Annotated in this window: 46 protein-coding genes; 32 read left to right on the top strand and 14 right to left on the bottom strand. The window is 65.9% G+C overall.

The genetic code is table 11. The features are described from left to right. Positions 1–256 precede the first annotated feature (256 nt). From AB6724_RS19465 to AB6724_RS19380, 18 genes are all read left to right on the top strand, one after another. Entirely contained in the window at positions 257–787 is a 531-nt protein-coding gene (locus tag AB6724_RS19465) for a cupin domain-containing protein (RefSeq protein WP_369340194.1), read from the top strand. An 8-nt stretch (positions 788–795) separates the two neighbouring features. Continuing rightward, positions 796–1680 (top strand): alpha/beta fold hydrolase, encoded by an 885-nt coding sequence (locus tag AB6724_RS19460; protein ID WP_369340193.1) that lies wholly within the window; start codon positions 796–798, stop codon positions 1678–1680. Then, positions 1677–2483, top strand: coding sequence for an IclR family transcriptional regulator (locus tag AB6724_RS19455; protein ID WP_369340192.1), 807 nt, complete (start codon positions 1677–1679; stop codon positions 2481–2483). The genes AB6724_RS19460 and AB6724_RS19455 overlap by 4 nt, the downstream gene beginning before the upstream one ends. Before the next feature lie 84 nt (positions 2484–2567). Then, positions 2568–3368, top strand: a complete 801-nt coding sequence (locus AB6724_RS19450) for an aspartate dehydrogenase (protein WP_369340191.1) — start codon at positions 2568–2570, stop codon at positions 3366–3368. A gap of 200 nt (positions 3369–3568) precedes the next feature. Continuing rightward, positions 3569–4567 (top strand): Bug family tripartite tricarboxylate transporter substrate binding protein, encoded by a 999-nt coding sequence (locus AB6724_RS19445; protein WP_369340190.1) that lies wholly within the window; start codon positions 3569–3571, stop codon positions 4565–4567. Between the two features lie 95 nt (positions 4568–4662). Then, positions 4663–5400, top strand: a complete 738-nt coding sequence (locus tag AB6724_RS19440; RefSeq protein WP_369340189.1) for a 5'-methylthioadenosine/adenosylhomocysteine nucleosidase — start codon at positions 4663–4665, stop codon at positions 5398–5400. Positions 5401–5742: 342 nt separating this feature from the next. After that, the gene (locus AB6724_RS19435; RefSeq protein ID WP_369340188.1) at positions 5743–6519 is read left to right on the top strand and encodes an SDR family oxidoreductase; all 777 of its coding nucleotides are present in this window, start codon (positions 5743–5745) and stop codon (positions 6517–6519) included. A 7-nt stretch (positions 6520–6526) separates the two neighbouring features. After that, on the top strand, positions 6527–7384 hold the full coding sequence (locus tag AB6724_RS19430) for an IclR family transcriptional regulator (protein ID WP_369340187.1): 858 nt from the start codon (positions 6527–6529) through the stop codon (positions 7382–7384). Then, entirely contained in the window at positions 7377–8177 is an 801-nt protein-coding gene (locus AB6724_RS19425) for an SDR family oxidoreductase (protein ID WP_369340186.1), read from the top strand. Before AB6724_RS19430 ends, AB6724_RS19425 begins: the two co-directional genes overlap by 8 nt. After that, positions 8170–9864 carry a thiamine pyrophosphate-binding protein gene (locus tag AB6724_RS19420; RefSeq protein WP_369340185.1) on the top strand — a complete coding sequence of 565 codons (1695 nt, stop codon included), beginning with the start codon at positions 8170–8172 and terminating at the stop codon, positions 9862–9864. The genes AB6724_RS19425 and AB6724_RS19420 overlap by 8 nt, the downstream gene beginning before the upstream one ends. Positions 9865–9875: 11 nt before the next feature. Continuing rightward, a complete protein-coding gene (locus tag AB6724_RS19415; RefSeq protein WP_369340184.1) occupies positions 9876–11351 on the top strand; it encodes an aldehyde dehydrogenase in 1476 nt (491 codons plus the stop codon). Between the two features lie 9 nt (positions 11352–11360). Then, positions 11361–12323, top strand: a complete 963-nt coding sequence (locus AB6724_RS19410; RefSeq protein WP_369340183.1) for a VOC family protein — start codon at positions 11361–11363, stop codon at positions 12321–12323. 67 nt (positions 12324–12390) lie between these two features. Next, positions 12391–13368, top strand: coding sequence for a Bug family tripartite tricarboxylate transporter substrate binding protein (locus AB6724_RS19405; protein ID WP_369340182.1), 978 nt, complete (start codon positions 12391–12393; stop codon positions 13366–13368). Between the two features lie 24 nt (positions 13369–13392). Continuing rightward, positions 13393–13614, top strand: coding sequence for a recombinase-like helix-turn-helix domain-containing protein (locus AB6724_RS19400; RefSeq protein ID WP_369340181.1), 222 nt, complete (start codon positions 13393–13395; stop codon positions 13612–13614). A gap of 25 nt (positions 13615–13639) precedes the next feature. Beyond that, the gene (locus tag AB6724_RS19395) at positions 13640–14665 is read left to right on the top strand and encodes a Rieske 2Fe-2S domain-containing protein (protein WP_369340180.1); all 1026 of its coding nucleotides are present in this window, start codon (positions 13640–13642) and stop codon (positions 14663–14665) included. Beyond that, positions 14662–15621: a PDR/VanB family oxidoreductase gene (locus AB6724_RS19390; RefSeq protein WP_369340179.1), complete on the top strand. Its 960-nt coding sequence runs from the start codon at positions 14662–14664 to the stop codon at positions 15619–15621. Before AB6724_RS19395 ends, AB6724_RS19390 begins: the two co-directional genes overlap by 4 nt. Positions 15622–15672: 51 nt before the next feature. Then, positions 15673–16737 carry a porin gene (locus AB6724_RS19385; protein WP_369340178.1) on the top strand — a complete coding sequence of 355 codons (1065 nt, stop codon included), beginning with the start codon at positions 15673–15675 and terminating at the stop codon, positions 16735–16737. Between the two features lie 70 nt (positions 16738–16807). After that, positions 16808–18079, top strand: coding sequence for an MFS transporter (locus AB6724_RS19380; protein ID WP_369340177.1), 1272 nt, complete (start codon positions 16808–16810; stop codon positions 18077–18079). 217 nt (positions 18080–18296) lie between these two features. On the opposite strand, the gene corA is transcribed toward AB6724_RS19380, so the two are convergent. The 4 genes from corA to tsaB all read right to left on the bottom strand — a co-directional run bounded on the left by corA (position 18297) and on the right by tsaB (position 21589). Then, a complete protein-coding gene (corA, locus tag AB6724_RS19375; RefSeq protein WP_369340176.1) occupies positions 18297–19283 on the bottom strand; it encodes a magnesium/cobalt transporter CorA in 987 nt (328 codons plus the stop codon). A 211-nt stretch (positions 19284–19494) separates the two neighbouring features. After that, complete coding sequence (locus AB6724_RS19370) at positions 19495–20397, bottom strand: uracil-DNA glycosylase family protein (RefSeq protein ID WP_369340175.1); 903 nt, start codon at positions 20395–20397, stop codon at positions 19495–19497. After that, positions 20394–20891 (bottom strand): ribosomal protein S18-alanine N-acetyltransferase, encoded by a 498-nt coding sequence (rimI, locus tag AB6724_RS19365; protein WP_369340174.1) that lies wholly within the window; start codon positions 20889–20891, stop codon positions 20394–20396. Before rimI ends, AB6724_RS19370 begins: the two co-directional genes overlap by 4 nt. Further along, entirely contained in the window at positions 20888–21589 is a 702-nt protein-coding gene (gene tsaB, locus AB6724_RS19360; RefSeq protein ID WP_369340173.1) for a tRNA (adenosine(37)-N6)-threonylcarbamoyltransferase complex dimerization subunit type 1 TsaB, read from the bottom strand. Before tsaB ends, rimI begins: the two co-directional genes overlap by 4 nt. Before the next feature lie 161 nt (positions 21590–21750). Between tsaB and dacB the strand changes: the two genes are divergently transcribed. From dacB to AB6724_RS19345, 3 genes are all read left to right on the top strand, one after another. Continuing rightward, positions 21751–23211 carry a D-alanyl-D-alanine carboxypeptidase/D-alanyl-D-alanine endopeptidase gene (dacB, locus tag AB6724_RS19355; protein WP_369340172.1) on the top strand — a complete coding sequence of 487 codons (1461 nt, stop codon included), beginning with the start codon at positions 21751–21753 and terminating at the stop codon, positions 23209–23211. 234 nt (positions 23212–23445) lie between these two features. Next, the gene (locus tag AB6724_RS19350; RefSeq protein WP_369340171.1) at positions 23446–24639 is read left to right on the top strand and encodes an SGNH/GDSL hydrolase family protein; all 1194 of its coding nucleotides are present in this window, start codon (positions 23446–23448) and stop codon (positions 24637–24639) included. A 36-nt stretch (positions 24640–24675) separates the two neighbouring features. Continuing rightward, entirely contained in the window at positions 24676–25347 is a 672-nt protein-coding gene (locus AB6724_RS19345) for an OmpW/AlkL family protein (RefSeq protein ID WP_369340170.1), read from the top strand. 62 nt (positions 25348–25409) lie between these two features. Here the strand turns inward: AB6724_RS19345 and AB6724_RS19340 are convergent, their stop codons facing one another. The 5 genes from AB6724_RS19340 to AB6724_RS19320 form a co-directional block, all read right to left on the bottom strand. Then, positions 25410–26408: an L-threonylcarbamoyladenylate synthase gene (locus AB6724_RS19340; RefSeq protein WP_369340169.1), complete on the bottom strand. Its 999-nt coding sequence runs from the start codon at positions 26406–26408 to the stop codon at positions 25410–25412. 9 nt (positions 26409–26417) lie between these two features. Next, a complete protein-coding gene (locus AB6724_RS19335; RefSeq protein ID WP_369340168.1) occupies positions 26418–27593 on the bottom strand; it encodes a 5-(carboxyamino)imidazole ribonucleotide synthase in 1176 nt (391 codons plus the stop codon). Further along, positions 27590–28084: a 5-(carboxyamino)imidazole ribonucleotide mutase gene (purE, locus tag AB6724_RS19330; protein WP_369340167.1), complete on the bottom strand. Its 495-nt coding sequence runs from the start codon at positions 28082–28084 to the stop codon at positions 27590–27592. The genes AB6724_RS19335 and purE overlap by 4 nt, the downstream gene beginning before the upstream one ends. 107 nt (positions 28085–28191) lie before the next feature. Then, entirely contained in the window at positions 28192–29577 is a 1386-nt protein-coding gene (locus tag AB6724_RS19325; RefSeq protein ID WP_369340166.1) for a hypothetical protein, read from the bottom strand. Next, complete coding sequence (locus AB6724_RS19320; protein ID WP_369340165.1) at positions 29574–30539, bottom strand: ABC transporter ATP-binding protein; 966 nt, start codon at positions 30537–30539, stop codon at positions 29574–29576. Before AB6724_RS19320 ends, AB6724_RS19325 begins: the two co-directional genes overlap by 4 nt. 314 nt (positions 30540–30853) lie before the next feature. On the opposite strand from AB6724_RS19320, the gene trxA reads away from it, so the two are divergent. After that, on the top strand, positions 30854–31804 hold the full coding sequence (trxA, locus tag AB6724_RS19315; RefSeq protein WP_369340164.1) for a thioredoxin: 951 nt from the start codon (positions 30854–30856) through the stop codon (positions 31802–31804). Between the two features lie 207 nt (positions 31805–32011). Here trxA and AB6724_RS19310 read toward each other — a convergent pair whose 3' ends face one another. The 3 genes from AB6724_RS19310 to AB6724_RS19300 all read right to left on the bottom strand — a co-directional run bounded on the left by AB6724_RS19310 (position 32012) and on the right by AB6724_RS19300 (position 34400). Continuing rightward, positions 32012–32356, bottom strand: a complete 345-nt coding sequence (locus AB6724_RS19310; protein ID WP_369340163.1) for a ribbon-helix-helix domain-containing protein — start codon at positions 32354–32356, stop codon at positions 32012–32014. A 126-nt stretch (positions 32357–32482) separates the two neighbouring features. Then, positions 32483–33064: a DJ-1/PfpI family protein gene (locus AB6724_RS19305; RefSeq protein ID WP_369340162.1), complete on the bottom strand. Its 582-nt coding sequence runs from the start codon at positions 33062–33064 to the stop codon at positions 32483–32485. Between the two features lie 58 nt (positions 33065–33122). Further along, complete coding sequence (locus tag AB6724_RS19300) at positions 33123–34400, bottom strand: mechanosensitive ion channel family protein (protein ID WP_369340161.1); 1278 nt, start codon at positions 34398–34400, stop codon at positions 33123–33125. A 361-nt stretch (positions 34401–34761) separates the two neighbouring features. Between AB6724_RS19300 and leuS the strand changes: the two genes are divergently transcribed. Genes leuS through holA form a run of 3 tightly spaced genes read left to right on the top strand, consistent with a single transcriptional unit; the run spans position 34762 to position 39153 of the window. Further along, positions 34762–37470, top strand: a complete 2709-nt coding sequence (gene leuS / locus AB6724_RS19295) for a leucine--tRNA ligase (protein WP_369340160.1) — start codon at positions 34762–34764, stop codon at positions 37468–37470. Positions 37471–37530: 60 nt separating this feature from the next. Next, the gene (locus AB6724_RS19290; RefSeq protein WP_369340159.1) at positions 37531–38043 is read left to right on the top strand and encodes an LPS-assembly lipoprotein LptE; all 513 of its coding nucleotides are present in this window, start codon (positions 37531–37533) and stop codon (positions 38041–38043) included. A gap of 60 nt (positions 38044–38103) precedes the next feature. Next, a complete protein-coding gene (holA, locus tag AB6724_RS19285; protein WP_369340158.1) occupies positions 38104–39153 on the top strand; it encodes a DNA polymerase III subunit delta in 1050 nt (349 codons plus the stop codon). Positions 39154–39183: 30 nt separating this feature from the next. Here the strand turns inward: holA and AB6724_RS19280 are convergent, their stop codons facing one another. Both AB6724_RS19280 and AB6724_RS19275 read right to left on the bottom strand, forming a co-directional pair. Continuing rightward, positions 39184–39375, bottom strand: coding sequence for a hypothetical protein (locus AB6724_RS19280; RefSeq protein ID WP_369340157.1), 192 nt, complete (start codon positions 39373–39375; stop codon positions 39184–39186). Positions 39376–39532: 157 nt separating this feature from the next. Next, entirely contained in the window at positions 39533–39835 is a 303-nt protein-coding gene (locus tag AB6724_RS19275) for a hypothetical protein (protein WP_369340156.1), read from the bottom strand. A gap of 84 nt (positions 39836–39919) precedes the next feature. Here AB6724_RS19275 and AB6724_RS19270 point away from each other — a divergent pair, with 84 nt between their 5' ends. The 7 genes from AB6724_RS19270 (at position 39920) to gshB (ending at position 49878) form a co-directional block, all read left to right on the top strand. Beyond that, positions 39920–41200 (top strand): glutamate-5-semialdehyde dehydrogenase, encoded by a 1281-nt coding sequence (locus AB6724_RS19270; RefSeq protein ID WP_369340155.1) that lies wholly within the window; start codon positions 39920–39922, stop codon positions 41198–41200. A gap of 82 nt (positions 41201–41282) precedes the next feature. Then, positions 41283–42740, top strand: coding sequence for a Trk system potassium transporter TrkA (gene trkA / locus AB6724_RS19265; RefSeq protein ID WP_369340154.1), 1458 nt, complete (start codon positions 41283–41285; stop codon positions 42738–42740). Between the two features lie 9 nt (positions 42741–42749). Continuing rightward, positions 42750–44216, top strand: coding sequence for a TrkH family potassium uptake protein (locus AB6724_RS19260; protein ID WP_369340153.1), 1467 nt, complete (start codon positions 42750–42752; stop codon positions 44214–44216). Between the two features lie 78 nt (positions 44217–44294). Beyond that, positions 44295–45590: a glutamate--cysteine ligase gene (gene gshA / locus AB6724_RS19255; protein WP_369340152.1), complete on the top strand. Its 1296-nt coding sequence runs from the start codon at positions 44295–44297 to the stop codon at positions 45588–45590. Between the two features lie 79 nt (positions 45591–45669). After that, complete coding sequence (locus AB6724_RS19250; RefSeq protein WP_369340151.1) at positions 45670–47538, top strand: potassium transporter Kup; 1869 nt, start codon at positions 45670–45672, stop codon at positions 47536–47538. Between the two features lie 138 nt (positions 47539–47676). After that, positions 47677–48855: a benzoate/H(+) symporter BenE family transporter gene (locus AB6724_RS19245; RefSeq protein WP_369340150.1), complete on the top strand. Its 1179-nt coding sequence runs from the start codon at positions 47677–47679 to the stop codon at positions 48853–48855. Positions 48856–48927: 72 nt separating this feature from the next. Beyond that, positions 48928–49878 carry a glutathione synthase gene (gene gshB, locus AB6724_RS19240; RefSeq protein ID WP_369340149.1) on the top strand — a complete coding sequence of 317 codons (951 nt, stop codon included), beginning with the start codon at positions 48928–48930 and terminating at the stop codon, positions 49876–49878. Positions 49879–50196 lie beyond the last annotated feature (318 nt).

The raw sequence follows: 50196 nt of genomic DNA, 5'->3' as shown, positions 1-50196 counted from the left end.
GCCTGCCAACCCCGCAAGCCATGCTCCTCGCGGCTATCGGCGTTTTTCCACACTCAACGGGGACATAGCCTTTTTTTTTGCCCATCCCCGCCGTTTACCGAGGCCGGGACGGCGGGATTCCCGATATAGGTGACATCCCGTACTTGTGGTCGGGTCGGCAGTTTTTCTATAATCGTTTCACCAAATGAACTGTGTTTTATTGGTAAAACAAAAGCCAAAGGCTTTTGCCATATGTCAGCGCTTACAGGAGAGACCAATGACAGACTCCGCACAAAACACCCCCCGCAGCTGGGACCAGCCCGAGGGCGCCAGCTTTGAAGACTGGATGAACACGCGCATCGCGCGCTTTGCCACACGCAAGTACGACTTCGACGCGCTGAAGTTCCAGGCCGATTTCGACCCCAAGTACCGCCGCGGCCAGATGCGCTACATCGGCACGGGCGGCACGGGCGTGGCTGCGGACAGCAACACCATTCCCTCGGAGAACTTCACCTTCTCCACCATGGTGATCCCGGCCGGCCACGAAGGCCCGTCCCATCTGCACACCGATGTCGAGGAAGTGTTCTTCGTGATGCGCGGCAAGCTCAAGCTGGTGCTCGAGAAGGACGGTCAGCGCTTCGAGACCATCCTGACCGACCGCGACGTGGTGTCCGTGCCTCCGGGCGTGTATCGCGAAGAGATCAATATCGGCGACGAAGATGCTCTGATGTGCGTGATGCTGGGCGCCAAGAAGCCCATCACCCCGACCTATCCGCCCGAGCATCCGCTGGCCAAGATCAAGCGCTGAGCCGCGCCATGAACCAGGACACGCTGTCCCTCAAGGTGCAGCAGCTGGAGCGCGCCTTTCCCGAGCGCCTGGTGCAGTTGCCCGATGGCTCCCAGGTCGCCTGGCGTGAGGCTGGCAATGCGGCGGACGAATTCGCCGTCGTGCTGCTGCACGGCATCAGCTCGGGCGCGGCTTCGTGGCTGGACCTGGCGCTGGCGCTGGGCGACAAGGCGCGCGTGCTGGCCTGGGATGCCCCGGGCTATGGTGCGTCCACGCCGCTGACCCGGCCCGCTCCCGGCGATGCCGACTATGCGCGGGCTCTGGAGCAGTCCCTGCAAGCTCTGGGCGTGCGCCGCTGCCTTCTGGTCGGCCATTCGCTGGGGGCGCTGATGGCGGCCAGGCTGGCCGGCACGGCCTCCGGCCTGGTCGAGCAGCTGGTGCTTATCAGCCCGGCCGGCGGCTACGGCGCGCCGGCCAAGGCCGAGCAGCAGGCCAAGGTGCGCCAGGGACGTCTGGCGGCGCTGGCCGAGAAGGGCGTTGCCGGTCTGGCCGCCGTGATCGACCAGCGGCTGGTTGCGGCCGCAGCACCGGAGACGGTGCGCGCATGGGTGCGCTGGAACACGGCCCGCATGCAGCCGCAAGGCTATGCGCAGGCGGTGGAACTGCTGTGCGGCAGCGACCTGGGGCAGGCGGCCGGAAGGCTGTCCATGCCGGTCCAGGTCTGGGTCGGGGAGCATGACGTGGTCACGCCTCCCGCGGCCTGCAAGGCCTGGTCCGAACTGCTGGGCGCCGACTACGGTACGCTTGCGGCCGCCGGCCATGCTTCGCCCGTGGAACAGCCCCAGGCGATCGCGCAGAAGCTGGCATCTTTGTTGAACCAAAGTACCCGCATTCCTACCTGCCGACAGCCATGAGCGATACCTCCGAGATTTCGACCAACGACAACGACCGCTACACCGTGCCCGCGCTGGAACGCGGACTGCGGCTGCTGGCCTGCTTCGGCCCGGCCCAGCCCGTGTGGAGCGCGCCCGAGCTGGCGCGCAGCCTGCAGCTGCCGCGTTCCACGGTGTTCCGCATGTTGACTACGCTCGAAAACTCGGGATATCTGCAGCGCAGCGGTACCGAATACCGGCTGGGTCTGGCCGTGCTGCGCCTGGGCTACGACTATCTGTCGACCCAGCCGCTGGCGCAGCTGGCCGAGCCGGTGCTGCAGGGCCTGTGCGATGCGCTGGGCATGACCAGCAACCTGGCTCTGCTCGACGGCACCTCGGTGGTCTATGTGGCGCGTATCGCTCCGACCGGCGCTTTTCAGGGCGCGGTGCGCGTGGGCTCGCGCCTGCCGGCCCATGCCACGGTGCTGGGGCGCGCGCTGCTGCAGGACATGGATGCCGCGCAGCTGCGCGCGGTGTTCGGCGGCGACGAGCTGCCCCAATTCTCCGAAAGCACGCCGCGCCATGTCGAGGACCTGATGCGCCTGCTGGCCCAGGACCGCGAGCGCGGCTACGCCATGGGCGAGGGCTTTTACGAGCCTGGCGTCTCCAGCATCGCCGCGCCCGTGCGCGGCGGCAGCGGGCGGGTGGTGGCCGGTCTGGCCGTGGCCATCCCGTTCACCGAGCTGGTGCCCGAAAAAACCCAGCTCTGGGCGCAGCAGGTGCGCGAGGCGGCCGAGACCCTGTCCGGCCATCTGCGCCAGCAGCACCCGGATCTTTTGCGCTGACCTGTCTGCGCGCATTCATGGCTGCTGCACGGCAATCACGCATGCGCTTTCACGCCGGGCCAGCGTATTTTCAGGAAGTGTGAGATGAAAACTATTGCATTGATTGGTTGCGGCGCGATTGGCTCCAGCGTTCTGGAGTTGCTGAGCGGCGATGCCCGGCTGCAGGTGCGCTGGGTGTTGGTGCCCGAGGTCAGCGCCGCGATCCAGCAGACGGTGGACCGCCTGGCGCCGCAGGCGCTGATCCTGCCGGCCCTGCCCGCCGAGGCCCGTCCCGATCTGGTGGTGGAGTGCGCGGGCCACAGCGCCATCGAAGAGCATGTGCTGCCGGCGCTGGCGCGCGGCATTCCCGCCGTGGTGGCTTCGATAGGCGCTTTGAGTGCGCCCGGCATGGCCGAGCGCGTGCAGGCGGCGGCCGAGGCCGGCCAGACCCAGGTGCAACTGCTGTCGGGCGCCATCGGCGGCATCGATGCCCTGGCCGCGGCCCGCGTGGGCGGGCTGGAGGCGGTGGTCTACACGGGCCGCAAGCCGCCCCAGGCCTGGAGCGGCACGCCGGCCGAGCAGGTCTGCGATCTGGCGGCCTTGACCGAAGCCTTTTGCATCTTCGAAGGCACGGCGCGCGAGGCGGCCCAGCTCTATCCCAAGAATGCCAATGTGGCGGCCACGCTGTCGCTGGCAGGCCTGGGCCTGGACAAGACCAGGGTGCGCCTGTTCGCCGACCCTGCCGTCGATGAAAACGTGCACCATGTGGAAGCACGCGGCGCTTTCGGCTCCATGGAGCTGACCATGCGCGGCAAGCCCCTGGCGGCCAATCCCAAGACCTCGGCGCTGACCGTGTACAGCGTGGTGCGCGCCGTGCTCAACAACGTGGCTTCCCTGGCCATCTGACCCGGTCCTGACCCGTTCCAACCATGCGCTGTGCCGGTGGCACCGGTCTTGCTTGCGTGTCAAAGTGCGCGCAAACACCGCCCATTTCAGCATGGCATCCATGGTGTCATGTCTTTGCCCGCCGGCCTTTGCGCTGCATCAAGTCTGATGTGCATCGGCCTCTGGCCTTCTTGAAATCCCGCTCTCCGAGGAGAAAAACCATGCAACGCTCCGCCTTCCTCAAGTCCTGCCTGGCGCTGGCCTGCAGCGCCGCGCTGTCCGCCGCCATCTCCCCCGCGTTCGCGGCCGGTGCCGCCGAGCAGCTGTCCAGCGGCCAGTTCACCATCATTGCGCCCTTCCCCGCCGGCGGCGCGGTGGACATCCTGTCCCGCATCCTGGCCACGGGCCTGACCGAGGAGTACAAGCAGGCCGCCATCGTGGACAACCGCCCCGGCGCCAACGGCAACATCGGCATCGACATGGTCAAGCGCGCCAAGCCCGATGGCCACACGCTGCTGGTCGTGCCCCAGGGCAATCTGACCATCAATCCCACGCTGATGCCCAAGCTGCCCTACAACGTGTTCGGCGACTTCGTGCCCGTGGCCTCCATGGGGCGTGCGGCCAATGTGATCGTCGTCAATCCCCAGGTGCCGGCCAAGACCATTCAGGAGCTGGTGGCCCTGTCCAAGTCCAAGCCCGATTCCGTCAGCTATGCCTCGCCGGGCGTGGGCTCCAGCCTGCATCTGGCCGGCGAGCTGTTCAAGGACAAGTCGGGCGCCGACATCATGCACGTGGCCTACAAGGGCTCGGGCCAGGGCCTGAACGATGCCCTGGGCGGTACCATCCCCATGCTGATCGCCAACATGCCCACCGTGCTGCCCCATGTGCAGTCGGGCAAGCTGCGCGCCCTGGCCGTGACCGATGCCACGCGCTCGGGCTTTCTGCCCAATGTGCCGACCCTGGCCGAGGCCGGCATTCCGGGCATTGCCGTTTCGTCCTGGTATGGCGTGCTGGCGCCCAAGAACACGCCTCCCGAAGTGGTCAAGCAGCTGGCCGAGGACATCGACAAGGTCATGAAGACCCAGGCCGCGCAGAACCAGCTCAAGTCCCAGGGCATGACGCCCTGGGTAGTTAAGGGCGAGGCCTTTGGCGAGCTGATCCGCAAGGAGACCGCGCTGTGGGCGCCCGTGGTCAAGAGCCACCACATCGTGGCGCAGTAAACCCTCATGCTCTAATCGCGCTCTTGCGCTACGAAGCAAAGCGGCCTTGTGCCGCTTTTGTCTTTTCCCTCCCTCGCTCCGGAATCACGCCACCCATGACCATCGCCATCCTCAGTGCTCTTGCCGAAGAACAACACGGCCTGGTGGACGCCATGGAAGGCATGCAAGGCCAGCGCCATGCGGGGCGCGACTTCTGGCTGGGCCGGCTGCATGGGCAGGAGGTGGTGTGCGCGCTGTCGGGCATAGGCAAGGTGGCCGCGGCCACCACCACGGCAGCGCTGATCGAGCGCTTCGGCGTGCGCGCCATCGTGTTCACCGGCGTGGCCGGCGGCATAGGGGCTGGCGTCAACGTGGGCGACGTGGTGATCGCGCGGCAGTTCCTGCAGCACGACATGGACGCCTCGCCGATCTTTCCGCGCTGGGAAATGCCGGGATATGGCTGCAGCACCCAGGCCTGCGATGGCGCGATGACGGACGCCCTGGTGCAGGCCGCGGCCTGCGCGCTGCAATCGGGCATCGCGGCCTCCCATGCTTCGGCCCGCGTGCACCAGGGGCTGATCGCCAGCGGCGACCAGTTCGTCAGTTCGCGCCAGGCCAGCGACCGGCTGCGCACCGAGCTGCAGGCCGCAGGCCACCATGTGCTGGCCGTGGAAATGGAAGGCGCGGCCGTGGCCCAGACCTGCTTCGATTACGGCGTGCCGTTTGCGGCCATGCGCACCATCTCGGACCGCGCCGACGACAACGCCCATGTCGACTTCTCCGAATTCGTGCGTACCGTGGCCAGCCGCTATGCCCAGCAGGTGGTGTCGGACTTTCTGCGCCAGCTGCGTTGAAGGCCTGCGCCAGCTGCTGATTCTTTGATAGCTGCTGGCGCAATTCCTGCCTGAATTCCCTATGGCTTCCTAGATGAAGCCAGCCTTTGACTTGCGCTGCTAGCTATCAAATCGGGACACCTCCAGTCCCTGCCTGGCCTGCCGCCCGACGGCGGGCCGCTTCATTGACGCCAATCCTTTTCCCCAACCGCGCTGGCCGCGGTTTTTTTGCGTCCGTCTGGTTGGTTATTTTTTGTATCGCTTAGGGGTTTCCCCTTGGTGGCGCCGAAAAAGATCGTCACTAAACTGCCATCTGTTTCAAGAAAAAAGTGTTATTTCATATTTGAAACAAAACAGATCAGGATGGCCATGAACACCACGCATTCCACCGGGCCGCTCGCAGGGCGCCGGATCCTTGTTACCGGCGCTGCTCGCGGCCTGGGTTTTGCCTTTGCACAGACGCTGTGCACGCAGGGCGCACAGGTCGTGCTGGCCGATCTGCGCGAGGAGCTGCTGGTCCAGGCCGTGGAGCAGTTGCGTGCCAAGGGCCTGCAAGCCCATGGCGTGGCCTTCGATGCCGGCAAGCCCGACTCCATTGCGCATTGCGCGCAGCAGGCGGTCCAGGCCCTGGGCGGCCTCGACGGTCTGGTCAACAACGCCGCCGTCACCGATTCGGGCGGCAAGGGCATGGACGACATCGCGCTCGAGAAGTGGGACCAGGTGATGAGCGTCAACGTGCGCGGCGTCTGGCTGATGACCCGCGCCTGCCGCGCCGCGCTGCGTGACAGCGGCCGCGGCGCCGTGGTCAACCTGGCTTCCGATACCGCGCTGTGGGGCGCGCCCAATCTGATGGCCTACGTGGCCAGCAAGGGCGCCGTGATGGCCATGACCCATGCCATGGCCCGTGAAATGGGTGGCGACAACGTCACCGTCAACGCCGTGGCGCCCGGCCTGGTGCTGGTGGAGGCCACCGAGTACGTGCCCGAGCATCGCCACCGCCTCTACATCGACCAGCGCGCGCTGCAGCGCGAGCAGGGCCCCGAGGACGTCTCGGGCGCCGTGTCCTATCTGCTGTCGGACGGCGCACGCTTCGTGACGGGCCAGGTGCTGCCCGTCAACGGCGGCTTCGTCATGAACTGAGCGCCCCATGAGCGACAACGACAACGTCTTGGCCGACGGCGGCTCCGACAAGTACATGGTGCCCGCGCTGGAGCGCGGCCTGCGCCTGCTGCAGGAGTTCGGCCGCGGCAACGCCACGCTGGGCGCTCCCGAGCTGGCGCGCCGCCTGCAGCTGCCGCGCGCCACGGTGTTCCGCATGCTCAACACGCTGGAGAGCATGGGTTTTCTGCAGCGCGCCGAGGGCGGCAACGACTACCGGCTGGGCCTGTCCGTGCTGCGCCTGGGCTTCGAGTTCCTGTCCTCCATGGACCTGACCGAGCTGGGCCAGCCCGTGATCGCGCGGCTGTGCGAGGCAATCCGCTTCCCCTGCAACATCGTGGTGCGCGACGGCCGCTACATCGTCTATGTGGCCAAGGTCACGCCGCCGACGCCGTTGACCAGCTCGGTGCGCGTGGGCACGCGCCTGCCCGCCCATGCCACGCTGCTGGGGCGCATTCTGCTGGCCGATCTGTCGCTGCCCGAGCTGCGCGCCCTCTACCCCGAGGAGCACCTGGAAGGCCATTCGCCGAATACGCCCCAGACCGTGCTCGAGCTGTTCAACCTGGTCCAGTCCGACCGCGAGCGCGGCCATGTGGCGGGTGCGGGCTTCTACGAAAGCTCGATCTCCACCATCGCGGCGCCCGTGCGCGACCACAGCGGCCGCGTCGTCGCGGCCCTGGGCGTGACCCTGGCCTCGGCCCAGATCGATGCCGAGCGCCAGACGGAGCTGGTGCCCAGCGTATGCGCTGCGGCCGACGAACTTTCGGAACTGCTCAACTACCGGCCGCAGTCCGGTGCGCAGGTCCTGTCCATCACTTCAAGGCGCGCAGGAGGCGGCCATGCATGATTTCAAACTCGACGCCACGGCCGTCGTCACCGGCGGCTCCTCGGGCATAGGCCTGGCCACGGTGGAGCTGCTGCTGGCCCAGGGCGCACGCGTGGCCCTGTGCGGCCGCAATCCCGAACGCCTGGAGCAGGCCGTGCAGCAGTTGCAGGAGAAGCATCCTCAGGCCCGCGAGCGCCTGTTCGCCAAGGCTTGCGACGTGCTCGATGCCGAGCAGGTGCAGCAGTTCGCCCGCGCCAGCGAAGCGGCCCTGGGCCCGGCTTCCATCCTCGTCAACAACGCCGGCCAGGGCCGCGTCTCGACCTTCGAGAACACCACGGACGAAGCCTGGGCCGAGGAGCTGCACCTGAAGTTCTTCTCGGTGCTGCATCCCACGCGTGCCTTTCTGCCGCAGCTCGAGCGCGGCGAGGGTTCGGCCATCGTCTGCGTGAACTCGCTGCTGGCCTCCCAGCCCGAGCCGCACATGGTCGCGACCTCGGCCGCGCGCGCCGGCCTCAAGAACCTGGTGCGCTCCATGGCCACCGAGTTCGCGCCCAAGGGCGTGCGCGTCAACGGCATCCTGGTCGGCCTGATCGAGTCCGGCCAGTGGCGCCGCCGCTTCGAGGCCCGCGAGGACAGAAGCCAGACCTGGGAGCAGTGGAGCGCCGAGCTGGCCCACAAGAAGTCCATTCCGCTGGGCCGCCTGGGCTCGCCCGCCGAAGCCGCGCGCGCCATTTTCTATCTCGCCACGCCGTTGTCGTCATACACGACCGGCAGCCATATCGATGTTTCCGGAGGCCTTTCCCGCCATGCCTAACGCAACCCAAATCACCGTCGGCGCCGTCATTGCCGAATTCCTCGAGCACTGCGACGTGAAGGCCGCGTTCGGGGTGATCTCCATCCACAACATGCCCATCCTCGATGCCATGTTTGCGCGTGGCAAGGTGCGCTTCGTGATGGCGCGCGGCGAGGCCGGCGCCGGCAATATGGCCGACGCCTGCGCGCGTTCCACCTCCAGCCTGGGCGTGTGCATCACCAGCACCGGCCCGGCCTCCGGCAATATCGCCGGCAGCCTGGTGGAGGCCTATACGGCCGGCACGCCGCTCTTGCACATCACGGGCCAGATCGAGACCCAGTACCTGGACAAGAAGCTGTCGTACATCCACGAGGCGCCGGACCAGCTGACCATGCTCAAGGCCGTCTCCAAGGCCGCCTTCCGCGTGCTGAGCGCCGAGACCTGCTTGTCCACGCTCAAGGCCGCGGTGCAGGCCGCGATGACCGCGCCCACGGGCCCGGTGAGCGTGGAGATTCCTATCGACATCCAGCAGGCGCTGATAGACATGCCGGCCGACCTGTCGCCGCTGCCGGTGGCCGTGCTGGCACCCAGCGAAGCCGCGCTGGACGCGCTGGCCGACCAGCTGGCCCAGGCCCGCCGTCCGCTGCTGTGGCTGGGCGGCGGTGCACGCCACGCCGGCGCCGCCGTGCAACGCCTGAAGGCCATGGGCTTCGGCATCGTCAGCACCGGCCAGGGCCGCGGCATCGTGGCCGAGGACGACCCGGCCTCGCTGGGCGCCTACAACATCCAGAAGCCCGTCGAGGCCTTCTACCAGCGCTGCGACGCCATGCTGGCCGTGGGCACGCGCCTGCGCAGCAACGAAACCCTGAAGTACGAACTCAAGCTGCCGCGTCCGCTGCTGCGCATCGACGTGGACGCCGCCCAGCAGGGCCGCTGCTACATGGATGACGGCTTCGTCTGCGGCGACTCGGCCCTGGCCCTGAACGGCCTGGCCGACCGCCTGGAAGCGCGCGGCTACAAGGCCGATCCCGAGCTGCTGGCCGACCTGCGCCAGACGCACGACGAAGTCGTCGCCACCATGCGCGACGGCCTGGGCCCGTACAGCGCCCTGGTGCAGCAGCTGCAGCAGGTGGTGGGCCGCAATTTCAACTGGGTGCGCGACGTGACCGTCTCCAACAGCACCTGGGGCAACCGCGAGCTGCGCTTCTTCGCCCCCAACGCCGGCGTGCACGCCACGGGCGGCGGCATCGGCATGGGCATGCCCATGGCCATCGGTGCGGCCATCGGCGCGGCCGAAAGCGGCTCGGGCCGCAAGACCCTGGGCCTGGCCGGCGACGGCGGCTTCATCCTGAACCTGGGCGAACTCGCGACGCTGGTGCAGGAAGAGTGCGACACCATGATCGTGCTGATGAACGACCAGCGCTACGGCGTGATCCAGAACATCCAGGACGCCTCTTACGGCGGCCGTCGCTGCTATGTGGAGCTGCACACGCCCGACTACGCCCAGCTGTGCGCGTCCATCAAGCTGCCCCATGCCCGCGTCAGCGATCTCGCGGAACTGCCCGCCGTGCTGGATGGTGCCTGGTCCAAGAAGGGCCCGTTCCTGCTGGAGATCGACATGCGCGCCATCGGCAGCTTCAAGACCACGTTCTCGGGCCCGCCGGTGAACAAGCTGGACCAGATCCCGGCCACCACCAAGGCTCAGTGAGGAGTTTCACCATGTCCAAGCTAGAACTGCTCCCCATCAATATCGCCGGCGAATGGCGCCTGGGCGGCGGCGACGAATCCGCCACGCTCTATCCCGCGACGGGCGAAATCGTGGGCCGCCTGCGCGCGCCCAGCCTGGCCGATGTCGAAGAGGCCATCCAGAAGGCCGACCTGGCTTTCCGCACCAGCGGCTGGGCCCGGAAGAAGCCCCACGAGCGCGCGGCCGTGCTGCACCGCGTGGCCCAGCTGATCCGCGAACGCGCCGAGCCCCTGGCCCAGCTGCAGCGCCTGGACAACGGCAAGCCCATCAGCGAGACACGCGCCCTGGTGGCCAGCGCTGCCGGCACCTTCCAGTTCTTCGCGGCGGCCTGCGAGACCATGGAGGAGACCCTCACGCCCTCGCGCGGCGACTTCATGACCATGAGCGTCTACGAACCCATGGGCGTGGTCGCGGCCATCACGCCGTGGAACTCGCCGATCGCCAGCGAGGCGCAGAAGCTCGCTCCCGCGCTGGCGGCCGGCAACGCCGTGGTCGTCAAGCCCGCCGAAGCCACGCCGCTGCTGGCGCTGGAACTGGCCAGGATCTGCGAAGAGGCCGGCGTGCCCAAGGGCATGGTCAGCGTGCTGCCGGGCCGCGGCTCGGTGATCGGCGACGCCATCACCAAGCACCCGCTGGTCAAGCGCGTGTCCTTCACGGGCGGCACCTCCACCGGCAAGCACATCGCGCGCATTGCGGCCGACAAGATGATGCCCGTCTCGCTGGAGCTGGGCGGCAAGTCGGCGACCATGGTGCTGGAGGATGCCGACCTCGACCATGCCGTCAACGGCGTGCTCTACGGCATCTTCAGCTCCTCGGGCGAATCCTGCATCGCCGGTTCGCGCCTGTTCGTGGCGCGCAAGCTCTACGGCGACTTCATGGATCGCCTGAGCGCCAAGGCCGCCGCGCTGCGCGTGGGCGATCCCGCCGACGAGCGCACGCAGATGGGGCCGCTGATCACCGCCAAGCACCGCGAATCCATCGAGAGCTATGTGGCCCTGGGCCTGTCCGAAGGCGGCCAGCTGCGCACCGGCGGCCATCGCCCCGAGGGCGCGCTGTACGAGCGCGGCTACTACTACCGCCCGACCATCCTCGAGGGCGTGAGCAATACCGACCAGATCTGCCAGCAGGAGATCTTCGGCCCCGTGCTCGTGGCCATGCCCTTCGACAACGAGGACGATCTGCTGACCCAGGCCAACGACAGCGTCTACGCGCTGGCCGCCGGCATCTGGACGCGCGATTACAAGTCCGCCTGGCGCATAGGTCGCGCGGTGCAGGCCGGCACCGTGTGGATCAACACCTACAAGCAGTTCTCGATCTCCACACCCTTCGGCGGCTGGCGCGACAGCGGCCTGGGCCGCGAGAAGGGCCGCATGGGCATACAGCAGTACATGGAGCAGAAGAGCCTGTACTGGGGCCTCAACGAATCCCCTCTGGGCTGGGCAAATTAAGGAACCATCATGAGCGTACTGGGCATTGACGAAATCAGCTACGGCGCCGACGATCTGGCGGCCTGCCGCCAGTTCTTCCTCGACTGGGGCCTGAGCTTGGCCGAAGAGCAGGCCGAGCGGCTGGTGTTCGAGACACTCAACGGCTGCCGCGTGATCGTGGCCGCCAGCAACCATCCCGATCTGCCGCCCGCCATCGAGGCAGGCCCCACGCTGCGCGAAGTGGTCTGGGGCGTGGAGAGCGAGGCCGATCTCGCGCTCTACGCGGGCCGTATCGCGCAGCTGCCGGGCTTCGTGCAGAGCAATGGCCGCATCGGCTGCACCGACCCCAACGGCCTGGCCGTGCGCCTGCAGCTCACGCAAAAGCGCGAGGTGCAGATGCACAGCGCCGAGTACAACACCTGGGACCGCAAGGGCCGCATCAACCAGGCCAGCCCGGCCTACGAGCGCGCCCAGCCCATCGAGGTCGGCCATGTGGTGTTTTTCGTCAAGGACGTCCAGGCCTGCGAGCGTTTCTATGTCGAGAACTTCGGCTTCGCGGCCTCGGACCGCTACCCCGAGCGCGGCGCCTTCCTGCGCTGCGCGCCCGACGGCGGCCACCACGACATCTTTTTGCTGCAGCGCCCCGACAAGCACGCCGGCCTGAACCACGTGGCCTTCACCGTGCGCGACATCCACGAGGTCTTCGGCGGCGGCATGCACATCTCGCGCTGCGGCTGGGACACCCAGCTGGGCCCGGGCCGCCACCCCGTGTCCTCGGCCTATTTCTGGTACTTCAAGAACCCGGCAGGCGCGCTGGTCGAGTACTACGCCGACGAGGACCAGCTCACGGCCGACTGGCAGCCGCGCGAGTTCGAGCCCGGCCCGACGGTGTTTGCCGAATGGGCGATCGACGGCGGCATCGATGGCAACACGCGGCGCCAGAAGGGCGTGGGCGCCGCCGACGGCAAGTTCCTGACCGACAAGAAGCACTGAGAGGCATTGGCTGCACCGGCTGGCCGGTATCCCACCCACCACGATTCCACAACCCACGGGCTATTCCATGAAAAACATTCGTCGCCAGGTAGTTATCGCTGCTGCATTGCTGGCTGCAGCCCAGATGTCCGGTTCCGCGCTGGCGCAAGCCTATCCCGCCAAGCCCATCACCATCGTCGTGGCCTATCCGGCCGGCGGCGATACCGATGCCATGGCGCGCCTGTATGCCGAGAAACTGTCCCAGCGCCTGGGCCAGCCCGTGATGGTGGACAACCGGCCCGGTGCCAGCGGCACCATAGGCACCGTGCATGTGGCCAAGGCCGCGCCCGACGGCTACACCTTGCTGCTGGCGCCCAATACCTTTGCGATTGCGCAGTTCGTGCTCAAGACCGCTTCGGGCTCGAGCTATGACGTGCTCAATGGCTTCACGCCCATCGTGCAGACCAGCGTGCAGCCCATGTTCGTGGCCGCCAGCCAGGGCTCGGGCATCAAGGACCTCAAGACCCTGGTGAGCCAGGGCAAGCGCGACGGCCTGACCTATGCGAGCCCCGGCAGCGGCTCGCCCATGCACATCCTGGGCGAGATGTTCAACAAGTCTGCGGGCACCAAGCTGGGCCACATCCCCTACAAGGGCGTGGCTCCCGCCGTCAACGACCTGATCGGCGGCCATGTGCCCACGACCTTCATGACCTGGGGCCCGATCGCGCCTTACTCGGGCACTAAGGTCAATGTGCTGGCCGTGGCCGATGCCCAGCGCAGCACGCTGGCGCCCAATGTGCCCACGCTGGGCGAGCTGGGCGTCAAGGACGTGGAAGTGTCGGCCTGGCAGGGCCTGTTCGGTCCCAAGGGCATGTCGCCCGAGACCGTGAAGCTGCTGAACACCCAGCTCAATGAAATTCTGAAGATGCCGGATGTGGTTTCCAAGATGGCCACCTTCGGCGCCTTGCCCGCGGGCGGCGATGCGGCGCGTCTGGCCAAGACCAACGCCGCCGACTACAACCGCTTCGGCAAGCTCATCAAAGATCTCGGCATCCAAGCCGATTGAACCGTTTTAGAAGGAGAACCCACCATGGCTGTTGATCGATACCTCGAACCCCACCAGGCGCGCCAGCGCGCCGGCACGCTGTTCGAAGACCTGCTGGGTGATGCCATCGAACGCGCCTTCGGCGAGGGCGTGCAGACGCTGCCCGAGCTGGTGGCCTATATCAACCGCAGCGGCCCCGCCGGCGAGAACGGCGAGGCCTGGACCGAACAGAGCTTCCAGGCGCTGATGGCGCGCCTGGGCCAGTGAAGCACGAGCAAGACAGGAGCGCCCCATGAACGTACAAACCATCACCATCGACCCGGTGGACCGTCTGCTCAACCAAGGCCTGAAGAACCTCTGGTACGCGGTCTGCCCCTCCGACTTCGTGAAGACCCAGCCCATCTCGCTGCGCCGCTTCGGCCGCAAGATCGCGCTGTGGCGCGACGCCGCGGGCCAGGTCCATGCGCTGGAAGACCACTGCCCGCACCGCGGTGCGCCGCTGTCCCAGGGCGTGATCCTCGGCGACCGCCTGGCCTGCCCCTACCACGGCGTGGAAGTGCGCTGCGACGGCACCGTGACCAAGGTGCCCGGCAGCCCCGGCTGCAAGCTCGAAGGCTCGCGCGCGGCGCTGGCCTTCCATGTGCGCGAGGCCCATGGCGCCATCTTCCTCTACAACAGCGACAAGCATGTGGACCAGGCGCCCGAGTTCACGCTGCCCGAGGAACTGACCTCGCCCGCGTACTCGAACTTCCTGTGCTATGCCGAGTGGCGCAGCGACTACCGCTACGCGCTGGACAACGTCATGGACCCCATGCACGGCACCTTTCTGCACAAGCAGTCGCACTCCATGGCCGAAGGCGACAGCAAGGCCACTTTCCAGGTGCGCGACACCGATGACGGCTTTGTGTTCGAGAAGGTCGGCCAGCGCGGCGTGAACTTCGACTGGACCGAGTTCGGCGACACGGGCGTGCACTGGATGCGCCTGGAGATTCCCTATCCCAAGACCGGTGGCCCCGGCGGCAACTTCGCCATCGTGGCCTGCGTCACGCCCATCAGCGCCGAGCTGTGCTCGGTGTTCTTCTGGCGCTGCCGCAAGGTGGACGGCTGGATGCGCGACACCTGGCGCTTCCTGTACCGCAACCGCCTCGAGGCGCGCCACTGGGCCGTGCTGGAGCAGGACCGCATCATGATGGAGCAGATGGAGCTCGACGCCAACGAGCGCGAGAACCTCTACCAGCACGACATCGGCCTGGTGCGCCTGCGCCGTCACCTGCGTCGCCTGGCCCAGGAACAGATCGACGAAGGCAGCGCATCATGAGCAACACCTTGCAGGCCTTTGTGCACACGCTGCGCTTCGAGGCCCAGGACACCATCAGCGTGGAGCTGCGTCCGCTGGACGGCGGCGAGTTTCCGGCTTTCACGGCCGGCTCGCACATCGATCTGCACCTGCCCAACGGGCTGGTGCGCAGCTACTCCCTGTCCAACGACAGCAGCGAGCGCCACCGCTACGTGGTCGGCGTGCTGCGCGACCGCGCCAGCCGCGGCGGCTCGCGCTGCGTGCACGAATCGCTGCGCGTGGGCATGCCCATCACCATCTCCGAGCCGCGCAACCATTTCGCGCTCGACGAGACGGCGACGCACTCGGTGCTGGTGGCCGGCGGCATAGGCATCACGCCCATGCTGTGCATGGCGCGCCGGCTCAAGGCCGTAGGGCATTCGTTCGAGATGCTGTACTTTGCGCGCGAGCGCAAGAGCGCGGCCTTCCTGGCCGAGCTCCAGGCCCTGGGCATGCCGCTGCATCTGCACTTCGACGCCGAGGCGGGCGGCCCGCCCGATCTGCGCGCGCTGCTCGCGCAGCGTGCCCCCGATGCGGGCCTGCACCACTACTCCTGCGGCCCGACGCCCATGCTCGACGCCTTCGAGAAGTTCTGCGCCGAGCTGGGCCACGTCAATGCCCATATCGAGCGCTTCACGCCCGTGGAGGTCAAGGCAGCGTCCGATGCGCGAGCCAACTACACGGTGGAACTCAAGCGCAGCGGCCGCTTCATCGAGATCACGCCCGACAAGTCGCTGCTGGACACCTTGCTCGAGGCCGGCGTCGATATCGACCACAGCTGCTGCGAAGGCGTCTGCGGCTCCTGCGAGACCCGCGTGCTGGAAGGCGTGCCCGACCACCGTGACTCGGTACTCAGCCCCAAGGAGCGCGCCAGCAACAAGGTGATGATGGTCTGCGTCTCCGGCTGCAAGAGCGAACGCCTGGTTCTGGACGTCTGATCAGGCACAGCAGACCTGCAAAACACCACCACCCTCAGAGGAGACAAAACCATGAAATCCATCCATACGCCGGCCCTCGGCGTGGCGCTAGCTTGCCTGGCGGCTTTGCCCGGCGCGGCCTTTGCGCAGTCCACGGTCGAGCTGTTCGGCGTCGTCGACGTCGGCGTGGCCCATCTGGGCGGCTCGGGCGCTTCCAAGACCGGCCTGTCCACGGGCGGCGCCAACATCAGCCGCCTGGGCTTTCGCGGCACCGAGGACCTGGGCGGCGGCCTGAAGGCGGGCTTCTGGCTCGAGGCCGGCCTGGACGTGGACAGCGGCGCCGGCAAGGCCGCGGGCGGCAGCCTGAGCTTCAACCGCCGCTCCACCGTGAGCCTGATGGACAGCTGGGGCGAGGTGCGCCTGGGTCGCGACGACTCGGCCACGTTTCTGAACACGCTGATCTTCGATCCCTTCCTGACCAATGGCGTGGGCGGCACGGGCGCCTTCACCATGCTGGGCGTTCCGGGCGTGCCCTCGACGGGCGGTGCACCCATCCAGATCAGCAATGCGCTGAGCTACTTCTTGCCCCAGAACCTGGGCGGCTTCTACGGCCAGGCACAGGTGGCATTCGGCGAGCAGCCCAGCAGCGCGCCCAACAAGCGCGAGGGCGACTACCGCGGCCTGCGCCTGGGCTACCGCCAGGGCGCATTCAACGGCGCGCTGGCCACGGGCCGGCTCTACGGCAATGTCAGCGACACCAATCTGACCGCCAACAACCTGGGCCTGTCCTATGACTTCGGCGTAGCCAAGCCCATGCTGCTGTGGGCCACGGAAAAGCGCGGTCCGACCAAGATCACGGCCCTGCAGTTGGGCGTGACCGCGCCCCTGGGCATGGGCGAGCTCCGCGCCTCCTACGGCCACTACAAGCTGTCCAACAGCAATGCGGACTGGGACAAGATCAGCGTGGGCTATGGCTACAACTTCTCCAAGCGCACCCAGGTCTACGGCACTTATGCCTTCCTGAAGAACAAGGGCTCGGCGGCGAAGTCCATCGGCGTGCAGGGCCTCAGCGCTCCTGGCACCACGCCGGGCGGCAACTCCGACGGCCTGGAATTCGGCATCCGCCACTTCTTCTGATCCTGCTCCGCGGGCCGGCCGAGGCCGGTCCCGGTTCTTCCAATTTTTCAACGCTAGCCGGACTCACATCATGAAAGACTCACGCTCGTTGCGCTGGTGGGGCGTGGTCACGCTGTTCGTGATCGTTGCCATCTCCTACGTGGACCGGATCAATATCTCGGTCCTGATCACCGACCGCGACTTCCTGTCGCACATCGGCCTCACGCCCGACGACCGCACGCGCCAGGGCCTGCTGGCCACGGCCTTCATGGTGGGCTACGGGGTTTCCTCCTTTGTGTTCACGCCGTTCTGCGCGGCGCTGTTCGGCGTGCGCCGCAGCCTTTTCGGTGGCTTGCTGCTGTGGGGTGCGGTCACCTTCCTGTCGCCGACCATGAGCAGCTACGGGATGCTGCTGGCCTCGCGCATTCTGCTGGGTGTGTCCGAGGGGCCGCTGTTCTCTCTGGCCGGCAGCTATATCAAGGCGCATTTCGAGAGCCGCGAGAACGGCAAACCGAATTCGCTGGTCAATATGGGCACGGGCCTGGGTCTGGCCGTGGGCTATCCCTTCGTCGGCTATCTGGTCGTGGGCCACAACTGGGATACCTCCTTCCATGTGCTGGGCCTGATCAATGTGCTGCTCGGCGTGCCGCTGGTCTGGGCCTTTGTGCGCATGCCCAAGGTGGAAACCGGCATGTCCAAGCCCCGCTCGCTGGGCGAGGCCGTGGGCCAGGTCGGCCAGATCGTGCGCGGCGCCATGCACACCCGCTATCTGTGGCTGATCACCATACTCACGGCGGCCTTTCTGTCCTATCTCTGGGGCAGCAGCAACTGGCTGCCCGCCTACCTCAAGGAGTCGCGCGGCTTCTCCATGCACGAGATGGGCTGGCTGGCCTCGCTGCCGCAGTACGCGAGCGTGGTCGCGGTGTTCGTGGGCGGCATGCTCATCGACCGCATCGCGCGTCGCCAGGTGCCGCTGATCTTCGTCTTCGGCAGCATCGGCGTGGCCGCAGCCGTGTGGCTGGCCATCCATATGGAAGACCGTTATGCGGCGGCCTACTGCCTGATCGCGGCCAACTTCTGCTGGGGCCTGATGAGCCCGGCCATACCCAGCACCGTGCAGCACTGCGCCAGGCCCGAGCATGTGGCCAGCGCCTATGGCGTGGTCAACGGCGCGGGCAGCCTGGTGGCGGGCTTTATGCCGGCCATCATGGGCGCGGTGATAGGCGCGCTGTCGGCCCACGGCGGCGTGAGCGCGGGTTTCTTCGCGGGCTTTGCGGCGTTGATAGGCACACAGCTGGTGGTGATGCTCTGCGGCATCGTGCTCTGGGTGCGCGAGCGCAATGCTGAACCGCAGTCATTGTGATGCGGACATGAAAAAAGGAGCGCTTGGCGCTCCTTTTTTATGGGTTTCGGAATCTTTGGAGTCTGAGATGACCGTCAGTCAGGTGTAAACAGCTCCTTTTTTGATGGAAAACGCCTTGAACCTGGCGCGGCGCATCTGAGCAGACACCGAGCAAGGGCCGCCCCGCAGCAAAGGTGTCGTCCCCCTTGGGGGGAAGGCGCGTAGCGCCACAGGGGGTCTATTTCAACCAGCCGCGCTTGCGGAAGTACAGCATGGGGCCCAGCGCACTGGCAATCATCAGGGCGACCACATAGCCGTAGCCGAACTCCCATTCCAGCTCGGGCATGAACTTGAAGTTCATGCCGTAGACGCTGGCGATCAGCGTGGGCGGCAGCAGGGCCACGCTGGCCACGGAAAAGATCTTGATGATCTTGTTCTGGTTGATGTTGATGAAGCCCACGGTGGCGTCCATCAGGAAGTTGATCTTGTCGAACAGAAACGCGGTGTGGCTGTCCAGCGACTCGATGTCGCGCAGAATCTGGCGCGACTCCTCGAACTGCTCGGCATTGAGCATCTTGGAGCGCATCATGAAGCTCACGGCGCGGCGCGTGTCCATCACATTGCGGCGGATGCGGCCGTTCAAGTCTTCCTGGCGCGCGATGGCGCCCAGCACTTCCTTGGCCACGTCGTCGGTCACGTCGCCCGAGAGCACCATCTGGCTGGCTTTTTCGAGGTCGTCGTAAATGCGCTCCAGCGTGTCGGCCGAGTATTCGGCGTCGGCGTCGAAGAGCTTGAGCAGCACATCCTTGGCCTCGTCGATCAGGCCCGGGGCGCGGCGTGCGCGCATGCGCAGCAGGCGGAACACGGGCACGTCCTCGTCGTGGATGGAGAACAGCACGCCGCAGCTGCGCAGGTTCTGGTTGTGTTCGTTGAGGATGAAGGCCACGCGCACCGAGCGCGGATCCTCGTCATCGTCGATCAGGAAGTCGCTGCGGATATGCAGCTCGCCGTTGTCTTCCTCGTAGAAGCGGGCGGATTCCTCGATATCGTCGTCCATCGCGTCTTCGGGGATGGACAGTTCATAGTGCTGCTTGATCCAGCGCTTTTCCTCGAGGGTGGGCGACTCCAGATCGACCCAGATGGGGCGAAAGCGTTCGAGGTCGGCAAGAGACTCGATTTCTTCCTGCACGAGGCGGCCATTGGCCAGCGTAAAGATGTTGAGCATCAGCTCACTTCCGGTTGTTCTTGGGATTTGACTTGGATGGGGGCGCTTTCAACCCCGCAGTCCGAACCGGGAGCTGAAAGCTACCAACTGGGGTAGCTTTCCACGGATGTCTTTCAGTAATTCGAAGCCGCCGATTATGCTACGTTGCGCCGCAGCATGTGCTTGGCAACATAGATGGGAGAGTGGGTAAACAGGGCTTGTCGCGGCCCTGTCACGCCGACTTTGTAAACCGCTGGGCCTGCACCAGATCGGCCCAGGCGCCGGCCTTGGCCTGCGGTGCCCGCAGCAGGTAGTTGGGGTCGTAGCTGACCACGGTGGGCACGCCTCCAATGCGATGCGGCTCGGCGCGCAAACGGCCCAGAGCGTCGTGGCGGCCCAGCACCGCACGGGCACAGGCCAGGCCCAGCACCAGCACGCAGTCGGGGCGCAGCTCGCGCAGCAGGGCTTCCAGCGCCGGCTGCAGCGGCTGGGCATGGCCGAGATCCGCCTCGGGCGGCGCGCGGTGCAGCGCGGCGCTGAAGACGCGCGGCCGCTGCTGCAGGTCCAGGGCGCGCAGCATATTGTCGAGCAGCTTGGCCGCATCGCCCTGCAACGCGGTCTGCGCGCTGTCGGCCGCGGGCTTGTGCGCGGGGCCGAGCAGGGCCGGGTTGAGCGTGGGCTCGAGCAGAATCAGCCAGCCGCCCTGCGTGGCGGCCTGTACATGCTGCGGCCCATGGGGATAGACCAGCTGCGCGGGAGCAACGCTCCAGCCCAGGCCGGGTTCGCCCGCCGGGCCGGCCGCGGGCTGCTGCACAAAGCGATGGGGCGCGCGGCCATGGCTGGACAGCAGCGGTGCCGGCGCTGTTGCCGGCGTCACAGGCGGAGCCGCTTCCATGGCCGGCGGCTGTGCCGTGACGGGCACGGGCTGCGCTGCCGCGACCGGCGCCGCTGGTGGCGCGGGAACCGGGGCCGGCGCCGGGGCACGCATGATCGGCGCTGTCTCGAACGGGTGCGGGGTCGCTGCTTCGGCATGGGCGATCACGGCGGGCAGGGCCTCGGCCGGCTCGGGCAGCCAGACGGTGATGCCCATGGCTTCCAGCATGGCCCGCTGGCGGGCATCCAGGTTCAGGCTCATAGTTTCCGACTCATGAGCACGGCGTTCTCGCGCGGGCCCTCGGGGTTGGGGTAGTAATTCTTGCGCAGGCCGACCTCGGCAAAGCCGTGTCTGGCATAGACTTCGCGCGCGCGGCTGTTGCTCTGGCGCACTTCCAGCCAGATCCACTGCGCATTCTTTTGCCTGGCCCACAGGGCCAGCGCATCGAGCATCACGCGTGCCCAGCCCTGGCGCTGGTGCGCGGGGTTGACGGTGATATTGAGCAGATGCACCTCGTCCAGCACGGACATGGCCACAAAGTAGCCGAGCAGCTGGTGCTTGGCATCGACCAGCAGCTGCATCTCATAGCCGGCCACCATGGCATCCTGAAAATTGCCGCGCGTCCAGGGGTGGGTATAGGCCTGCTCCTCGATCGGCAGCAGAGTGTCCAGCCATAGCGCCGACAGGGGCTCGAAATGGACCAGGGATGCTGCGTCGTCGCCGGCGGGCTGGGCGGTGCTGTGGATGGAGTTCATGGTGCGGCGTTGGCGGCTTGCGCGGCGGCCTTGGCGGCCTCGCGCTCCGCGGTGGTTTGCGCCACTTTATCGCGGATATAGCGCGGCAGGGCCTGCTCGGCCGGCACGGCGCAGCCTTTTGCCAACAGCGCCGGAGCCAGGCGCAGCATGGCCGTGGCCGTGGGCATGGACTGCAGATGGCGGGCGCCGGGCGCCAGCAGTTCGGGGTAGACGCCCTGGGCGTTGCCGGCCACGGCCAGGTTGGACGCAACCTGCAGCGCCTCGGGCGCGCACAGGCCGAAGTCCTCGGGCTCGATCCACTCGCCGTGCTCGAAGCGGAACTGCGCGTGGTAGACCTCGTGCATGCGCGCGTCCAGCACGGCCACCAGCTCGGTGCAGCCGTGCCGCTCGCGGGCCTCCTCGGCCACGGCCAGCAGCGTGTCCACGGGCAGCACCGGCACCTTGGCGGCAAAGGCCAGTCCCTGGGTGATGGCGCAGGCCGTGCGCAGGCCCGTGAAGGAGCCGGGGCCGCGGCCGAAGACGATGGCGTCCAGCTGCTTGAAGTCCAGCCCCGCCTCCCGCATGAGCTGGCGTATGGCCGGCAACAGCTGGGCCGACGACTGCTGCGCGCCCGGCCCGCTGTGCTGCCAGACGGCGGAGCCATGCTGGACGGCAACAAACAGGGTATCGGTACTGGTGTCGATGGCGAGAAGATTCATGGTCGGCGGTGCGTCGGCCGCTGCGGGCCGGAGCGCTATCTGGGCTGCCAGGGCTGCAAAAGGCAGCCGGTGCAACCCCACATTATCGGATGGCGGCCGCCACCTTGCCTCGGGCGCCGGCAATGCCCGGCGTGGCGACGCCCGGCGTAGACTTGCGGCCCATGCCGCTGAACAAGTCCTTACTCCGCAAGACCCTGACCGCGCTGAGCGCACCCCTGCTGGCGCTGCTGGGCGCCTGCCTGCCGATACCCGCCTCATTCGCACAGACCCCGCCCGCCGAGACGCGCATTCCCGCCGCCGTGGAGCTGGCGCTGCAGCGCGCCAAGATTCCGCGCGAGGCCGTCTCCTTGCTGGTCATGGATGTGGACGGCAAGTCCGCGCCGCGCCTGGCCTGGCGCACCCAGGCGCCCATGAATCCGGCCTCGGTCATGAAGCTGGTCACCACCTATGCGGCCCTGGACCAGCTGGGCCCGGCCTATGTCTGGCGCACGCCCGTGTACTTCGGCGGACCTGTGGTCGACGGTGCGCTGCGCGGCAATCTCTACATCCAGGGCCAGGGCGACCCCAAGCTGGTGCTGGAGCGCCTGTGGCTGATGCTGCGCCGCCTGCAGGGCATGGGGGTCAAGGTCATCGTCGGCGACATCGTGCTGGACCGCTCGGCCTTCCAGCTGCCCGCGCATGATGCGGCCGGTTTCGACAACGAGCCCTGGCGTCCCTATAACGCCGCCCCCGACGCGCTGCTGATCAACTACAAGGCCGTGGTTCTGGGGTTTGCTCCCGATACAGGAGCTGGTGTCGCCCGTATTCAATACGATCCGCCCATGTCTGGCATGAACAACCAGGCCACGGTGCCGCTGGCTGCTATGAATTCCGAGTGTGGCGATTGGCGCAGCAAGCTGCAGCTGGACATGAGCGACCCGCAGCGCATCGCTTTCCAGGGCCAGTACGCGGCCCAGTGCGGCGACAAGAGTTGGTCCGTGGCGCCCGCGCAACCCGAGCTGTTTGCGGCCCGCGCCATCGAGGGCATGTGGCGCGAGCTTGGCGGCAAGCTCACCGGCAGCGTGCACGACGGCCAACTGCCTGCGGGCCTGCAGCCCGCACTGCAGATCGAGTCACCGTCGCTGGCCGAGGTGGTGCGCGACGTGAACAAATACAGCAACAACATCATGGCCCAGCATGTGTTTCTGACGCTGGGTATGCAGCGCACGGGCGTGGCCAGCTTCGAGAGCTCGCGCCAGGTGCTCGCGCAGTGGTGGCAGGCCCGGCTGGGCGGCGACCAGCCCGCCGTGGACAACGGTGCGGGCCTGAGCCGCAATGCCTATATCACGGCCAACGGCCTGGGCCGGATGCTGCAGAACGCCTGGAACTCGCCCGTGATGCCCGAATTCGTGGCCTCCATGCCCATAGTCGGCGTGGACGGCACGCTGCGTCGCAGCCAGAGCCGGTATGCGGGCGCGGCCCATCTCAAGACCGGCACGCTGCGCGATGCCTCGGCGCTGGCCGGCTATGTGGACGGCGCCAGCGGCCGCCGCTATGTGCTGGTGGCCATGGCCAACCACGGCAATGCCGGCGCCGCGCGCCAGGCCTGGGAAGCGCTCGTCGACTGGGTGGGCGCGCAGTAGCGCGCAACAGCCACCGGCCTGCCCTGGTCGGAGACAGCGAGCAAGGCCTAGGCGGCCCCGCCGCCTCGCAGCGAGGCCGTCGTCCCCTTCAGGGGGAGGTGCAAAGCGCCTCAGCGGGTATTCCATTTTTTCCATCCGTAGTTGCCCGGTATGGCGCCAAGTTGAGTATCGATAGCATGGTGTTCTGAAAAAAAGCACGCCCGTGCTATTCATAACACCATGGAGGACATCATCTTGGCAAACAAACTCAAACTCCTGGCCGCTGCCCTCGCGACCGCCGGCCTGCTGGTCGCCTGCGGTGGCGGCGGCGGTGCGGACACCACGCCCAGGGCCCAGGTGACTTCGGTCAAGGTCATGGGCGACAGCCTGTCGGACAGCGGCACCTTTGGCTACAAGTTCACGGTGCAGGGCAACGACCCCACGACCGGCAAACCCTATCAGGTCTGGCCCGAGCGCATTGCGGGTCTCTACAACACCTCGTTGTGCCCGCACTACGCACCGACCAGCGAAACGACTTTTGTCACGGGCAATGCCGGCTGCACGAATTACGCGATCGGCGGCGCGCAGATCAACTATGTGGATCCGAACACCGGTGCGGTGGTCAACAGCGCCATTTCCGTGCTGCAGCAGATCAAGGATGCGGGCGCCGCAGGGGTTTCCTCCAACGACCTGATCCTGATCGACGGCGGCTCCAACGATGCGGCCGAGCTGATCACTGCCGTCCTGACATACCAGAACCTGGCGGCTAAGGCTGCCGCAACAGGTGCGCTTCAGGACCAGCAGAACGCACAGGCCGCGCTGCAATTCCTGCAGGCATTCCTGGGCTCCAAGATCGATCCGGCCACCCTGGGCAATCTGCTGGCCCAAGGACAGCCTGGCCTGGTTCAGGCGGGTGGTTTGTACATGCAGACCCTGGCCAAGAACCTGGCCGGCAGCATCCAGACCGAGCTGCTGGCCAAGGGCGCGACGCGTGTCGCGCTGCTGAACGTGCCGGCGATCGGCCTGACGCCCAGATTCACGGCAGTGCTGGCGCAGATCGCTCAAGCCAATGGCGCAGCGGCCTCCGCCCAGGCTGCAGCTTTGCTCGATGGCTGGGTGCAGGCCTTCAATGGCGCACTGCAGGCAGCGGTGGGCAGCGAAAGCCGGATTGCACTGGTCGATTTCTACACCGAGTTCAAGACGCAGATTGCCAATCCGGCCCAGTACAAGTTCACCAATGCGACGGTGCCTGCCTGCTCGAAGATTGGCACGGATGATCTGTCGCAGTGCTCGGCAGACAAGCTCTCCGCCAATATTCCCGCAGGCGAAACCAGTCCCGACTGGTGGAAGAGCTATGTGTTCGCCAACAGCTTCCATCCGACGCCCTACGGCTATCAGCAGATGAGCCAACTGGTCTCGCGTTCGCTGGCCCAAAAGGGCTGGCTGTAAATCCGATCCGCACCACGATAACAAGGAGACCTAACCATGAAGAATTTTGTGCGGATGGCTGTGGCCGCTGCTGCGCTGGCGGGCTGCGGCCTGGCCGGCGCCCAATCGGCGGGCACCTGGTCGGCGCGTGTCGGCGCCACCTATCTGTCGCCGGACGTGGACAGCGGGACCCTGTCCGCGCCCTCGTTTCCCAACACCCGCGTGGACGCCAAGAGCAATTCCCAGCTGACGGGCGGCATCACCTATATGCTGACCGACAATGTCGCGCTGGACCTGCCCGTGGGCCTGCCGTTCAAGCATGACCTCACCGGCGCCGGCGCGATTGCGGGTGTGGGCAAGCTGGGCAGCACCAAGGTCATCCCCATGACGCTGTTCGCGCAGTACCGCTTCAACGAGGCCAATGCGGCTTTCCGTCCCTATGTGGGCCTGGGCGTGACCTATGCCTATTTCTATGGCGAGAAGACCACGGCCACGCTCAACGGTCTGACGGGCGGTACTCTGGCCAATCCCACGACGGCCAAGCTGGACCGGAAATTCGGCATCACGCCGCAGATCGGCTTCGTCTACAACTTCAACGAGCGCTGGTTTGTGGATGCGGCTTATTACAAGAGCTTCCTGAAGACGAATATCCACCTGTCTTCGGGCCAGAGCATCAGCGTCAAGCTCAATCCCGATGTGTTCGCCATCGGCATCGGCTACCGCTTCTAAGCCCTGCCATCCCAAGCAAACGGCCGGAATTTCCGGCCGTTTTTCATGGGGGTGAGCGTCGCTCAGCCCGCGGCTGCCGCGCGCTGCAGCCGGTCTCGCACGCCTTCCCAGTCGGACGTGTCGGGCGGGGTTTCGATCCAGATCAGCTGGGCTCCGAGTTCGTCGAAATCGCGCAGCGTGCCGAACAGTTCACGGGCCGCGGCCAAAGCCTGCTCGGGCATGGCGCGCAGCACGATGGCCGGCGATGAGCACTTCAAGGGGCTGCGGCAATAGATGGCAATGTTCTTGCCGTCGGCGCTCAGCAGATCGAGTGCCGACTGCAGCTGTCTGGCGTCCATGAGCCTCACCTTGGCGTTCGGCGCATAGTGGGCCAAAAGCGTGCCGGAGGCGCGAGGAGTATGCGCGGGCAGCTCTTCCTTGGAGAGCGGGCGTAGGCCGCAGGCGCGTTCTATATCGTCGCGCGTGATGGCGCCGGGGCGCAGCAGCACGGGCTGGCCGCGCGTGCAGTCGACGATGGTCGATTCAATGCCCACCGCGCAGGCGCCGCCGTCCAGCACCAGCAGCCGGTCGCCGAATTCCGTCGCTACATGCTGGGCCGTGGTGGGGCTGACGCGGCCGAACTTGTTGGCACTGGGCGCCGACACGCCCCAGACCGGCGGCGTGAGCTGCTGGCAGGCCTGCAGCACCGCATGGGCCACGGGGTGGGACGGGCAGCGCAGGCCCACACTGTCCTGGCCTCCGGTCGAGGCCTTGGCCGCATGGGGCAGGCGCGGCAGGATCAGGGTCAGCGGGCCGGGCCAGAAGGCGTCGATCAGCTGCTGGGCAAACAGCGGCACCTCCTTGGCGTAGCGGGTGATGGCCGTGCTATCTGCCACATGCACGATCAGCGGATGGTTGGCCGGGCGCCCCTTGGCCGTGAAGATCTGCGCCACGGCAGCGTCGTTGTCGCTGTCCGCGGCCAGGCCGTAGACGGTCTCGGTGGGCAGGCCCAGCAGTTCGCCGCGCTGCAGGGCCTGCGCGGCAGCCTGCACCGAGGCGTCCAGATTTCCATCCAGAATCACGTGAGTTCCTTAAAACGGAGCGATGCCGAGGATTTCGGCGGCCTGGAGCGCGGTGGCGCGCACGGCTGCGGGCGTGGCGGCGGTGATGTTCAGGTGCCCCATCTTGCGGGCGCGCTTGGCATCGACCTTGCCGTACAGATGCAGATGGCAGCCGGGCAGGGCCAGGACTCTATCCCAGGCCGGGGTGCGGGCCTGGTCGCCGTCCTTGAACCACAGATCGCCGAGCAGATTGAGCATGACGGTGGCGCTGTGCTGGCGCGGCTGCACCAGGGGCAGATTGGTCATGCAGCGCACCTGCAGCTCGAACTGCGACACATCCATCGCGTTCTGGCTGTAATGGCCGCTGTTGTGCGGGCGCGGCGCGATCTCGTTGACCACCAGCTGGCCGTTCTCGAGCACGAAGAATTCCACGCAGAGCACGCCCACATAGTCGAGGCCGATAGCTACGGATTTTGCAGCTGCTATCGCTTGTTCCACCTGGGTTGCAGGCAGATTTCCTTCGTAAACCTCGGTCACGGCCAGAATGCCGTCGCGGTGCAGATTGCGCTGCACGGGCAGGTTGACGATGTCGCCGTTGCGGCCGCGCGCCACGATGACCGAGCACTCGTGCGCCAGCGGCAGCATCTTCTCGAGCACGCAGGCCACGTTCTTCAGCTCGTCCCAGGCCGCGACCAGCTCGGCGCGGGTCTTGACGCGGATCTGGCCCTTGCCGTCATAGCCCATGCGCGCGGTCTTCAGAATGCCGGGCAGCAGCGCCTCGTTGATGGCGGCCAGCTGTTCGGGCGTTGCTATCACGGCATAGGGCGCGCAGGGCACGCCGCACTTCACGAAGTGGGCCTTCTCGGCGGCGCGGTCCTGGGCGATCGCGACGGCGGAGCCGGCGGGCGAGACGGGCAGGCTTTCGGCCAGCCGGTTCAGCGAACCTGCGGGCACGTTCTCGAACTCGGTGGTCACGGCCGCGCAGAGCCTGGCCAGTTCGGTCAGGCCTTGCGGGTCTTCGTAGCCGGTGCGCACATGGTGGTGGCTGACCAGGCCTGCGGGGCTGGTGGGGTCCTGGTCCAGCACGGCGGTGAAATAGCCCATGGACTGGGCGGCATGCGCAAACATGCGGCCCAGCTGGCCGCCGCCCAGCACGCCCAGCGTGGCGCCGGGCAGGATCACGGCGTTGTCGTTGGCGTTGCTCATGCGTGCACCGGCAGCTTCATGTTGCGGGCGGCTTCGGTCTGCTCGGCGCGGAAGGCTTCGAGCTTGGCGCGCAGTGCGGCATCCTCGTTGGCCAGCAGGGCCACGGCAAACAGGGCCGCGTTGGCCGCGCCCGCATTGCCGATGGCAAAGGTGGCCACGGGCACGCCCTTGGGCATCTGCACGATGGAGTGCAGCGAATCCACGCCCTGCAAATGGCGGCTGGCCACGGGCACGCCCAGCACGGGCACCGTGGTCTTGGCCGCGATCATGCCGGGCAGGTGGGCCGCACCGCCGGCACCGGCGATGATGGCCTTGAGGCCGCGGTCGGCAGCAGCCTCGGCAAAACGGAACATGTCGTCGGGCATGCGGTGGGCCGAAACGACCTGGGCCTCGAAGGCGATACCGAATTGCTGGAGGATGGCAACTGCGTGTTGCATGGTGTCCCAGTCGCTGCTGGAACCCATGACCACGCCAACTTGGATGGGGTTCATGTCGTTCGTGAGGGCGGCTGCCGCCCGGCCTAGTGGAACCCCCGATTTTACGGTTTTGCCATATGTATGGGCAGCTCCGGGTCATAGCCGCCCCCGGGGCGGCCTGGCTAGGCCGGCGCCTGGTCGCGCGCAAAGCCCAGCACGCGCTCCTTGAAGACATGGACCACCCAGCCCAGGATTGCCAGGATTTGCAGGCCCAGCGAGACCCAGGGCATGGCCGCCCAGGCGCCCGCCTGCCCGGCCGCTTCCCGGCCGGCAAACCGCATGGCCAGCACCGGCTGCACCAGCATGGCCCCGGCCTGGCCGGCCAGGCCGTAGGCCAGCAGCGGCGCGGCGATGTTGAGGATGAGCCAGGCGATCACAAACGAGCCCATGGGCGACTTCAGCCTGCCGGCCAGCAGCGCAAAGCCGGTGAGCAGCAGGCAGTCGCGCAGCAGCTGCAGGCATAGATGGATGGAGAGCAGGCCGCTGATCTCCAGCCCCTGGGGGCCGGGGACGAACAGCGCCAGTACCGATGTCGCAAAGCCCAGCAGCAGGCTCACGGGCCACAGCGGCAGCGCCTCCAGGGCTTCGCGCCAGCGCCGGCGGCTGGCCGACCATTGCACCTGGCGCCAGGCGCGCAGCTGCTGGTCCATGTGCTGCAAGGCCACATAGGCCGTGGCCAGCAGGGCGATCCAGGCCGTGCTGCCGAGAAAAGCTCCGGCCCCGAGGTCGACCGTGCCGGCGGAGAAAAAGCCCGTCGCGGCCAGACCCAGGGGCCAGGCCCAGGGCAGGGTGCGCACGTCGAGCCTGGAGCACAGCTGGCGCCACAGCGACAGCAGGCCCAGGCCCAGCACCAGCGCTCCCGTCAGATAGGCCAGTCCCAGCGCGCCGACATCGACACCCCACCACAGCATGGGCTGGCTGCTGTTTTCAAAGATGCCGTCATACACCCGCCCTATGAACGGGCCGGGTATGAAAAACAGCAGCAGCAACGGCAGCAGGGCCGTACGCCGGCGGTTGACAGGCCTGTCCCGCTGGCCCCAGCTCAGGAGCACGGAGTTCATGGCCCAGGCCTGCAGGCCCAGGCCCCAGAGTAGGGCCAGGCCCACGCTGTGCAGCACGGGCAGCCGATCGAGAATGCGGGCGCTGGCCACGCCCGCCATGGCCAGCGCAAACCACAGCGCATACAGCCAGGCCGGCAGGGCCGCGCCCAGCAGCTTGCCCCAGGCCATCTGCCAGGGCGTGAGCGCGGACAGGCGCTGCCAGTCCCAGGTGTTCTGGCTGGCTTCTTCGGCCAGGCTGCGGCCGGCGAGCACGCTGCCGTAGACGGCGGCCGCCGCCCACAGCCCGGTGACGGCCGTCATGCTCAGTGCCGCCGGCAGTTCCTGGGCCGGCGCGAGTGCGAGCGGCAGTGCCAGCACCAGCAGGCTCAGGCCCAGGCTCCAGGCCAGCAGTGCGGGGCGCCAGTTCAGCCAGAGCTGGCGCTGGAATTCGGGGTTACGCGTGTTCATGGCTGCTCCTGGTGGCGGGTATCCCGGGTCTGGCGGGCATAGCGGTCCTGCAGGCGCTCGCGTGCAGGGGCCAGCGCGGCCACGGGAATACCGGCATGTACGAGTCTGGCAAGCCAGGCGGCGCGGTCCGCGGCCGCTGCGGGCAGCCATAGCTGGACGGGGCGGTTGCCCGTGGCGTCAAAGTCCTGCACCGTCACGCCCTGCAGGGCCTGGCGCAGCCGGGCCTCGAAGTCCTGGCCCGGCGGTGCGGCGAGCTCCAGTGCATACAGCATGAACTGCGCGTCGGCCTGCAAGGCCTGTGCCGGGGCGGCCTGCAAGGCCTCATGGCTTTCGATGCGGCCCTGGCGAATGCTGAGGATATGGGTGCAGTACTCGTCGAGCTCGCTGAGGATATGGCTGGAGACCACCAGGGTCATGCCCTGGGCCTGGAGCTGGCGAAACAGCTGCGAGAGGCTGCTGCGCGCCTCGGGGTCCAGGCCGCTGGCGGGCTCGTCGAGCAGCAGCACGCTGGGCTGGTGGACTATGGCCTGGGCGATCGCCACGCGCTGGCGCTGGCCGCGCGAGAGCTCGGTCGGATAGCGCTGCAGCAGCTCCGACAGGCCCAGCTGTGCGGCCACCTGCTGCACGCGAGCCGCCAGCTGGGCGCCGGCCACGCCCATGGACAGGGCCGAGTACTGCAGGCAGCGGGCTACCGTCAGCCGGTCATAGAGGCCGTAGAAATCGGACAGATAGCCGAGGTGGCGGTGCACCTCGCGCGGCTGGGCTTGCACCGACAGGCCCTTGACGCGGATATGGCCGGACAGCGGCTGCTCCAGCCCGGCGATGCAGCGCATCAGCGTGGACTTGCCCGCGCCGTTGGGTCCGACCAGGGCCGTCACGCTGCCGGCGCCTATGCAGAGGCTCACGTCATCGAGAGCGCGGTGGCCCGGGTACTCGAACACCAGCTGTGAAACTTCAATCAAGTCTTTGCTCCTTGCTTGGCGAGCAATATAGCGGAGCGGGCTCGCCGCGCTGTGGCTTCAAGCTCCCGAAAAAAGAGCTGCCGGCGCCCGATGGCTCTCGATTTCAGCCTGGAACAGGAATTTCCGGGCTTGAAACATGCGCCATATGCTCCCATTTGCAGAGCAAACACCCGGCCCGCGCCGGCCTATGCGTTGCCGAAGCGCTTTTGCGTGGAGAATCGCAGCGTCGGCGGCTGCCGCCCTGTGGGGCGGCCAGGTCGGGGAATATTCAGCGCCGCAGCCCGGGCGGGCTGCGCAAAAGCATTGGGAATCACATGATTGACGTCACCATCGAGAATTTTGAAGCCGAAGTCGTAGCCGCCTCCATGCAGGTGCCGGTGCTGGTGGACTTCTGGGCGCCCTGGTGCGGCCCCTGCAAGACGCTGGGTCCGGTGCTGGAAAAGCTGGAACTCGCCTACGAAGGCCGCTTCAAGCTGGTCAAGATCGACTCCGACCAGGAGCAGCAGCTGGCCAGCATGTTCGGCATCCGCTCCATTCCCACCTGCGTGCTGATGATGGGCGGCCGCCCCGTGGACGGTTTCATGGGCGCCCAGCCCGAGGGCAAGCTGCGCGAGTTCCTCGACAAGCATCTGCCGTCCGAAAACGAGCTGGCCGCCGAGGCCGGCGCCGACGAGGCCCATGCGCTGCTCGAGTCCGGCGACACCCAGGCCGCGCTGCAGAAGCTGGCCGACGCGCTGGCCGCCGACCCCAACAACGACGATGCGCGCTTCGACTATGTGCGCCTGCTGATCGCGACCGGCGGTTTCGAGGAGGCACAGGCGCTGCTGGCCGAGCCCCTCAAGCGCATTCCCCAGCCGCAGCGCTTCGAGGCGCTCAACCAATGGCTCAAGGCGCTGGAATTCGCAACCACGGGCGACAACGCCGACGTGGCCAAGTACGATGCGCTGATCGCCGCCAACCGGCGCGACTTCGACGCCCGCTTCGGCCGTGCGCGCGCGCTGCTGGCCCACAGCCAGTGGACCCTGGCCATGGACGAGCTGCTGGAAATCATCATGCGCGACAAGGTCTGGAACGAACAGGCCGCACGCAAGCTCATCGTCGGCGTGCTGGAGCTGCTGACCCCGCCCAAGCCCAAGAAGCAGGACGCCGTGCCCGGCAAGAGCGCGGGTGGCATCGAGCTGCTGGGCAAGAACGGCGCCGAGCAGGACGAAGCCACGGCCATGGTCAACAGCTACCGGCGCAAGCTGAGCATGGCGTTGAACTAGAAGCCACCCCCGGCTTTGCCGCTTCCCCCTCTCTCTACGGGAGGGGGGCCACAGCTTCGCTGCGCGGCGGCGCTTGCTCGCTGTCCCCGGCTTGGGGCGCGCCAGTTTTATGAGTCAGATTTTGCAATGGCCTTCGAGGGCCTTTTTGTTTATCTGGCGCTGCGGCAATGCCTGCGCCTGCAGCTTGGTGCGGGGCGCACGGGGCGCTCAGTGCCGCAGCGCAGCCCTGACTCCGGCTTGCGGGCTGAGGGAGCGGATCGGAACCCGCATATCCTGCGGAATCTCGCCAGACAGCTGCAGCGCCAGATAGCGGGTGCAGCACACGCGCAAAAAAGAGCTGAAGTTGTCCACAGCTCCGCGCTCGGCCACCAGCTCGTCATACAGGCGGGTGCATAGCTGGGGCACGGTGAAGCCGTCGCGCGTGGCGATCTCCGCGAGCACCTGCCAGAACAGGTTTTCGAGCCGGATGCTGGTGGCCACTCCATGCAGGCGGATGGAGCGGGAGCGGTGGGCCCAGAGTTGCGGGTCGGCGCTGATAAAGACCTGGCACATGGCGCTACTCTCCAAAACAAAACCGGGCCATGGTGTGGCCCGGTGTGTCTGGAGTCAAGCCGGTTTAGCGGATGACTCTTGAATTGATAGCTGCAAGCGCTTGATGAATAAGCGCTTGATACGGTTTCAATGATTGATCCTGGTGCCCAGCAGTGTCAGGAATTGGGCTATCCAGGCCGGGTGTGCGGGCCAGGCCGGGGCGCTGACCAGATTGCCCTGGGTATGGGCCTGGTCCACGGGAATGTCGGCATAGGTTCCGCCGGCCAGTTCGACCTCGGCGCGGCAGGCCGGGTAGGCCGAACAGGTGCGGCCCTTGAGTACGCCGGCGCCGGCTAGCAGCTGGGCGCCGTGGCAGACCGCGGCCACGGGCTTGTTGGTGTCGAAGAAGTGGCGCACCGAGGCGCGCACGCTTTCATAGCCGCGCAGATATTCGGGGCCGCGGCCGCCGGGGATGACCAGGGCGTCGTACTGCTCGGGCCTGACTTCGGCAAACGTGGCGTTGAGCGTGAAGTTGTGGCCGGGCTTTTCGCTATAGGTCTGGGCGCCTTCGAAGTCGTGGATGGCGGTCTTGATCTGGTCGCCGGCCTTTTTGTCGGGGCAGACCGCATGCACGGTATGGCCCACGGCCTGCAGGGTCTGAAACGGGACCATGGTTTCATAGTCCTCGCAGTAGTCGCCGCAAATCATCAGAATCTTCTTGCCTGCCATGCTTGTCTCCTTGTGAATGGTGCGGACCATTGTGGGCAGGCAGGCCGCGCAGCAGGTGTTAGCCGGCTACTACATGGTTGCGTGCCGGGGGGGCGGCGTCCTGAGGCCTGTCGCTGGCGGCACCGGTGCCGGGCACGGGGTAATGCATGCCGTAGTCGGAGGAGCGCTGGTAGAGCTTGAGGCCGAACTGCGGCAGCATGGCGATCAGATGGTCGAAGATCTCGCCCTGGATGGCCTCGTACTCCACCCATATGGTGGTGTTGGTGTAGCAGTACAGCTCAAGCGGCACGCCCTGGGGCGAGGGCTCCAGCGTGCGCGCCAGCAGAAACATGCCCGGCCCCTGGTGGATGCGCGGGTGGGCCAGCAGATAGGCATAGGCATAGGCCTTGAAGGCGGCCAGATTGCTGACCTGATCGGGCGCGATCAGATGGCCGCTGTGCGCGGTGATGGTGCCGGGCTGGGCATCGTCCACGGCGCGCAGGCCCCGTATTTCGCTCCAGTAGTCCCTGAGCAGGGCAATCCCCGACAGGCACGAGCGTTCCTGCGGGGTCAGCAGATGGATGCTGTGCGCGTCTATGGGCAGGGAGCGGCGTATGCGGCGGCCACCGGCCTCGAACATGCCGCGCCAGTTCTTGAAGCTTTCGCTCATCAGCTTCCAGGTGGGGATGGTGGTGATGGTCTTGTCGAAGTTCTGCACCTTGACGGTGTTCAGCGCAATGTCCACCACAAAGCCGTCGGCGCCGACCTGGGGCATCTCTATCCAGTCGCCCACGCGCAGCATGTCGTTGCTGCCCAGCTGCACCCCGGCCACAAAGGACAGAATGGTGTCCTTGAACACCAGCATCAGCACGGCCGACATGGCGCCCAGGCCCGAGAGCAGCAAGAGCGGCGATCTATCGAGCAGCGTGGCCACGATGAGCACGGCCGCAAAGCTGCTGACCAGCAGCTTGCCCAACTGCACATAGCTTTTGATGGAGTGGGTCTGCACGGCGGCCTTGCGCTCTTCGTCGCGGTCGTGGGCCTCGTTCATGGCGTTGAGCAGGTCGCACAGCGCATGCGCGAGGTGGTAGACCGTGAAGGCTATCGCCGCATTGGTGATCAGCGTGCTCCAGCGCGGCTGCAGATGCGGCACGCCAAGAATGCCGAACTGCACGATCAGCGAGGGCACGGCCTTGGCCAGGCGGCGCAGCACCTGGTCGTGCATCAGGACCTGGGCCCAGCCGGTCCTGAGCGTCTCGCGCATATGGCGAAACAGCTTCAGCACCAGCCAGCGGGCCAGCCAGCCGCAGAGCAGGGCCGCGCAGGCCAGGGCACACAGGGCGGCCAGCGTTTGCATGGCGGGGTCCCATTCAGAAACAAAAGACCAGCGGGAAAGCAATCACAGCTCCTCAGTAAACGGGTTCGGTATGGGTGGGGTGCGCAAGCCCGGCCGATCCGGCAGATGGCGGGCGATGGCGAGAGGCGGGCAGGGCCGCGAGCAAGAGTAGGACCGGCGGCCCGTGCCAAAGTTCAGCACCGAGCTTACGCAGGCCGGGATTTCCCAGCATGGCGCGTGGGAAGCGGCGGGAAGGCGCAGCGCGTTTTGCGGTCATGCGGGCCGAAAACGGCGCAAGCGGGCGGGGGGCCTAAAATCCCTGCTGATTTCAGATTACCACCTTGCCGTGTCCCAAGGGGGCGGGCGGCCACTGCACTGCACCATGCAAGAAAAATTCAACCACATCGAGGTCGAGCGCGCTGCGCAAGACCATTGGCAAGCCAAGGACGCCTACCGCGTCACCGAGGACCAGTCCAAGCCCAAGTTCTATGCCTGCTCCATGCTGCCCTACCCCAGCGGCAAGCTGCACATGGGCCATGTGCGCAACTACACCATCAACGACATGCTCACGCGCCAGCTGCGCATGAAGGGCTATAACGTGCTGATGCCCATGGGCTGGGACGCTTTCGGCCTGCCGGCCGAGAACGCCGCGCTCAAGAACAAGGTGCCGCCGGCCAAGTGGACCTACGAAAACATCGCTTACATGAAGAAGCAGATGCAGGCCATGGGGCTGGCCATCGACTGGAGCCGCGAGGTCGCGACCTGCGACCCCGACTACTACAAGTGGAACCAGTGGCTGTTCCTCAAGATGCTGGAGAAGGGCATCGCCTACCGCAAGACCCAGGTCGTGAACTGGGACCCGGTGGACCAGACCGTGCTGGCCAACGAGCAGGTCATCGACGGCCGCGGCTGGCGTACCGGCGCGCTGGTGGAAAAGCGCGAGATCCCCGGCTACTACCTGGCCATCACCGGCTATGCGCAGGAGCTGCTCGACCATGTGCAGATGGGCAACGACAAGGCCACGCTCAACGGCTGGCCCGACAAGGTGCGCCTGATGCAGGAGAACTGGATCGGCAAGAGCGCCGGCGTGCGCTTTGCGTTCACCCACGACATCCAGGGCGCTGACGGCAAGCTGATCGGCGACGGCAAGATGTATGTCTTCACCACGCGTGCCGACACCATCATGGGCGTGACCTTCTGCGCGGTCGCTCCCGAGCACCCGCTGGCGCTGCACGCCGCGGCTTCCAGGCCCGAGCTGGCGGCTTTCATCGAGGAGTGCAAAAAGGGCGGCACGACCGAGGCCGAACTCGCGCTCAAGGAAAAGGAAGGCAAGCCCACGGGCCTGTTCGTCACCCACCCCGTCACCGGGGTCCAGGTCGAGGTCTGGATCGGCAACTATGTGCTGATGAGCTATGGCGACGGCGCCGTGATGGGCGTGCCCGCCCACGACGAGCGCGACTTCGCGTTTGCCAACAAGTACGGCCTGCCCATCAAGCAGGTCGTGGCCGTCGAAGGCCAGGGCGGCTACGACGACAAGCAGTGGCAAGACTGGTACGGCGACAAGGAGCGCGGCGTACTGATCAATTCCGGCGAGTTCGACGGCCTGGACCACAAGGAGGCCGTGGCCGCCGTGGCCCAGCTGCTGGCCGGCAAGGGCCTGGGCGAGCTCAAGACCACCTGGCGCCTGCGCGACTGGGGCATCAGCCGCCAGCGCTACTGGGGCACGCCGATTCCCATCATCCACTGCGAAGACTGCGGTCCGCAGCCCGTGCCCGAGAAGGATCTGCCCGTGGTCCTGCCCCAGGATCTGGTGCCCGATGGCTCGGGCAACCCGCTGGTCAAGAGCGAAGCCTTCCACGCCGGCGTGGTCTGCCCCTGCTGCGGCAAGAGCGCGCGCCGCGAGACCGACACCATGGACACCTTCGTGGATTCGTCCTGGTATTTCATGCGCTATTGCGACGCCAAGAACGGCGAGCAGATGGTGGCCGGCGGCGCCGATTACTGGATGCCCATGGACCAGTACATCGGCGGTGTGGAACACGCCATCCTGCACCTGCTGTACGCGCGCTTCTGGACCAAGGTCATGCGCGATCTGGGTCTGCTCAAGATCGACGAGCCCTTCACCAAGCTGCTGACCCAGGGCATGGTGCTCAACCACATCTACAGCCGCCGTACGGCCAAGGGCGCCAAGGAATACTTCTGGCCCAAGGATGTGGAGCATGTGATGGGCGATGACGGCAAGATCATAGCCGCCAAGCTCAAGGTGGAAGTGGACAGCGCCGACGGCCTGCTGCCTGTGGGCACGGCCATCGACTATGAGGGCGTGGGCACCATGTCCAAGTCCAAGAACAATGGCGTGGACCCGCAGGATCTGATCGAGAAGTACGGCGCCGACACGGCGCGCCTGTACACCATGTTCACCGCACCGCCCGAGCTGACGCTGGAGTGGAACGACGCGGCCGTCGAGGGCAGCTACCGCTTCCTGCGTCGCGTCTACAACTTCGGCCTCAAGCTGTCGCAGATGGACATGGTCTCCGCCGTGACCGGTGTGGCCGGCGCCAAGTCGCTGGACGATGTGGAGTTCGGCAAGGCCGCCAAGGCCCTGCGCCTGGAGCTACACACCGTGCTCAAGCAGGTGGATTACGACTACTCGCGCATGCAGTACAACACCGTGGTCTCGGGCGCGATGAAGATGATCAACGCGCTGGAAGACTTCAAGGCCCTGGATGACGCCGGTGCCAAGGTGGCGCTGATCGAAGGCTTCGGCATTCTGCTGCGCGTGCTGTATCCGGCCACGCCCCACCTGGCCCATGTGCTGTGGAGCGATCTGGGCTATGCCGGCTTGATGGGCGATCTGCTCGATGCGGCCTGGCCCCAGGTCGATCCCAAGGCGCTGGTGCAGGACGAAATCTCGCTGGTGCTGCAGGTCAACGGCAAGCTGCGCGGCGCGATCCTGGTGTCCGCCACGGCCGACAAGGCGGCGATCGAGGCCGCGGCCCTGGCCAACGAAGAGTTCCAGAAGTTTGCCGAAGGCAAGACACCCAAGAAGATCATTGTGGTGCCTGGCCGTCTGGTGAACGTGGTGGTCTGATGAGCAACGCCCGGGCCGGCATGCACGCCGGCCCGGGCCTATTGAATGCGGGATTTGTTCATGCAAAAACGTACGCTGCTGGCCGCCCTGGCCTTGTCGCCCCTGTTGGGGGCCTGCGGATTCCGTTTGCGCGGCGTGCCGAACTTTGTGTTTCGCTCGATTTACATCCAGGCGGGGCGGGGTGCACCGGTAGGCACCTTGCTGCGGCGCAATCTGGAGTCGTCCAGCGACAAGCTGAGCGTGGTCAAGGACCCGGCCTCGCCGGATACGGCTGAGGTGATCTGCCAGATCATCAGCGAGCTGCAGCAGCGCGTCATCGTGGGCTCCAATGTGGCGGGCCAGGTGCGCGAAATCGAGCTGCGCCTGATCGTCAGGTTCTCGCTGCGCACGCCGGGCGGCGACGAGCTGATCCCCTCTACGGAGATCCGCCAGATTCGCAACGTCACCTATAACGAGACCAATGCCCTGTCCAAGGCCGGAGAAGAAGAGATGCTGAACAAGGACATGCGCAACGACATCGTGCAGCAGATCATCCGTCGTCTGGCGGCCGTCAAGAGTCTGCAAATCTCCTAAATTGATAGCTTCTGGCGCTTATTCATTGGGCGCTGGCAGCTTGTTTGATTCGAAAAATCCATGCAGCTTGCGCTGAACCAGCTTTCCTCCCATCTGGCCAAGGGCTTGCGCTCCCTCTATGTGCTGCATGGCGACGAGCCGCTGCAGCTGCAGGAGGCCGCGGACGCGATTCGCGCCGCCGCGCGCGCCGCGGGCTATACCGAGCGCAGCAGCTACACCGTGATGGGGGCGCATTTCGACTGGAGCAATGTGCTGGCCGCTGGCGGTTCGCTGTCGCTGTTCGCGGACAAGCAGATCCTGGAAATCCGGATTCCCTCGGGCAAGCCCGGTAAGGACGGCAGTGCCGCACTGCAGCAGATCGCGCAGGATGCCCAGGGCAATGACAGCACGCTGACCCTGATCGCGCTGCCGCGGCTGGACAAGGCCACCCGCACGGGTGCCTGGTTCTCGGCGCTGGACGGCAACGGGGTCTCCATCCAGATCGAGCCCGTGGAGCGTGCCGCTCTGCCGCACTGGATTGCCCAGCGACTGGCGCTGCAGAACCAGCGCGTGGCCGCGGGAGAGGAGGGGCAGCGCACGCTGCAGTTCTTCGCCGACCGCGTGGAAGGCAATCTGCTGGCCGCGCATCAGGAGATTCAGAAGCTGGCCCTGCTGCACCCCGAGGGCGAGCTGAGCTTCGGGCAGGTGGAACAGGCCGTGCTCAATGTGGCGCGCTACGACGTGTTCAAGCTCTCCGAGGCCGTGCTCTCGGGTCAGGTGGCGCGCAGCATGCGCATGCTCGACGGCCTGCAGGCCGAAGGCGAGGCCGAGGTGCTGGTGCACTGGGCGCTGGCCGAGGACATCCGCAATATCAAGCGCGTCAAGGATGCGATGGCTGCGGGCAAGCCTCTGCCCATGGCGCTGCGCGAGAACCGTATCTGGGGCCCCAAGGAGAGGCTGATGGAGCGCCTGCTGCCGCGCGTGAGCGATGCCAGGGCGGCCGAGCTGCTGCAGGCGGCCCATGTGGTGGACGGAATTGTCAAAGGCCTGCCCGGCACGGGCTGGCCGCGCGACAGCTGGCAGGCCTTGCGCCAGCTGGCCATGCAACTGGTGCAGGCCGGCCGGGGCTGAGTGGCTGGCGCGGCGGAGCAGAGGGCCGGTTTACTGCTGGGCGTCGTCGGCCGGCGGCTGTTCCTGTTCCTTGTGTTCGCTGATCTTTTCCTCGATGATTTTTTCGCCTTCGAAGCCGGCAACCACGGCCAAGCCTTTCTTGAGCAGGCCGGCCTCGGGGTCGAGCTTGTCCAGCGCCTCTTCGGCTACCACCGCACCCACGATCTCATTGAGCAATCCCATGGCAATCTCCAAGCAAGTAAAGAGATATCCAAGGTAGCGAGGCGCCGCGCGCAAGACCAGCAGTGTTGCGGCTTTTTACATGTGGACAAACAGCTTCATGCACGCAACCATTGTTTGCGATTGGCTGCGCGCCAAGCGATTGTTTTCTCGGAGATTTTCAGCTTTTCTCAAGCTGGGACCGGGCCTTGTCAGCCCAGAGCCGCAGATTGTCTATGAGGTCCTTCTGGCTGAAGGAGCAGCTTTCCTCGGTGAACAGTGCGCTGGACTCCAGGCGGTCCAGCAGACTGAGCAGCACCTCGGCATAGCGCGGCGGCAGGGTCTGCAGCAGCTCGGTGGCCGCGCGGGCCTCTAGACCCAGCGCAGCGGCGCTGCTTTGCTGTTGCGCCAGTTGTTCAAAACCCGAGCGCAGCTGTTGCAGCTGGCGGGCGGCTTGCAGGGTGTTGGCGGTGGTTTGCGTCATGCCCGGCAGTGTAGAAGCAGCGCCAAAGTGCGACAGTTAGGGGTTTATCGGCGCAAGCCTTCCCATCTGGGCGAAAATTGAGGCATGAACGCGCTCAATACCGTCGAATACATGCACCAGCTCGGCGCACAGGCAAAAGCCGCCTCTGCGCTGATGGCCCGTGCGTCTGCAGCTACCAAGAACAAAGCACTCAAGGCGCTGGCCCGCCTGCTGCGCGAAAACGTGGAGCCGCTGCAGATCGATAACGCCAGGGATCTGGAGCGGGCCGTGGCGAATGGCCTGTCCGAACCCATGGTGGACCGCCTGCGCCTGACGCCCAAGGTGCTCGAGACCTGTGCCCAGGGCTGTGAGCAGCTGGCCGCCATGGCCGATGTGATCGGCGAGATCATCGGTATGAAGCAAATGCCCAGCGGCATCCGCGTGGGCCAGATGCGCGTGCCCATCGGCGTGTTCGGCATGATCTACGAGAGCCGGCCCAACGTGACCATAGAGGCGGCCAGCCTGTCCATCAAGAGCGGCAACGCCTGCATTCTGCGCGGCGGCTCCGAGGCCATAGATTCCAACAAGGCGCTGGCCAGGCTGGTGGCCCAGGCGCTGGCCGAGGCCGGCCTGCCCGAGCAGGGGGTGCAGCTGGTGGCGACCACGGACCGTGACGCCGTGGGCCAGCTGATCGCCATGCCCGGCTATGTGGACGTCATCATTCCGCGCGGCGGCAAGGGCCTGATCGAGCGCATCAGCCGCGAGGCCAAGGTGCCGGTGATCAAGCATCTGGACGGCAACTGCCACACCTATGTCGACGATCCCTGCGATATCGCCATGGCCGTGAAAGTGGCCGACAACGCCAAGACCAATAAGTACAGCCCCTGCAATGCCAGCGAAGGCCTGCTGGTGGCGCGCGCCGTGGCGGCCGAGTTCCTGCCGCTGATCGGCGCCGTCTATGCGGCCAAGGGCGTGGAGATGCGCTGCGATCCAGAGGCCCTGGCCATTCTGCAAAGCGTGCCGGACGCCAAGCTGGCGGCCGCGACCGAGCAGGACTGGAGCGAGGAATACCTGGCGCCCATCATCAGCATCAAGCTGGTGGACGGCGTTCATGAAGCCATCGCCCATATCAACCAGTACTCTAGCCACCACACCGACGCCATCCTGACGCGCGACCATATGCATGCCCAGCAGTTCCTGCGCGAGGTGGATTCGGCCAGCGTCATGGTCAACGCCAGCACGCGCTTTGCCGATGGCTTCGAATACGGCCTGGGTGCGGAGATCGGCATCAGCACCGACAAATTCCATGCGCGCGGTCCCGTGGGCATAGAGGGTCTGACCTCGCTCAAATATGTGGTGCTGGGCGAAGGCGAAGTCCGCTCCTGAAGCTCGCCAGCCGAGGCCGGCCGCCAGCGGCCGACCTCGGGACTGAATTCCCGCCGCTGCTTGGATCCCTCTCTACAACACCATGAAAATCATTATTCTGGGTGCCGGGCGCGTAGGCCAGAGTGTGGCCGAGAGCCTGGTGTCCGAGCAAAACGGCATCACCGTCATCGACACCGATGCGCGTGCGCTGCGCGAGCTGGAAAGCCGCTTCGATCTGCGCGGCGTGGTCGGCAACGGCATCGACCCGCAGGTGCTGGCCGAAGCCGGCGCCAAGGACACGGATCTGCTGATCGCCTGCGCCTCCATGGACGAGACCAATCTCGTCTGCTGCAAGCTGGCCCAGACCCTGTTCGAGATTCCCACGCGCATCGCCCGCGTGCGCTCTTCGGGCTTCGCCTCGAACGAGGCCTTGCTGGACAAGGACGGGTTTGCGGTGGACCGCATCATCTGCCCCGAGGAGTCGGTCACCAACTACATAGGCAAGCTCATCGAGTATCCCGAGGCCATGCAGGTGCGGGCCTTTGCGGGCGGCCGTGCAGCCCTGGCCTCGGTGCGCGCGCGCGCCGGTGCGTCGGCCGTGGGCCTGCAGATCGGCGAGATCCGCGAGCGCTATCCCGAGCTGGCCATGCGCATCGTGGCCATCTACCGGCGCTTTCTGGACGAGCCCGACCGCTTTGTGCGCTGCGACGGCGCGACCCGCATCGAGCCTGCCGATGAGGTCTTCATCCTCGCGGCCAAGGAGCATCTGCCCGATGCGCTGCGCTCCATCAACCGTCCCGAAGGCCGGCCCTCGCGCCCCGTCTACCGCATCATGATCGCGGGCGGCGGCCAGGTCAGCCTGCGCCTGGCCATGAAGCTGGCGCAGACGCCGGGGCGTTTCCACATCAAGATCATCGAGCACAGCGAGCAGCAATGCCTGAGCCTGTCCTCGGTGCTGCCGGCCGAGGTGCTGGTGCTCGAGGGCGATGCCACCGACGAGGAGGTGCAGGCGGACGAGGGCATAGAGGAGGTCGACCTGTTCCTGGCGCTGACCGACGATGACGAGGACAACATCATGTCCAGCCTGCTGGCCAAGCGCATGGGCGCGCGCCGCGTGCTCTCGCTCATCAACCGCCGCGCCTATGCGGACCTGATGCACGGCACGCAGATCGATATTGCGCTCTCGCCGGCCCAGGCCATGCTGGGCGAGCTGCTGGCCTATGTGCGTCGCGGCGATGTGCAGGCCGTGCACAGCCTGCGGCGCGGGGTGGCGGAGGCGCTGGAGATCGTGGCGCGCGGCGACCGCAAGAGCTCGCGCGTGGTGGGGCGCAAGGTGGCCGATCTGAGCCTGCCCGAGGATGTGCACATCGGCCTCATCGTGCGCGGCATTCCCGAAGGCAAGAGCGCCGACGAAATCTCCGCCGAGGCCCAGACCGAGGTCATCATTCCGCGCAGCAACACGCTGATCGAGTCGGGGGACCATGTTGTGCTGTTCCTGCCCAACAAGCGCCTGGTGCGCAACGTGGAAAACCTGTTCCGCGTCAGCGCCACCTTCTTCTGAACGGCGGCCATGAAAGACCTGCTTCCCGTGCTGCGCGTGCTGGGCATGCTGATGATCATGTTCGCGGCCGCCATGCTGCTGCCGTTCGGCGTTTCCTGGTTCGCGGACGATGGCATCTGGCGCATCTATCCCTGGGCGATAGGCGCGACCGTCGCCGTGGGCCTGCTGCTCTGGGCGGGGCTGCACCGCCACAAAAAAGATTTGCAGCCGCGCCATGGCGTGATTCTGGTGACTCTGGTGTGGGCGGTGCTGCCGCTGTGCGCCATGCTGCCGCTGATGATGGGGCTCAACCGTGTGGGCATACAGATCAGCTTCACCCATGCCTACTTCGAAGCGGTCTCGGGCCTGACCACCACGGGGGCCACCGTGCTCAGCGGCCTAGACAAGCTGCCCGTGTCCATCAACGTCTGGCGCACTTTTCTGCAGTGGATAGGCGGCATGGGGATTCTGATTCTGGCCGTGGCCATCCTGCCGCTGCTGGGCGTGGGGGGGGCGCAGCTGTTCCGCGCCGAGGCGGCCGGCCCGGTCAAGGACACCCGGCTGACCCCGCGCATCACCGAGACGGCCAAGGGGCTGTGGGGCGTCTATGCGCTGTTTTCGCTGGGCTGCGCGCTGGCCTTCTGGGCGGGCGGCATGACGCCGCTGGACGCCCTGATGCATATGTTCGCCACCGTGAGCCTGGGCGGCCTGTCCTCGCACGATGCGAGTTTTGCCTATTTCGACTCGGCGCTGCTGGAGGGCATTGCGCTGGTGTTCATGCTGCTGGCCAGCTGCAACTTCGCGCTGTACTTCGTGGCCATGCGCAAGGGGCGGATCGACAGCTTCATGCGCGACCCCGAGATGCGCGCCACCATTGGCGTGCTGGTCGGCTCGGGCCTGCTGGCGGCGGCGCTGCTCTGGATCAAGGGGGTGTATGGGCCGCTGGATGCGCTGCGCTACGGCATGTTCCATACCGTGTCCGTGGCCACCACCACGGGTTTTTCCACCACCGACTATCTGGCCTGGCCGGTGTTCATCCCCGTGCTGCTGCTGCTGCTGTCGGGCGTGGCCACGAGTGCAGGCTCCACGGGCGGCGGCATCAAGATGGTGCGCATGCTGATTCTGGTCAAGCAGGCCAGGCGCGAGATGACGCGTCTCGTGCATCCGCGTGCCGTGCAGCCCGTGCGCCTGGGCGACGCCGTGGTCGATAACCCGATGATTTTTTCGGTGCTGGCCTATATGCTGGTCTATGGCGCCACGGTCATCATTCTGAGCATGGTGCTGCTGCTCACCGATCTGGACCCGGTGACGGCGTTCTCCGCGGTGCTGGCCAGCGTGCACTGCACGGGGCCGGGGCTGGGCGCCATCGGTCCCGCATCTAACTACACGGTGTTGACGGATTTCCAGATGTGGGTGTGTACTCTGGCCATGCTGCTCGGGCGGCTGGAAATACTGAGTTTCATGGCCTTGCTGTCACCAGCGTTCTGGCGCCGCTGAGGCCGAACCTAGGGAAAACACCTGTTCCATGCGCCAGTCTCTACAATTGCCCCCCACCACCGTCTCCTGAGGGTATTTATGGTTCCACATCTCGTCACGGCTTTGACCGGCCCCATTAACGAACTCGAGCAGCGCATTCTCGACTCCATGCCTGCGATCGAGCGTTGGTTCCGCCTGGAATGGATGGAGCACACGCCGCCGTTCTATTGCTCGGTGGACATTCGTAATGCGGGTTTCAAGCTGGCACCGGTGGACACCAACCTTTTTCCGGGTGGCTGGAACAATCTCACCGATGAAATGCTGCCGCTGGCCGTGCAGGCTGCGATGGCTGCTATCGAAAAGATATGTCCCGAGGCGCGCAACCTGCTCATCATTCCCGAGAATCACACGCGCAACACCCACTATCTGGCCAGCGTGTTGCAGCTCAAGCGCATCTTCACCATGGCCGGCCTCAATGTGCGCATCGGCTCCATCAGCCCCGAGATCAAGAAGACGCTGTCCATCACGCTGCCGCTGGGAGACGAGATCAAGCTGGAGCCCGTGATCCGTTCCAAGCGCCGCCTGGGCCTCAAGGACTTCGATCCCTGCACGATCCTGCTCAACAACGACCTCTCGACGGGCGTGCCCGGCATCATCGAGGAGCTGTACGAGCAATATCTGCTGCCGCCGCTGCACGCGGGTTGGAATGTGCGTCGCAAGAGCCGCCATTTCCAGAGCTACGAGGAGGTCGGCAAGCGCTTCGGCAAGCTGCTGGGCATAGACCCCTGGCTGATCAACCCCTTGTTCGGCCATGTGGAGAACATAGACTTCGCCGACGGCGTGGGCATGGATGCGCTGGCCGAACAGGTGGACGTCATCCTCTCCAAGGTGCGGCGCAAGTACAAGGAATACGGCATCAAGGAAAAGCCGTTTGCCGTGGTCAAGGCCGACAACGGCACCTATGGCATGGGCGTGATGACCGTGCGCGACGCCAAGGAACTGGCCGCGCTGCCGCGCAAGAGCCGCAACAAGATGGGCGTGATCAAGGACGGCCAGACCGTGCATGACGTCATCGTGCAGGAGGGCGTGCTGACCTATGAGCGCATGCACAATGCCGTGGCGGAGCCCGTGGTCTACATGATGGACCGCTATGTGGTGGGAGGCTTCTATCGCATGCATCCCGACCGCGGCGAGGACGAGAATCTGAACGCCCCGGGCGCAGGTTATGTGCCGTTGGCCTTCCAGCAAAGCAATCAGCTGCCCCAGGCCGGAGCCCGCCCGGGAGCCAGTGCACCCAATCGTTTCTATATGTATGGAGTGATTGCTCGCTTGGCCATGCTGGCCGCCAGCTATGAGCTGGAGGCCACCAATCCCGACGCCGAAATCTACGACTGAAGCAACGGATAGTCCGGCCAGAGCACAATGCCGGATTCCCGATGACTTGGTGACTGCCTTACGAGTCGCTTTCTGAGCCGTGCAAAATTCGAGATCCTCTTTGTTCGCCCTGACTCTGGGCGCTATCGGTGTTGTGTATGGAGATATAGGCACCAGCGTTCTGTACTCGGTCAAGGAGGTCTTTAGCTCGGGTTATGTGCCGTTCACTCCGGCCAATGTCTATGGTGTGCTGTCGGTGCTGTTCTGGACGCTGACGGTCATCGTCTCCCTCAAGTACGTGGTCCTGGTGCTGCGCGCCGACAACAATGGCGAAGGCGGCCTGGTGGCCATGCTGGCCCTGGCCTCGCAGACGGTCAAGGACAAGCCGCGCCTGTCCAGCACGCTGTTTCTGGTAGGCATGTTCGGCACCTCGCTGTTCTACGGCGATGGCGTGATCACCCCGGCAATCTCGGTGCTCTCGGCGGTCGAAGGCCTGGAAGTGATCTCGCCGCACTTCACCAAGGCCGTGATCCCGCTGACCCTGGTCATCCTGTTTCTGCTGTTCTTCGTGCAAAAGCGCGGCACGGCGGGCATAGGCAAGTTCTTCGGCCCCATCACGGCCACCTGGTTCGTCTGCATCGCCCTGCTGGGCGTGCACCAGATCCTGGGCCACCCCGAGATCCTGGCCGCGCTGAGCCCGCACCATGCGGTTGGCTTCATCTGGAACAACCCGGGCACCAGCTTCATCATCCTGGGCTCGGTCGTGCTCTGCGTGACGGGCGCCGAGGCGCTCTATGCCGACCTGGGTCACTTCGGTAAGAAACCGATCCGCCTGGCCTGGTTCAGCATCGCCATGCCGGCACTGACCCTGAATTACTTCGGTCAGGGGGCGCTGCTGCTGTCCAATCCGGATGCCGTCAAGAATCCGTTCTTCATGATGGCTCCCTCCTGGGCCCTGCTGCCGCTCGTCGCCATGGCCACCATGGCCACGGTGATTGCGTCGCAGGCCCTGATTACCGGCGCCTTCAGCGTGACGCGCCAGGTCATCCAGCTGGGTTACTTCCCGCGCTTCGAGGTGCGCCACACCAGCGTGAAGGAAACGGGGCAGATCTATATGCCTCTGGTCAACTGGGGCCTGTTCGTGGCGATTGCGCTGGCCGTGCTGCTGTTCAGGAACAGCGGCAACCTGGCAGCCGCCTACGGCATCGCGGTGACGCTGGACATGCTGATCACCACCATGCTGACCTTCTTCGTGATCCGCTACCGCTGGAACTACCCGCTGCCCCTGTGCCTGCTGACCACGGGCTTTTTCTTCTTGGTGGACTTTGCGTTCTTCAGCTCCAATCTGCTCAAGCTGTTCGAGGGGGGCTGGTTCCCGCTGCTGATTGGCGGCACGATCTTCACGCTGATGATGACCTGGCGCCGCGGGCGCGAGCTGCTGCACCAGAAGCTGCAGGCCGACGCGCTCAATCTCAAGGATTTCCTGGAGTCCACCTGGCGTCATCCGCCCACCCGCGTACCGGGAACGGCGGTGTTCCTCTCGGGTGAGCCGGGCACCGTGCCGCATGCGCTGCTGCACAACCTCAAGCACAACAAGGTGCTGCATGAGCGCAATATCTTTGTGACGGTGCGCAACCATGAGGTGCCCTGGGTGGGCCTGGACAAGCGCGTGGAGGCCGAGTCCCTGGGCGGCGACTGCTGGGAGGTCATCATCAACTACGGCTTCAAGAACGAGCCGGACGTGCCGGCGGCCCTGGCCCAGCTGCGTACCCAGGGCTGCAGCTTCGATTCCATGTCCACCAGCTACTTTCTGTCGCGCGACGTGATCATTCCGCGCATGAACAACTCCATGGCGCACTGGCGCGAGAAGCTGTTTGCCCAGATGCACAAGAACGCCAGCCGCGTTTCGGACTTTCTGCATCTGCCCAGCAACTCGGTGGTGGAGTTGGGCTCCAAGCTCGAGCTGTAAAAGCCTCAAGCGAGATCGCGCTTCAGCGCCGGCTCTGCAGGTGCGGGCAGCTAGCGCTCTGGGAGCGATGGCCGGCTTCGCGATGCACGGTCACGCGGGCGGCTGAATTTCTGTCGGGCCTGATGCCAGAATAGGCGGATGCGCTTCTTCAAAGACTTGAGTCCTGCGGCCCTTGCCGCCGGTTTTGTGGCGGTTCTGGTGGGCTTTACCAGCTCGGTGGCCCTGGTGTTCCAGGCGGCGCAGGCTTTTCAGGCCACGCCGGAGCAGCTCACCTCGTGGATCTGGGCGCTGGGCCTGGGCATGGGCTTGTGCTCGCTGCTGCCTTCGCTGATTCTGCGCATGCCGGTCATGGTGGCCTGGTCCACGCCGGGCGCGGCCGTGCTGGCCACGGCGGGGCTGGCGGGCGGTTTCTCCATGGCGGAGGCCGTCGGCGCCTTCATCGTCAGCGCCGTGCTCATTGTTCTGGCGGGCGCCACGGGCTGGTTCGAGCGCATCATGAATCGCATCCCCGTGGAGATCGCCTCGGCCCTGCTTGCCGGCGTGCTGGCCAAGTTCGGCATGCAGGCATTTGCGGCGGCCGAGTCCGACCTGTCTCTGGTGCTGGTCATGCTGCTGGCCTATCTTCTGTCCCGGCGCCTGGCGGCGCGCTATGCGGTCATTCTTACCTTGTTCGCGGGTACGGCCTGGGCTGCGCTGCATGGGCAGATGCAATGGTCGGCCGTGCATGGGGGGCTGGCTGTGCCGGTCTACACGGCGCCCCGGTTTTCGCTGCAGGCCTTGATCAGCCTGGCCCTGCCTCTGTTCGTGGTGACCATGGCTTCGCAGAATCTGCCCGGTGTGGCCGTCATCCGGGCCACGGGCTACCCCATCCCCGTCTCGCGCGTCATCAGCATGACGGGGGGCGCCACCTTGCTGCTGGCGCCATTCGGCGGCTATGCGCTCAACCTCAGCGCCATCACGGCCGCGATCTGTATGGGTCCCGAGGCGCACGAAGATAAAAACAAGCGCTACACGGCAGCTGCCGTGTGTGGGCTGCTATACATTCTGATAGGCGTCTTCGGCGCCGTGGTCACCGGACTGCTGACCGCCTTCCCCAAGGAACTGGTGGCCTGTATCGCGGGCCTGGCCTTGCTGGGTTCCATTTGCGGCGGTATGGCCACCGCCTTCAAGGAAGAAAAGCACCGCGAGGCGGCGCTCGTCACCTTCCTTGTGACTCTCAGCGGGGTCGTCATTGCCGGCGTGGGTTCGGCCTTCTGGGGCGTGGTGGCGGGGAGTCTGGCCTTGTTGATCCAGGGTTTTCGCGCCAGGGGCGCCTGAACATCACCGCCACTTTGTGGTGTTATGCCCGCCTGGGCATGATGCCGGTACCAACCGATAGAGTTCATCACCATGCAAATACTGTTTGTCGCGGACCCTCTGGAATCCTTTGTCATTTACAAAGACTCCACCTTTGCCATGATGCGCGAGGCCCAGCGCCGCGGTCACCAGATCGTGGCCTGCGAACCCAGGGACATCTCGTGGCAAAGCGGCGGCAAGGTCAAGGCACAGGTGCGCTTCATCTCTCTGACGGGCAACAAGGACGGCTGGTTCGAAGAGACGGACAGCAAGCCCGTGGAGCTGGCGGACTTCGGCGCCATCGTCATGCGCAAGGATCCTCCGTTCGATGCGGAGTTCTTCTATGCGACCCATATGCTCAGTCAGGCCGAGCGTGAAGGTGCCAAGGTCTTCAACAAGCCCAGCGCCCTGCGCGAGCATCCCGAAAAGCTCGCCATCATGGAGTTTGCGCAATTCGTCTCGCCCACGCTGGTGACGCGCAATGCGCAGGACATACGAGCTTTCCATGCCCAGCACCAGGACATCATCCTCAAGCCTTTGGACGGCATGGGTGGCATGGGCATCTTCCGTGTCGGTGAAGACGGCCGCAACCTGGGCAGCATCATCGAGACGCTGAACCGGGACGGAGCCACCAGCGTCATGGTGCAGAAGTTCCTGCCCGACATCGTGCATGGTGACAAGCGTGTGCTCATCATCGGCGGCAAGCCCGTGCCCTTCTGCCTGGCCCGCATCCCGCAGGGCAATGAGGTGCGCGGCAATCTGGCGGCGGGCGGCAAAGGGGTGGCTCAGCCGCTGGCCGATCAAGATAAGGCGATCGCGGAGTTCATCGGCTCACGCCTGGTGCAGCGAGGTCTGCTGCTGATCGGGCTGGATGTCATCGGCCATAACGTGACCGAGATCAATGTCACCAGCCCCACCTGCTTCCAGGAGATCTTTGATCAGACGGGCTGCGATGTGGCAGCGCTGTTTGTGGATGCGCTGGAGCAGGCGGCCCAATCCTGCTGAATGCAAAGAAGCCAAGCAGGCGTTCAGCCTGCTTGGCTTCTTTTGCGGCCGATCCGGGTGCGAGTTGCGGGAGGCTCGAAATTCTGTGTACAATGCAAGGCTGCACTGAGCGAAACGCAAATTTCGCTAGGTAACTGAGAAAAATTTACCTCTTGCTGCTGAAAACTGTGCTAAAATACAAGGCTTCGCTGATCGCAGCAGGCAACGAGATTCAAGGCTGGTATTGACCGGGTTTGAATCAGGATCCTTAAAAAAATACAGCCGATAAGCGTGGGCGTTTGGTGGCGAGCAGCCAGTTCTTCGGAACAAAACTCTTCG

It is taken from the genome of Comamonas guangdongensis, from assembly GCF_041079535.1.
In the GTDB taxonomy this organism is placed as follows: Bacteria; Pseudomonadota; Gammaproteobacteria; order Burkholderiales; family Burkholderiaceae_C; genus Comamonas; species Comamonas guangdongensis.
The sequence above is the reverse complement of the archived record's forward strand: the minus strand, read 5'-3'. Positions and strand labels throughout refer to the sequence as shown.

What these genes read in the sequence shown, in the direction of transcription:
- AB6724_RS19400 (WP_369340181.1), top strand. Translation starts at nt 13,393, where the DNA reads ATGGCTGTTGATCGATACCTCGAACCCCACCAGGCGCGCCAGCGCGCC.
- AB6724_RS19370 (WP_369340175.1), bottom strand. Translation starts at nt 20,397, where the DNA reads ATGAGCCTGAACCTGGATGCCCGCCAGCGGGCCATGCTGGAAGCCATG.
- AB6724_RS19415 (WP_369340184.1), top strand. Translation starts at nt 9,876, where the DNA reads ATGTCCAAGCTAGAACTGCTCCCCATCAATATCGCCGGCGAATGGCGC.
- AB6724_RS19260 (WP_369340153.1), top strand. Translation starts at nt 42,750, where the DNA reads ATGAAAGACCTGCTTCCCGTGCTGCGCGTGCTGGGCATGCTGATGATC.
- AB6724_RS19245 (WP_369340150.1), top strand. Translation starts at nt 47,677, where the DNA reads ATGCGCTTCTTCAAAGACTTGAGTCCTGCGGCCCTTGCCGCCGGTTTT.
- AB6724_RS19425 (WP_369340186.1), top strand. Translation starts at nt 7,377, where the DNA reads ATGCATGATTTCAAACTCGACGCCACGGCCGTCGTCACCGGCGGCTCC.
- AB6724_RS19325 (WP_369340166.1), bottom strand. Translation starts at nt 29,577, where the DNA reads ATGAACACGCGTAACCCCGAATTCCAGCGCCAGCTCTGGCTGAACTGG.
- AB6724_RS19435 (WP_369340188.1), top strand. Translation starts at nt 5,743, where the DNA reads ATGGCCATGAACACCACGCATTCCACCGGGCCGCTCGCAGGGCGCCGG.
- leuS (WP_369340160.1), top strand. Translation starts at nt 34,762, where the DNA reads ATGCAAGAAAAATTCAACCACATCGAGGTCGAGCGCGCTGCGCAAGAC.
- purE (WP_369340167.1), bottom strand. Translation starts at nt 28,084, where the DNA reads ATGAACCCCATCCAAGTTGGCGTGGTCATGGGTTCCAGCAGCGACTGG.
- AB6724_RS19450 (WP_369340191.1), top strand. Translation starts at nt 2,568, where the DNA reads ATGAAAACTATTGCATTGATTGGTTGCGGCGCGATTGGCTCCAGCGTT.
- AB6724_RS19275 (WP_369340156.1), bottom strand. Translation starts at nt 39,835, where the DNA reads ATGACGCAAACCACCGCCAACACCCTGCAAGCCGCCCGCCAGCTGCAA.
- AB6724_RS19390 (WP_369340179.1), top strand. Translation starts at nt 14,662, where the DNA reads ATGAGCAACACCTTGCAGGCCTTTGTGCACACGCTGCGCTTCGAGGCC.
- AB6724_RS19310 (WP_369340163.1), bottom strand. Translation starts at nt 32,356, where the DNA reads ATGTGCCAGGTCTTTATCAGCGCCGACCCGCAACTCTGGGCCCACCGC.
- dacB (WP_369340172.1), top strand. Translation starts at nt 21,751, where the DNA reads ATGCCGCTGAACAAGTCCTTACTCCGCAAGACCCTGACCGCGCTGAGC.
- AB6724_RS19440 (WP_369340189.1), top strand. Translation starts at nt 4,663, where the DNA reads ATGACCATCGCCATCCTCAGTGCTCTTGCCGAAGAACAACACGGCCTG.
- AB6724_RS19405 (WP_369340182.1), top strand. Translation starts at nt 12,391, where the DNA reads ATGAAAAACATTCGTCGCCAGGTAGTTATCGCTGCTGCATTGCTGGCT.
- holA (WP_369340158.1), top strand. Translation starts at nt 38,104, where the DNA reads ATGCAGCTTGCGCTGAACCAGCTTTCCTCCCATCTGGCCAAGGGCTTG.
- AB6724_RS19460 (WP_369340193.1), top strand. Translation starts at nt 796, where the DNA reads ATGAACCAGGACACGCTGTCCCTCAAGGTGCAGCAGCTGGAGCGCGCC.
- AB6724_RS19290 (WP_369340159.1), top strand. Translation starts at nt 37,531, where the DNA reads ATGCAAAAACGTACGCTGCTGGCCGCCCTGGCCTTGTCGCCCCTGTTG.
- gshB (WP_369340149.1), top strand. Translation starts at nt 48,928, where the DNA reads ATGCAAATACTGTTTGTCGCGGACCCTCTGGAATCCTTTGTCATTTAC.
- trkA (WP_369340154.1), top strand. Translation starts at nt 41,283, where the DNA reads ATGAAAATCATTATTCTGGGTGCCGGGCGCGTAGGCCAGAGTGTGGCC.
- gshA (WP_369340152.1), top strand. Translation starts at nt 44,295, where the DNA reads ATGGTTCCACATCTCGTCACGGCTTTGACCGGCCCCATTAACGAACTC.
- AB6724_RS19455 (WP_369340192.1), top strand. Translation starts at nt 1,677, where the DNA reads ATGAGCGATACCTCCGAGATTTCGACCAACGACAACGACCGCTACACC.
- AB6724_RS19335 (WP_369340168.1), bottom strand. Translation starts at nt 27,593, where the DNA reads ATGAGCAACGCCAACGACAACGCCGTGATCCTGCCCGGCGCCACGCTG.
- AB6724_RS19445 (WP_369340190.1), top strand. Translation starts at nt 3,569, where the DNA reads ATGCAACGCTCCGCCTTCCTCAAGTCCTGCCTGGCGCTGGCCTGCAGC.
- AB6724_RS19345 (WP_369340170.1), top strand. Translation starts at nt 24,676, where the DNA reads ATGAAGAATTTTGTGCGGATGGCTGTGGCCGCTGCTGCGCTGGCGGGC.
- rimI (WP_369340174.1), bottom strand. Translation starts at nt 20,891, where the DNA reads ATGAACTCCATCCACAGCACCGCCCAGCCCGCCGGCGACGACGCAGCA.
- AB6724_RS19420 (WP_369340185.1), top strand. Translation starts at nt 8,170, where the DNA reads ATGCCTAACGCAACCCAAATCACCGTCGGCGCCGTCATTGCCGAATTC.
- tsaB (WP_369340173.1), bottom strand. Translation starts at nt 21,589, where the DNA reads ATGAATCTTCTCGCCATCGACACCAGTACCGATACCCTGTTTGTTGCC.
- AB6724_RS19305 (WP_369340162.1), bottom strand. Translation starts at nt 33,064, where the DNA reads ATGGCAGGCAAGAAGATTCTGATGATTTGCGGCGACTACTGCGAGGAC.
- trxA (WP_369340164.1), top strand. Translation starts at nt 30,854, where the DNA reads ATGATTGACGTCACCATCGAGAATTTTGAAGCCGAAGTCGTAGCCGCC.
- AB6724_RS19395 (WP_369340180.1), top strand. Translation starts at nt 13,640, where the DNA reads ATGAACGTACAAACCATCACCATCGACCCGGTGGACCGTCTGCTCAAC.
- AB6724_RS19280 (WP_369340157.1), bottom strand. Translation starts at nt 39,375, where the DNA reads ATGGGATTGCTCAATGAGATCGTGGGTGCGGTGGTAGCCGAAGAGGCG.
- corA (WP_369340176.1), bottom strand. Translation starts at nt 19,283, where the DNA reads ATGCTCAACATCTTTACGCTGGCCAATGGCCGCCTCGTGCAGGAAGAA.
- AB6724_RS19410 (WP_369340183.1), top strand. Translation starts at nt 11,361, where the DNA reads ATGAGCGTACTGGGCATTGACGAAATCAGCTACGGCGCCGACGATCTG.
- AB6724_RS19430 (WP_369340187.1), top strand. Translation starts at nt 6,527, where the DNA reads ATGAGCGACAACGACAACGTCTTGGCCGACGGCGGCTCCGACAAGTAC.
- AB6724_RS19385 (WP_369340178.1), top strand. Translation starts at nt 15,673, where the DNA reads ATGAAATCCATCCATACGCCGGCCCTCGGCGTGGCGCTAGCTTGCCTG.
- AB6724_RS19300 (WP_369340161.1), bottom strand. Translation starts at nt 34,400, where the DNA reads ATGCAAACGCTGGCCGCCCTGTGTGCCCTGGCCTGCGCGGCCCTGCTC.
- AB6724_RS19270 (WP_369340155.1), top strand. Translation starts at nt 39,920, where the DNA reads ATGAACGCGCTCAATACCGTCGAATACATGCACCAGCTCGGCGCACAG.
- AB6724_RS19380 (WP_369340177.1), top strand. Translation starts at nt 16,808, where the DNA reads ATGAAAGACTCACGCTCGTTGCGCTGGTGGGGCGTGGTCACGCTGTTC.
- AB6724_RS19465 (WP_369340194.1), top strand. Translation starts at nt 257, where the DNA reads ATGACAGACTCCGCACAAAACACCCCCCGCAGCTGGGACCAGCCCGAG.